Source organism: Paraburkholderia aromaticivorans (assembly GCF_002278075.1).
GTDB classification, from domain to species: domain Bacteria; phylum Pseudomonadota; class Gammaproteobacteria; order Burkholderiales; family Burkholderiaceae; genus Paraburkholderia; species Paraburkholderia aromaticivorans.
On sequence record NZ_CP022992.1, the window covers coordinates 169,570 to 227,240 of the forward strand.

The following is a 57,671-nucleotide window of genomic DNA, read 5'->3' on the forward strand; positions in this document are numbered from 1 at the left end:
CCTGGCGTAGCTACGTGCTGCGTTTTCAACCCTTGCGGGAATCTCATTTCCGCAAAGGGAATGGGCTTCTCGCGTCTCTGTGATGGAGAAGCCTATGAACTGGACGGAAGTCTCTCGTCTGCAAGGCAATTCTCGTGTCGAGTCACGCGTCGAGGTCGACGACATTACCCGGGATCGGTTTTTCACGGTCTGGGAGTTGTCGAATCCCCGTGGATGCCTCATTTTCCACCGGGAGAAAAAGGGCCACGGGCAGCATCACTACCTTAGCGTCACGAAAGATAACCGTGCTATCACGGATATCGTTCAGGCGCTGAGAGAGGGCGCGGATCTGTTCACCGATAAGGAGAGCGGGTCATGAACTCGATCGAGATGGCGCCTGTCCAGGGTACGTTCTTCTTTATTCCCGAACATGAGCAGGTCGTTCGGGAAGCGAAGGCGGATCAGGCGGCACGCGAAAAAAAGGCCAGGCAGTCTGCCTACGCCTTAAGCAAGACGAAGGTTCGCTCGATCCCCGAAGGATTCGATGACGTGGATATGCCACTGCTTCGTGAGTCGTTTGCCGAGATTTTTGAGGTGAGCGAAAGCGAAGTGGCGGTTCCGGTTGTTGGTGTCGTCGGGGGAGATTGTGCGGGAGAGGAGTGGAGTGAAGAGGGGGTCGAGTGGCTCCACGCTTTGCTTCTCGAGCGTTCAATCGAGCTGCTGTCGATGCGCGGTAACCTGGAAGAGAAGCAAGACATCCTTGACTGGGTGTTGAAGCCGAACTTCATGGGATACCGTGACCAGTTTCTTTCTGAAGCCAAGGAGGAGATCGTCGACGGTCAGAAAACCGAAGTCGTTGAGAAGCGTCGGATGCGGGTCAAGCTCTATCAGAGCGAGATCCCGTTCACCTTCGTCACCTGCTGCCGAGTCGCCGGCCTGAACCCTGATGAACTCAGGGAACAGATCCGCGCGAGGAAGTCGCAGATTCTGAGTAGTTAAGCCCAGGGGGCTCCAGTCCCCGAGAGGGCTGGAGTCTCCAAATTTTCTGGAGAATTCCATGACGACCCAAGCAACTCAAGCTGCCGCCGCTCCGACCAAGTCCCGCAAAAAGGCTTCGCAGGAACCCGCGACGGCCGCTGCTGCTGCGGCTCCTGTTGAACAGCAGGCGAGCCCGCAATGGGTTCACTTCGATGGGTTCGCGTGCTTCGGCATCGAACGCATGCGTGGTGCAAAAATCCTCGGTCTGAGCGAACCTTCGGTGTTCACTCCGGCAAAGGATCCGACGTACAAGTGGCCGATCGACAATCTGCGCGATCTGCTTCACTTCTACATGGCGGGCGGCAACGCCTTCTGTGCAATGGGCCATCCCGGCACCGGCAAGACGATGGGCGTCCAGCAGTTTCACGCTTCCCTGAATCTTCCGCTGCTGAGTATGTCCGCCAATCCGCGAACCCAGGCTTATCACCTGATTGGCCGCCTCGTGCCGAACAAGGATGGCGGGGTTTCGTGGGTCGACGGGCCCGTGCTCATGGCCGCACGCCTCGGCATGTCGGTTCTCATCGACGAGTACAACGTCATCGATCCGGGCGAAATGACCGGGTTGAACCTCCTCTTGGAGGGACGGCCGTACCTCGTTCCCGAAACCGGCGAACTGGTTGTTCCGCGTCACGGGTTTCGCGTCTACGCGACCTGCAACCCGAAAGACGACAAGGGGCTGGTGCAAGGACGTCATACGCAGGACAACGCGAATGACGAGCGCTTCGAGTTCAGCTGGTTCGGGTATCTCCCGCAGGAGATCGAAGTCCAGTTGATCACGGAGATGATCGCACCGTATCAGCCGTCGTTGCCGGCCAATGTCCTCGCTGAAAAGTTCGTTGCCGTCGCGAATCAGGTCCGCAAGTTGTACGCGGGCGTGACCGACGATTCGGGGGCACTCGACAAGACGATATCGACGCGCGTTTTACGTCGTTGGGTCTCGAAGGCGATGAGTGCTTCGACACAGGGCAGCTTGGTCGAGTCGCCGATGCATTACGGGCTGGAGCGCGCGTGGTCGCTTTCCTGTTCGGATGAAGTCCGCGTTGCCGTGCATGAGCTCGTGACGCAGACGTTCGGCGGCGGTGACTACAAGTCCAGCAAGGACAACCTGCACACGATGCAACCCGCAGGTGCCTGACCATGATTCCCGTCCAGTTGTATCGCAAGATCTCTGACGGGATCGACATCGCTGTACCGATGGCCACCGACAACACGACACGCATTTTCGTCGGCGTTACCGGTGGCCAACTGAAGGGGGAGGACGTGGCTTCGGCGACGTCGTCAGCGCTTCAGAGTCAGCTCGAGTCCATTGGGTTCGAGTTGGTCGGTGAGCGATCGTTGAACGAGGGCTGTGTCGAACAGGATCAGGCCTCGGATCTGCTGGTGGTCGTCAACGGCTCGATCGATTCCACGTTCCGCGAGATGGTGGCGGAATACGTCGGGAGCGATCCCGACTGGAGTTTTGTCGAATCCTACGAAGGTGTCACCGTTGTAGGGACACGTGCAAACGCCCAAACCGTGATCGGAATTCTCGGCGCAGCGATGCGTCTGGGCATTCAGGTAGCGAAGCCGGATAGCACGAGTGAAGATCTCGATGAAGTACCCATCCGCCGTGGTGGGAAAGAGATGATGTCGTTCTTTGGACGCGATCTCCTGATGGGGGAGCACCACGGAACATCTGTCAAGGCTGGACTGATTACCACTCCAACGGTCTTTACGGTGGGGAGGTCATTGGTCAATTTCTAGAGAGGTAGATATGTCTCAGCAAGCTAGCACGGCACGGAAGCGGCAGACTATTTCCGAATCGCTGGTTGACTTACTGTTTGACGCGGTTGAACTCGTGTTCAAACTGGCTTACGTTGCGCTGCACCGTACGACCGTTGGTGTTGCATGGTTGGCGCGTGCCGTCCTGCGGTATGCGAAGTCTTCCCGCAAAAAAGATGTATCGGAAGTGGGTGCGGAGGAAGTCGCATCGGTCAAGCCGGCAGAGACGTCGAACCCTCAAAAGGTGGAGACAGCGAAGTCCGTGTCCACCGTTGCGGTATCGAAAGGGCCGGTCACGGCTGCTTTCACTCGGACGATCACGTTCGAGAGGGGGTTCGGGGCGGTCCTGTTTTGGTTCTACCCGGGCGGTAAGGTCAAGAGGCTGGTGAAGATCTATGACCGCACCCTTTCCGAGCGTCTCGGCTTCGAGCGCCGCGAACTGGAGGAGATCCCGTATTCAGGTATGTCCGAGATCGAGTCGATCCTCAAGGCTACCGTTGCACAGGTGAACAAGCTGTTGCGCGGGGAGCATGAGGTGAAGCTGCGAGTCGTTGCGTCGGGTTCTTCGGATCGTGTCGCTGCGTCGGGCCCGAAGCCGGAATCGAAAGACGAAGATTCCACGAAACGTAATGCCGGTGATTCTTCGGAAAAGTCAGCAAAGCGTTCCAAGAAAGAGGATGGCGATGTTGCAGTCATGCCGAGCTCGTTCAAGGAAGCCGTGGAAAAGAAGCAGAAACGTAGCCGTCCGTCCAAGGTGTACACGGGGCAAATTGTCGAGATTGGGGTCAAGCCTCGCAAGATCGACAACAAGGAGATCGAGCAGTACTGCGTGACCATCGAAGCTGATGAGTTGCACGGTAACGTGCTTCCGGTCTTTGGCACGGACCTTGAACGTGCGATCGCCGATTGTGGAGCGGAGGTTGGAAGTCGCGTCCGGATCGAACATCTCGGCCGTATCGAGTGGGAAGAACCGAACGGACGGAAGGCCTGGAAGAACGCCTACAACGTCGTGAAGCTTTGAAAGTAAAGGAAACCGTATGCGCAATACGAACGTCTGTTTTATTCACGGCCGGATCGGCAAGGACCCGGAAGTACGGTTCCTTCCGTCAGGTACGCCGGTAGCGAAGTTCTCGCTCTGTTCGAACGATGACTACTTCGACAAGAAGGCGGGCAGATGGGTGGAGGTCGCGGAGTGGCACGACTGCGTTGTGGTCGGCGACTTTGCGGAGAAGGTGGCTGAGAAGTACCAGAGGGGTGACGTTGTCAACATCACCTGCCGCGTAAAACCTCGTAGCTATGAGAAGAACGGGCAGAAATTTAAGGTGGTGGAGATGTACGTTCAGTCCATGGAGCTGATTGCCAAGAAGGGCGAGTTGGTTCGCCAACAGTCCAACGGGCACGCAGGTTCGCGAGGTAACGGTCAGCCGCAAGGTGGCAACGAGCAATCCCGTGACGAAGTTCCGGCATATGCGGGTGGCTACGGCGATGAAGATGGTGGTCCGGCCTTTTGAAGGTTTGGTCGCTATCTGAATCGATTTGAGACTGAGTTTTTCCCGGAAGGGGGCACGTCCCCCAACCGGGGGACGTGCCCGCCTACGACAATTCAATTTGACGGAGATGGACATGCATACTCAACGTGTGAAGACGGGCGCTGAACTGGTCGAATTCATCAAGAACGAGCAGGTCATGCGCAATACGTTCGCTTGCGATGTGACGGTCACGGCCGACGGCAAGTCGACGGTGAAGAAGGTCGCGTTCGACGGTATCGGTCTGGTGGTGGAAAACGAGTCCCTCGATCCCGACCAGTTCGTTTTCACGAACAGCGTCTTCGTCGCCGCGGTGCTGGATTGACCGCATGTTCTGTGTGTGGTGCGTGTGCCGCACTCAAACCGAAGCCCGCTCTCTGAGCGGACTTCCCCAAGCCGATCCAGTGGATCCGCTTCGGGAAGTAACCGGTTTTATTGAGCGATGTTCGCTCCCGAGCTGACGGATTTAGCCACGGTCACGTAGCTGACTATCGTTTTGAAGCATCACCTGCTTCGGGGATTTCGGTCCTTTTCTCTTGTTGTCGATCGTCGAGGTCGACGTTCTTTAACCCGGCGGGGATTCACTTTCCCGTTGGGGAAGATTCCTGCCGAATTCTTGTCACCCACTTGATTCGGGATCCACTTAAGCGATCTCGATGCGAGGCCGTTTAACTGGGCCTCGCGCCTTCTCACCTGGGTAACAACTTTTACACTCGAGAGTGCCGACTTCTCGCTTGTTTTTTCTCGGACTCGCTCCGGCCTCGGCGCTTTTCATCTGAACACCGATCCATTTCCTGGTGATGTGATCCGGCGTGGCCGGTTGCCTTCGTGCACCAGATTCATCGTCAGGCGGCAGTGATCAAACTCACGTTGCTCTATTCCTCAATCAATGCCTTGTTGATGCTCTCGTAGTTGACTTGCAGGGGCTCACATCGCTCAGCGCATCGCCCACGAAGGACTCAGTGCGGATCTTCCTGTCCCGCGTATCGCTCGTCTGTCAGTATGCCCCGAACTGGTTCGGGAGGGCCTTGCAATGGGGGGGGGGTGAGTGACCCCGCGCGTCTTTCATCTATCGCGGCGAGCATCGCCTTGATCGTCTCAATGAGTCTTTCGATTTGAAGGAGCCGTTTGTGCTGCCTATATTGCATATTCTATGCGATACTTCGTAGTGCAAAATAATGTAGAGAACAACAATGAAACTCTGGACGGCTTGGTGGGACGCGATCTGGCTGCTACGCCCAGCGTTTTCTCGCCTGCGCAGCTTCATGTGGTTCGCAACTGTCGTCGCTGGCTTGACTGTGCGCACCGAGTTGCTGGGCGTGACCAGCATCGTGCGGGCTCTCAAACTGCGGCCAGCCCTGTACAACAAGCTGCGTGACAGCCTGCATAGCGACGCCGTGCAGCTCGATCAGCTTTCAGCGCTGTGGACCCAGACGGTGCTGCGCCTGTTCCCTGACCCGCTACGCGTCAATGGCCGACTGGTTTTGGTCGGCGATGGCATCAAGGTGGCCAAGAGCGGCAGGAAGATGCCCGGCGTCAAGCTGCTGCATCAACAGTCCGACTCCAACACCAAGCCCGAATACATCATGGGGCACTCGATGCAGGCGGTCAGTATGCTTGTGCGGGCCGCCCAGAGCGTCTTCGCCGTACCGCTGGCCGTGCGTATTCACGAAGGTCTGGTGTGGTCCAACCGCGATCGGCGTACCTTGCTCGACAAGATGATCTCGCTGCTTGGCATCGTCTCGGTGCAGCAGCCGTTCTACTTCGTGGCCGATGCCTACTACGCTGCTGGCAAGATCGTCAAAGGCCTGCGCGATCGGGACAACCACCTGGTCACACGCGTGAAGTCCAATGCAGTCGCCTGTGCCCCGTACGTGCAGCAGGGACCGCGCAAACGGGGGCGTCCCAGGCGCTACGGTGAGAAGATCAAACTCAAATCGCTACTGGCTGATCCCCAGGCCTTGCAATCCGCCCCCAGTCCGGTCTATGGCGAGCACAATGTCACCATTCACTATCGGGTCTGCGATCTGCTGTGGCCGGCGTACGGTCAGCTGGTTCGCTTCGTGGCAGTGACTCACCCAAGCAGGGGTTCGTGTCTGCTGATGTGCACCGACCTCAGTCTGGATGCCGTCGAGATCATCCGCCTGTATGGATTGCGCTTCAAGATCGAGTACAGCTTCAAACAGGCGGTGCATCGGATCGGCACATTCGCGTACCACTTCTGGATGCAGGACATGAAGCCGCTCGCCCGCCGAAACGGCGATCAATACCTTCATCGCGAGTCACTCGAGTACCGCAACGCCGTCAAGCGCAAGATCCACGCGTACCACGTCTTTATGCACGCTGGCATCGTCTGTCAGGGACTGCTTCACTATCTGGCAGCGGTGTTCCCTTCACAGGTCTGGAGTTCCTTTGGATCCTGGCTGCGCACTATCCGCCCCGGCATCCCTCCATCGGAGTTGGTCGTCGCCAACGCACTACGTCAATGCCTGCCCGAATTTCTCGTGAATAGCGCCAAAACCCATTTCTTCGCAAAATTCATCGCAGAAAGGCAGGACCCCGACACATTCGAGATGTTCCGCCTGGGCACATAGCCGAAAAACCACGCCTGAATTCGGCACTCTCGAGTTTTACAGTAGGAGTATGAAATGAAACGCGAAGATCTGATTGGTGCACACATGGTCATCCGCCGTAACGGTGAGACCGTACCGTTCGACAGAGCGAAGATCGCAAACGCGATCGCCAAGGCATTCCTGTACGACGCACACGGCAATCTGTATCGCGCCGGTGTGTCGTCCCTGAGTGCCGCGCAGCGTGTGAAGGTCGAGGAATTGACCAACGCCGTCTGTGCTGCCCTGAATCGTCGTGGGGAGAGCGCTGCTTTCCGCATCGAGGACATTCAGGACCAGGTGGAACTCTCGCTCATGCGTAGCGGTGAGCATGAAGTTGCACGCGGGTATGTGCTTTACCGCGAAATGGCTGCGCAGAAGCGCACGCCGGCGCCGAGGCTGGGTCAGTACGATCACATCAAGTCGTATCGCCAGCGTGACGGTGCAGTGGTGCCGTTCGATGCAGCCTTCTGGATTGCGATCGTCGAGTCCGTGGTGTTTGGGCTCGAGAGCGTGTCTGCAAAGGACCTGTTCGACGAAGCAGTCCGGAACCTCTACAACGAGGCGAAGGAGACCGAGATCGAGAATGCGCTGGTTCTTTCGGCGCGTACGAAGATCGAGGTCGAGCCGCAACACGCGAAAGCGGCCGCACGGCTCGTGCTAGCGTTCCAGCTTGGCCAAGACGTTTTCGGCAAGCCGGTGACGTTGGACGAGGTAGCGGCAGGCTACGGCGAGGCGTTCATCCGCGGTATCGAGGATGGCGTCAAAGCCGAGCTGCTGACCGAGGATATGTCCAAGGGGTTCGATCTCTTGCGTCTTGCTTCGGCAATCCGGCCGGAGCGCGATGGACTCCTTGACTATCTCGGCATGCAAACCCTGTACGACCGCTATCTGCTGCACGTCAACGAGCGTCGCATTGAACTGCCGCAGGCGTTCCTGATGCGTGTGGCGATGGGTCTGGCCCGGGGCGAAATCGAGCGCGAAACCCGTGCGATCGAGTTCTACGAAGTGCTGTCAACGTTCGACTACATGTCGAGCACACCGACGCTCTTCAACACGGGCTCGCGCCGGTCGCAGCTGTCGAGCTGCTACCTGACGACCATTTCGGACGATCTCGAAGGGATCTACGACGGTCTGAAGGAAAACGCTCTGCTGTCGAAGTTCGCCGGCGGTCTGGGCAACGACTGGACGAACGTCCGTGCCATGGGCGCGTGGATCAAGGGTACCAATGGCAAGTCGCAGGGTGTCGTCCCGTTCCTCAAGGTGGTCAACGACACTGCTGTGGCCGTCAACCAGGGTGGGAAGCGCAAGGGTGCAGTCTGTGCCTATCTGGAATCGTGGCACCTCGATATCGAGGAGTTTCTGGATCTGCGCAAGAACACCGGAGACGATCGTCGCCGAACGCACGACATGAATACGGCGAATTGGATTCCTGACCTGTTCATGAAACGCGTGATGGAAGGCAGCGACTGGACGCTGTTCTCGCCGAACGACGTGCCGGATCTTCACGAATTGTACGGCGCAAAGTTCGAGGAGCGCTACGTGCAGTACGAGGCGCAGGCGGATGCCGGCGTTATCAAGTTGTACAAGCGACGTCCGGCCGTTGAACTGTGGCGAAAGATGCTCGGCATGCTGTTCGAAACCGGCCATCCGTGGATCACGTTCAAGGACCCGTGCAACATCCGTTCCCCGCAGCAACATGTCGGCGTGGTGCATAGCTCCAACCTGTGCACCGAAATCACGCTGAACACGAGCGACGTGGAAATTGCCGTCTGCAACCTGGGCTCGGTCAACCTGGTCAACCACGTCAAGGATGGCCAGATCGATCACGAGAAATTGCGTCGTACCGTCCGTATTGCGATGCGGATGCTCGACAACGTGATCGACATGAACTACTACGCGGTGGCGAAGGCTCGTTCGGCGAACCTGAAGCACCGTCCGGTGGGTCTGGGCCTGATGGGACACCAGGATGCGCTGTACATCCTCGGCATCCCGTTCGGCAGCGAAGCAGCGGTCGAGTTTTCAGACCGTTCGATGGAGGCTCTGGCGTATTACGCCTACGAGGCTTCGTCGGATCTGGCAGTGGAGCGCGGCGCCTACTCCAGTTTCAAGGGGTCGCTGTGGTCGAAGGGTGTTCTGCCGTTCGACTCGCTGAAGCTGTTGGCTGAAGCTCGTGGCGAGCAGTACCTCGAAGTCGATCAGAGCATCACGATGGACTGGGACAGACTGCGGGAGAAGATCCTGAAGCAAGGTATGCGCAACTCCAACTGTATCGCGATCGCGCCGACGGCGACGATCTCGAACATCGTGGGGGTGTCGGCGTGTATCGAGCCGCAGTTTCAGATGCGGATTTCGGTGATGGTGATCAGCCGTTTCGGCGAACGTGATCAGTTTGGAAGGTGGTGTTGCGCGGTCAATGGATTATAGCGAAGGTGATCACGATCAGGATGCGGAGGACTGCTTGGCGTTGGTCTTTCGCATCGATTCCCCCTTCAACGGGAGTTTGTGGGCCTGATGGACGAGCCGGTCGAGGATCGCGTCGGCGAGCGTCGGATCCTGCAACCAGGCATGCCAGTGTTCGAGAGGCAGTTGGCTGGTAATGATCGTGGAGCGCGTGCCAACGCGATCGTCGAGCACTTCGAGCAGATCGTTTCGGGCACCCTGATCGAGATCCTGCAGCCCCCAGTCGTCGAGCAGTAGGACGTCCATCTTGGCGAGCTGCGCGAGCCGCCGCGTGAAGCTGCCGTCGCCGTGGGCGATCTTCAATTCCTCGAACAGCCGGGCAACGCGGACGTACATCACGGAGAAGCCTTGTCGGCAGGCCTGCTGACCGAACGCGCACGCAATCCACGTCTTGCCTGCTCCGGTCGGCCCCGTCAGGATGAGGTTTTGTGCATTACGGATCCAGTCGCAACCAGCAAGTGCGGCGACGACGCTCTTGTCGATGCCGCGGCTCTGCCGGTATTCGATGTCCTCGATGCAGGCCTGGGGATTCTTGAGTTTCGCGGACTTCAGCAGCCGTTCGAGCCGCCGAGTATCGCGCCAGGCGAGCTCGCGCTCGACGACCATGCCGAAGCGCTCTTCGAACGACAGGCTGGTGCTGGCGGTCAACGCCGCTTGTTCCTCGAACGCGCGGGCCATGCCGTCGAGCTTCAGGGATTTGAGCTGGGTTAAGGTTTGCTGCATCAACATCGCGACCTCCTTGGGTCAGTGGTAATAGTCGGGCCCGCGCACGTTCTCGTGATCGGGCGAATGCCATTCGGTGAGCGGAATCGGGAGCATCGGTTGTCGGTCCAGGCCGGACTCGAGGATCGACAGAACGGAGCGACGGGTCGGTGAGCCGATCACGAGTGCTCGCTGGCAGGCGGCTTCCAGCCGTTCCTTGCCGTACTTACGCGAGAGCGACAGCAGTCCGAGGCACGCTCGATATCCCATCTCGGGGTGCGGCCGGTTGGTCAGCAGGTGTTTGACGATTGCCTCGGCACCGGGACCGACGGACGCGCCCCAGTTCAGTAATCTCCCGGGCGTCCATTCCATGTGGGCACGGTGCGCCGCCGGCATGTGCTCGGGCAACGTTGTATGCTTGTTCCGGAGTCGGCTGCGGGCGTGGGCGGCAACGCGCTTGCCGCGGTGCAGGATCTCGACGCCGTGGCGTGTGACGCGCGCATAGACCTCCTGACGTACGAGGCTGTGCGGGACGCTGTAATAGTGATGGTCGACTTCGACGTGGTAGTCGATGTTGACGCGGCACTTCACGAAGGTCGCGATCTCGTAGCGGCGGGCCGGCAGCGGGCGTAGCGCTGGTCGGTCAAGCCGCTCGAACCATTCATGGCGGTTGCCGTCGAGCTTTTTGAACGGACGCCGGTTCAGGTCGGCAATCAGCTTGCCGATCGCCTTGTTCAGCTCGGCCAGGCTGTAGAAGCGGTGGTTGCGCAGGCGTGCGAGGATCCAGCGCTCGACGATCTGCACGCCGACCTCGACCTTTGCTTTGTCCTGCGGCTTGCGCGGTCGCGCCGGCAACATGGCGGTCGCGTAGTGGTTCACGAAGTCCTGCGTGGTGTTGCCCAGCACCGGTTCGTAGCGATCCGCCTTGGCGATCAATGCCTTGGGGTTGTCGGGCACCAGCAACTCGGGAACGCCGCCGTAGAATTCCAACGCGTCGATCAGGCTGCCGATCCAGTCGGGCATGGTCTCGGAACGCGTCGCACATGCATAGGTGTAGTTCGAGGCGCCGAGAACGGCCACGAACACGTGGGCCTTGAACGCGACGCCGCCGTCGCGGCCGAGGATCGGCACGGTTTGCCCGGCGAAGTCGGCGAACAGCTTCTCGCCGGCGCGGTGTTGCTGGCGCATCGAGCGCTTCAGCGCCGCAGCCCAGTCCTTGTACCGCTGGCAGAACTGCGTATAGCGATAGGTGCGTTGGCCTGGGTGAGCCTCGACGTACTCCTCCCAGAGCAGTTGCAGCGTCACGCCCTTGCGGCGCAGGTCGCGGTGCATCGCCGCGTAATCCGGTTCGACCCGGCGGGTCGGGACCGCGGTTTCCTCCGGCAGGTCCAACCTGATCTCGAGCTCGTCGTCGGCGAGCGGTTCGACGGTAGCCCAGTCGAGGCCCGCCGCGCTCGCGCGCGCGGCGTATGCCGAGATGGCGCCGACGCTGATGCCGATCGCGCGGCTGATCTGGCGGTGCGACAGGCCGCACGCCCACTTCAGCCGCAGTACTTCCTTCAGTTTGCGCATGCTCATCCGATGTGCCGGCATCAACCTGTCCCCTAAAAAGGATCAAGGCTAACGCCCGTCGTTGATCACATGCGCAACACCACCGCCGAGCCAGAACGGCTATCCCGTTTCGGTCGAGTGATCAGCTGTTTCGGTTCACTGATCACTCATTCCGGGAACGTGATCACCCGTTTCGGCAAGATGATCGCTCGTTTCGGAAACCGGTGATCAGCGATCACCTTCGACCGAAACGGCCGATCACCATCAATCGGAACCACCGATCACGTTCAACCGAAATCGCTGATCACGTTCGCCGAAATACGCAGTTTCAGAACCTGTACGTGAAGTCGAATCTGTCCGGGGAGTTCACTCTGGTCAACGAGTACCTGATTGCCGATCTGAAGAAGCTCGGCATCTGGGACGAGTTGATGCTGGCCGACCTGAAGTATTACGACGGGTCTGTTCAGCGCATCGACCGCATTCCGGAGGAGATCAAGGCGCGCTATGCAACGGCGTTCGAGATCGACCCGAAGTGGCTTGTGGAGGGAGCTGCCCGCCGGCAGAAGTGGATCGACCAGGCTCAGTCGCTGAACATCTACATGGCCGGCGCGTCGGGCAAGAAGCTGGACGAGGTCTACAAGCTGGCGTGGGTTCGCGGTCTGAAAACGACCTACTACCTGCGCACGATGGCGGCTACGTCCGTAGAAAAGTCGACCGTGGCATCGGGAACGCTCAACGCGGTTACCCCGCCGGCTTTGGCCGCTGTTGCTCCGCAGGTCACCACGGAGCCGGCTCTGGAAGCGGACGGTCCGGTCTGCACGATGCGTCCGGGCGATCCGGGCTTCGACGAGTGCGAGGCCTGCCAGTAGGGTCTACTGGTGGACTCGTGATGTCTTAATCGCAGGACGGCCTTCGGGCTGTCCTGCCTCTTCTCGTTTTGGAGTTTGAGATGGAAATATCTTCATCCTTCGGCGCGGTTGCTCACGCGCATGCAGGTGGCGCCGCCGGTCGTATCGATGCTGCTGACAAGAGGATCATCAACGGCAAGACCGATGTGAACCAGCTCGTACCGTTCAAGTACAAATGGGCCTGGGAAAAGTATCTGGCTGGTTGCGCGAACCACTGGATGCCGCAGGAGATCAACATGGCGCGGGACATTGCGCTGTGGAAAGACCCGAACGGCTTGACGGCCGACGAGCGTCGGATCATCACCCGGAATCTGGGGTTCTTCACGACTGCCGACTCGCTGGCTGCGAACAACATCGTGCTCGGTACCTACCGGCACATTACCGCACCGGAATGTCGCCAGTTCCTGCTTCGGCAGGCGTTTGAGGAGGCCGTGCACACGCACGCCTACCAATACATCGTGGAGTCCCTTGGACTGGACGAAGGGGAGGTCTTCAATGCCTATCGAGAGGTTGCTTCGATCAAGGCAAAGGACGATTTCCTGATCCCGTTCATCGAGACCTTGACCGATCCGTCGTTCACGACGGGAACGGTCGAGAACGATCAGAAGCTGCTTTTGAGCTTGATCGTTTTCGCATGTCTGATGGAAGGCCTGTTCTTCTATGTCGGCTTTACGCAGATCCTGTCGTTGGGCCGGCAGAACAAGATGACGGGTGCGGCGGAGCAGTACCAGTACATCCTCCGGGATGAGTCGATGCACTGTAATTTCGGTATCGACCTGATCAATGCGATCAAGCTGGAGAATCCGCACCTGTGGACGGAATCGTTCAAGCGGAAGGTGGACGAGGTATTCAAGGAAGCTGTACGCCTCGAATATCAGTACGCGGAGGACACCATGCCCCGCGGCGTCCTCGGTCTGAACGCCGGTCTGTTCAAAGGATATCTGCGTTTCATTGCCAACCGGCGAAAGACGCAGATCGGTCTCAACCCGGATTTCGAGGGCGAGACGAACCCATTTCCGTGGATGAGCGAAATGCTCGATCTTCGGAAAGAGCGCAACTTCTTCGAGACTCGAGTGATCGAGTACCAAACGGGCGGCGCTCTGAGCTGGGATTGATGGTTGCGGTCGCTGGCGTTGCCAGCAGCAGTGACTACGTGCGGCACCCGGATTTCCGGGTGCCATTTTTTTAAATGGAGAAATCTATGAAACACAAGCGCAGTAAAAGCAAGAATCCGCGGGCAATCCGCGTCGAGCAGGCAAAGGCTCGCGAGGCCAATGCCAGATGTCACCTTGAATCGACGAGAACCGAGCTGAAGCTGGCTCGCAAGCGAATCGGGGAATTGGAATCCGAAGCACAAGGTCTTCGCGAGAAGGCTCTAGAAAAGGGTTCCAGCAAGAAGTTGGGTAGGGACGTGTTCCAGGACGGACTGTTCTTCTTCGTTATTGCCCTGCTTCTTGAAGTCGGGAAGCCCTTTCTGGAAACGGAGTTTGAAATCCAGGGGGAGAGCTCCCAGACGGCCATCATCGTGGTAGTCATGCTCGTGATGGCAATGCTGTACTGGGGTGCGAAGAAGGTCGATTCCCGGCTCGAGGCTCGAGGGAGGCAACTCCTGAAGCATCAGCCGTCGGGAACGTAAAAGTGGTTACCTATTCGACATCCAGTGTGACCCGAGACCCTGCTTCGGCAGGGTCTTTCCACATGGCTGCGAAAATTTCCCGACAAGAATTCACCTGTACTATAATTTTGCTACCTAGCTGGGGGTCGATACTAGCCTGAGCCGGAAATCGGCACTTTTCCCTTCCTGAGACGTCACAAGCATGCATGAGGTGGATGCTTGTGAGGTTTTTTGTGCTACGGCACAGAAGGGCTGCCTGGTATGCCCGTCCCGCGTTTGATCTGGACTCCCCAGGCCTCAGGGTTTATCCCTCACGTCCTGCCTTTCCGTTCTGGATAGGCAATTCTCCTTTCATGTGTTCTTGGTTTCGAGGCCCCCCAGAGCGATCCGCAACGTTCTGGGGGGCCCCGATTCCGGGGTTCACGTTCGACAAGGAGATCAACATGAACGTCCAACCCCAGGTGTCTGATACCCAGATCATGGTGCAAACGGGGCGGGGGCTCCCCAGCATTGCTGATGGGCTTCCCCAACCCCGTTCCGCCTTTCCTGCGTTGGCCCGTCGCGCGTTCGAAGAAGAGGGCGCCTCGGACCCATGTCTGAGCCCGAGACTGGCAATCAGTCTGGCTACTTCAAGAGAGAGTTCTGCATATGATGTCCTGGCCGATGTCGTGATGGCCGGACACGAGGGTTTGCCGCTGCTCGTCGATACGTCGGCGCCAGTGACATCCACGGATGAGACGATTTTCATCGATTCCTCCCGCGGGTTGCTTCTGCACTCGATCGGACGGCTCTATGAGTCGTCGCGACGGGGCAGCCTGTTGGACGGTGCGTTTCCGATGGTCGTGATCAGCGAGGATCATCTTGCTGACGCGGCATCGTTGGGAACCACGGAAACGTATGTTCGTGTCGGCAACGGCCGGCGCGGATCAAGCGCGCTAGTCGCGCAGTCGCTGATCGCATTTGAGTCTCTCGGGACGGGGGTCAGCGGCGTATTTTTCGACGAGAGTTCAGTGGTTCGGGATGGTTGCGGCGGCATCTTCGGAACGAATTCCGGGTTTGTCGGCGCGAACGAGGCGGTCACGGGGATCGTTTTGAACTTGTGTGATTACCTCGTGGAAATTCCTGGCAAGAACACCCAGCTCGACGGCAGGCGGCTCAAGGAGCACGTCCGCCTGGCGGTTCGCGATCTTGACGCGATGCACGACGTTCATGCGACCGGCGGGAATCTGGAGCGATCCAGTGAGGCCCGACGCATCGCCATCGGAATCTCGGGCATTGCCTCGGCACTCCAGAAGTTTGGGAGCGCAGGGGACGCGGATAAAGCCAACGCGGCGCTTGTACAGGTGGCTGGGATGATCCGTGATGAAGCCCATGACGCCTCGTGCGATCTCGCACAGGAACGTGGCGCTTCGGCATGGTTCGATTGCGCGGAATTCGATGCCGGACCCATGTCGGAACTGCTGTCGCCACAAGTGGCGGAGCGCGTCCGCATGTATGGACTCAGGAACGTGCAGATTTTCGGGTGGGCCCTGGTTGCGGACCGTCCGGTTTCTGCGCACGCCGTCGGACTGACGTCGGACGGATGTATCGATGCGGTGCGAACCGCGGAGGGGGTCGGCCAGCAGTTGCAATGGCATACTGCGATTTCGGAAGCCATCGGCACGAAGTACCTTGCAGAGGTACTGGTACCGGACAACTGGGGCGCTGAGCAGGTGGGGAAACTCGCCGCGCGGTGTCAACAGGGAGGCCTCTGGGGCGTGTCTGTACGCTGATAGCGTACGGCGGCCGTGCATATGGGCTTGGCCGGCCCATTTAGTCGCGAGACTTCTTTGCAAAGCGAGGCGTTTGCAAAGAGGTTTTTTGCGCGTAGCGCAGAAAGGGTAGCTGGCACACCTATCTAAGTCAGCCATTCGTTTGTCAACCCTACCGGGGATTTCATGCCCGGTAGGGGGCATGGAGTCTTCGGGGTTTCCAGGAGATCTCCATGTCGCAGCAAACCGAAGTACGAACCCTCGAAAAGGTTCTCTGTTTCAGTATCGAAGCCCATATCTGGTCCGGCCGGCGCAAGCTGAAAACGACCGATATCGGCGAAGTCGAAGATCTGCCGCACGGCGACCTTGCGTCGCTGGGTAGCAAGAAGGTCATCGACAGCGAGCACCTCAAGGTGTTCGACAAGCTCAAAAAGCGCGCGCAAAAGGCTTGTGAAAGCCGCGGAGTGCGTTTCCTCGGCGGCTATGCCATCCCCGCCAGGAAGGCAAAGCTGGTCGCAGATGATCTCGACGCAATCGCAGTCGAATACGAGAAGGAGCGAAACCATCTCGTATCGAACTACGACCGTCTGATCCTCGAGTGGCAGAACGCCCCGCAAAACCAGGAATGGGCCCATATCATCAAAGACGAAGCGCCCGAAAAGGCGTACGTCGAAGGCGCTCTGGGATTCCGCTGGCAGGCGTTCAAGGTTCGCTCCGTCGGCGAGTCGGAAGAAGATTTCGATCAACTGTCGGGTGGCCTGAAGCAAGCCGAGCAAGGGCTGGCGGGGACGCTTTTCCGAGAGATTGCCCAGGAAGCAGCGGCGTTCGAAGAACGCACCCTGTCGTTCGGCGGCCAGAAGAACGGCCAGGCTCGGGAATATGTCACGCAGCGTTGCAAGAACGCGCTGCAGGCGATTCGCGAGAAGATGCAGGGCCTCGCCTTCCTCGACCCGTGTGTACGTCCGATCATCGAGACCATCGACTACAGCATTAAGTTGCTGCCGGAGAAGGGCAAGATCGAGGGCATCCATCTGACGACCCTTTGGGGGCTGACGGGGATCCTCAAACGACCGGATCGTATGCGCGCGTTTGGCCAGCAGTGTCTGGAGTCGGGTGACGTCGCCGCGACGTTCAACCTCGCCGTCGGCCCGCGCTTCGGTGCGGCGGACGAAGAGGGGGATGCACCGCCGGTCTCTGTGCCGATGGCTGCGCCCATGCAGCCTGTTGTGAGCGCTGGTTCGCCAGCACCTGTCGGCCGTCCTGGTCCGGCAGTTTCGTCGATGCCGTTGCCTTTGCCGCCCCAACCGGGCATGGCAACGGGCTTCGGGATCTAAACCCGAAGGGGCGTAACAATCGCCCCTTCGGGGGCGATTCTTTTCTCGAAGGAATCGCATGAACATCAATACGCTGAAAGGCGCCTTGCCGATCGCGGCCAGGCTGCTTGCGGAGAAGTGCGGTCTGAAGGTGCGCATAGGCGGCAATCGAGCCTACGCGAATCCCAGCGAGATCGTGCTTCCCGATCTTCCAATCGAAGTGGAAAAGGCTCGAGTCCTCGGACTCGGGTTTGTTCTCCACGAAGGGGCGGGGCATATCGTTCATACCGACTTCGAGTCGGTTGCGGCGATGGACCTCGCGGCTTTCACTTTTCGGATCTACAACGCGCTCGAGGACGTGCGCATTGAAGGCCTGGTGGAGCGGCGCTACCCCGGTGCCAATCGGATTTTTATGGCAATGCGCGAAACTCTGTCGAAAGACGGGCAGCTTCGCGAAATGTCGAATTCCTCCGATCTGGCTGAAGCTCTGATTACCGCGACGGTGCATACCTTGAACTGGCGGCTGCTCAAGCGAACCTTTTTCGAGGCTCGTGAGGCGATCGCCGTGCAATGGCTTACGAGTGCGTTCGATAGTTCTTTTGCGAACGCATATCTGACGGTCATCGGCAAGGTTCAATTCGCACACACGTCGGCCGATGCCGCCCGGATCGCTGTCGAGGCCGTTTCCCTCCTGCAGCAGTATGCAGAGGAGAACTCGGACTCGGATCAAGATTCGAGCGACCCGGAAGACGGCGGTGAGGATGAAGCCAACGGGGATTCCTCGAAGGCTGAATCCGATCCGAACGGCGAAGCAGGATCCGGCGGCGATAGCGGTCAGCTCGAGGACAGCGGGCAAGACCGTGAATCCGGTGGTGACGGTGACGTTCAGTCTGCTCCTGTGTCGGAGCAGCCGGCCTCGGCGGGCGCCAACGGTGACGATTCAGCCGCGGATGATGGTGCGACGTCGACCGACGAAGGAGACCCTTCGCAAGGTCTCGCGAACGCTGATTCCGATGCGGCCGAGGATCCGTCCTCGGCACAAGGCGGTTCTGCTGACGCCGGCGGTAAGGCCGAATCGCAGTCCGACGGCGATAAGCCGGAAAGCGGCGCTGGATCTGCGGCTGATTCCGGTGACGGTTCGGAGCCCGGTGACGGTTCGCAGTCGGGCGACGGTTCGCAGCCCGGTGACGGTTCGCAGTCGGGCGACGGTTCGCAGCCCGGTGACGGTTCGCAGTCGGGTGACGGTTCGAGTCAGGAGCCTGGCTCTGTCTCTGCTACTGAAGACGGTACGGGCGCGTGCGCCTTGGCCGACGACGGGCAGCAGCCGGCCCAGGTGAATGATTCGGGCGCGTCGTCGTTGGACCTTTCCCAGAAAGCGACGTCGCGCGATGTTCGTGTGGCGTTAGGCGCTGGCTATAACCCCAGAGAAGATCTCGGGGAAATAGTTCAGGGCATGCTGAACGGGATGGCGGATGAGTCGGATGCGCCACCTGTTCTGTCGAACGCGATCCCATTCACGGAAGAGATCGATGACAACGGCGAAATCGTCCAGCGCGTCAAGCGCGAGTCGATCGCGCTGCGTCGGAGATTGACGACGGCTCTGGAAGCGGTAACGCAAACCAGAAGCTGGGATGCGTATGCGGGTGAACGGCTTTCCAATCTGGGTGCTCTCAGGCTGTCGACTGGCGACCTGAACATCTTCGAGCGGGAGTCGTCGCGCAACAGCATCGACGTTGCGATCCACTTGTTTCTCGATCGTTCCGGAAGTATGCAACTCGAGGAGCGGATGACGTTGGCGATTGATACCTGCACCGCGCTCGGCATTGCTCTCGGGCAAATCGACGGGGTACAGGTGGCAACGTCCGCGTTTCCGGCCGGATCGCGAGAGTGCGATCGGGATGTTCTCATGTTGAATCGCTTCGGTGAGTCGGTGCGCAAGCGTGCCGGCCGGATCGCGGCGGTTCGAGCGGACGGTCACAACACACCGCTCGCGGACGCGCTGCTCTATGGCCAGTACTCGCTGTTGTCGACAAAGGCGACCCGGCGGATCCTCCTGCCGATAACCGATGGTGTACCTGACAGCAAGGAAGGCGTGGTGGACGTGGTTGCGTCGTGTCAGCGCTGGGGGATCGAGGTGATCGGTGTTGGTATCGGCCAGGATATTTCCGGTGTGATTCCCAACAGCATTTTTATCAAGGAGGTTGCAGATCTGCCGACCCAGATGTTCGAGCTGCTTCGCAAGCAGCTAGTTCTGAAAAAGGCAGCGTAGGCCGGGCCCGGGGGAAATCCCCCGGTTTTTCAACTGCAGTAGAAAAAGGGGTAGACGATGAGCGTTGATGTGCTCGAGCGTCGGCGTGAGAATGAAAGGCAGGTTGCCGAAGCTCAGTCGCGTTCGGATGGTCGTTGGCCTGACTTGCTGCAGGTGGCCGGCCTGGACGAACAGTATCTGCGACCGAAGCGAAACGGTCTAGACAGCGTCAAGCAGCACGGCCGGTCAGCGACAACTATTTTGGCCGGTCAACGGGTGTAGTTGTCGCTGGCTAATTCATAGTTGTCGCGCCTCCATCGTAATTGTCGTTGGGTAATTGTCGCCGGCGCGCGCTCTGTTTGTCGCTGGCCTTTCGACGGCGATAGCTTTCTACATTCAGTTCAAAGATCGTCGAGTGATGGACGAGCCGGTCGATGGCTGCGACCGTCATGCCGGGGTCGGGGAACACATCATTCCAGCCAGAGAACGGCTGATTGGCCGTTATTAAAAGACTTTTGCGCTCATACCTCTCGGCGATCAGTTCGAACAGTACGCTGGTTTCGGCCTGGTCCTTGCGCGCGTACGACAGGTCATCCAGGATGATGAGATCGAAGCGATCGAGCTTCGCGAGCGCGGATGGCAGTTGCAGGCTCTGGCGTGCAGCCTGGAGCTTCTGGACGAGTTCGCTGGTGCGCGTGAACAGCACCCGGTAGCCAGCGTCGATCAGCGCGTGTCCGATAGCCGATCCCAGATGACTCTTGCCGGCACCAGGCGGCCCGAACAGGAGAATCGTGGCGCCTTTCTCCAGCCAGGATTCCCCGGTTGCCAGCGCAGTGACATGCGCCTTCGAGACCATCGGCACCATGCCGAAGTCGAAGGTAGCAAGTGTCTTGGTCGGGTCCAGATGCGACTCGGTTCGGTGGCGCTCGATGCGTCGTTTGGCGCGCTCGGCCAGTTCGTGCTCGAGCAATGCGCCGAGCAGCCGTGAAGCCTGCCAGCCTTCCTTGTCAGAGCGTTCCGCGAACTCGGGCCACAACCTGCCGATCGTCGGCAGGCGCAGCTCGTTGAGCATGAGGGCCAGACGACCGTTCTCATAGGCGGGTGCGTTCATGCGGCCGCCTTGTCGAGCAGTTCGTCATAGACTGCGATGGGAGGCATCTCGACCACCACCTCGGGACACAGCGCCTCACGCGGAGCGAATTCGTCGCGCAACTGTTTCAGGTCGGGCAGTTCGCCGACTACGAGCAACGCATCAAGCCGCTGCGCCAGCAACGCTTCAACGCCGTGGTGCCCTGCAAGTTCGAGCAACCCCACCATGGTCTTGCATGCCTGACGTTGCGTCAGTTGCGCCTCCAGCCGCTCCCAGGTCCGGCGGTAGGCATCGCGCGGAAACAGCGCGTCGCGAAACGCAAGTCCCCTGAACGCCTGAGGCTTGCGCTTGAGAGAGTCAATGAAGTGACGGTAATCCAGTGCGTGGCGGTTGTCGGCGGCACGGGAGCCTCGCGGCGTACTGTGCACCAGCGCGCCCGACAGATAGCAGTCGAGCCGGTCACCGTAGAGACGCACCTTCAGGCGGTGGCCGATCAGGCGCGACGGCGCGCTGTACAGGATGCCGCGCACGGTGAACGTGCTGCAACGGGTCACGAGCGCCTCTTCCTCGACGAAGTCAGTGGTACGGCGTTCAGGCAAATCCTGCAACTGTGTGCGCTCAATGCGAAACGCCGCGGCGTTGCGCCGGTTCCGGCGCATCACCACCTCACGGATGAATTCATCGTAAGCCGCCCGGTCAGCGAAGTCGCGATGGCCGCGCAGCATCAGAGCCTGGTCGACCGCTTCCTTCAGATACCGGTGCGAGGATTCCACGCTGCCGTTCTCGTGGCCCAGCCCGCGGTTATTGCGCGTGCCCTCCATGCCGTAATGGTCGAGTAACGCCGCATAACGCGTCGTTAAGTCGTCCTGCTCCTGCAAGTTCTTGAAGGCGGCCGACAGGCTGTCAGAGCGATGTTCGTGCGGGCTGCCGCCCGCCTGCCATAGCGCGTTCTGCAATCCCGCAGCGAGGGCCTCGAAACTCTCGCCACCCTCAACAACGTTCGCATACTCCCAGCGCGAGAACGCCAGTACGAAGTGATACAGGCGGTGGCCAAACGGGGCGCCGCCGATCGTCACGCACAGCTTGCTCATATCGGTGAAGTCCGACAGTCCGCGCACGCCGGGCTGATGCTCCTGGGGGAAGAACACCTCCAGGCTAGGCCCTTCGAGTGCCCGCCACTGGCGGATACGTCGCTCCAGCGTGCGACGCATGCTATCGGGATATCGATCCGGGTGATCATCCTGCAGCTTGCGCAGGACCGTGATGCCCATCAGGTTGGGCGCGTTGCGCAGCAGTGGTACGACTTCGCTGTCCCATACGTCGACGAAGGGATCAGGGCGGGTCCGCCATGATTGACGCGGCTTCTGGGAGGGCAACGTGGCATCGCGCTCGATGCGGCGTGCCGTACGCACGCTGATACCGGTCTTGGCGGCCGCGACTTCCTGCGGATGGTGTTTGCGCTTGTTCATGTAGAGACGAACCTGTTGGTCGGTAATGCGGGTTCCAGACATGAGCTGACCGCTTTTTATTTAAGCTTCGATCAGCCCATCCTAAAGCCCCGTCGACCTGGCGCCGCCGGTGGTTCGTCGTCTCCGGCGGCTACGCCGCCTCCAACTCCTCACCACCGGCCAAAACAATCGTCAACGACCGGCCAAGACAATTGTCGCCGCCCACGGTCCGTGCCCTTTTTGTGGGGGCAAGGACCGATATGCCTTTACCGACAAGTACGGTGATGGAAGTTACTACTGCCGCGGATGCGGCGGCGGCAACGGCCTCAAGCTGCTGAGCGTGGTATTCCCGGAGAAGACGTTCATGCAACGTGTTCGCTGGGTGTTGGAGTCGCTTGGGGCGGGGTTGGCCGAGTCTCCAGTACGTCCACGCAGTGCAGATGCACCGCGCCGGTCTGGGGAGCCGATGAGCAAGGAGGAGTTTGCTCGACGCAAGGCTCGCCACGTAAAGCTTTGGAACGAGGCTCGGCGAATTTCGGTAGGGGACCCGGTCTGGAAGTATCTGATCGCGCGCCTTCCCGAGCTTGATCCGGCTGATATTCCCGCTGTTCTTCGGTTTCACCCTGCGCTGACGTATTGGGAAGAGGACGAGGACGGGAAGTTTGTTCTTGTCGGGAAGTTCCCCGGTATGGTGGCGGCAATCCAAGGGCCGGATGGTGTCTGTTGCAACGTTCATCGCACCTTCCTCACGGAGGATGGTGCCAAGGCCCCGGTAACGAGCGTGAGGAAGAAGGAACTCTCTCTGGAAATCAAGGGAGGGGCCATTCGACTCTACGCTCCGACTAGCCGGGAACTGAGTGTTGCGGAGGGCATCGAAACGTCCCTGGCAGTCCGGGTGTTCCGCCGTGAAACTTGCTGGTCTATGGTCGACGCCGGCGGGATGGAGGAGTTCGATTTCTCCGTGCTCGACGACATCGATTTGCTTCGGATCTACCAGGACAATGATCTTCCCGACGGTCGGGGAGTTCGTCGTGGCTTCCAGGCAGGCGAGAAGCTCGCTGAACGTGCGAAGGCGATGGGCAAGCGGGTGATCAAGTACGCACCAGCCAAGGCTGGGACGGACATGCTGGACTTTGTTCGTTCGCTACCAAAGCGGTCATGAAGATAGGTCGGAAACGACCTGAACAGAAAGCGCCGGGGTTGAGGACCTCGGCGCTTTTTTTATGGGGCGCAGACATCCCCTTGCAAGGCTGTTCGCAATCAGTATCCTGTCGCTATAACGTCAGGCAAATTAAATGAGCAATCAGATTGATCGTCTTACCATCCATACTCAAGCTGAAGATGAGCGCTTCGTGTGTACGTGGCGTCTCGGGCGCAAACAGGGCATTGTGTATGTCACGGTGGAGGCGGATGTTGCCGAGAAGGATGTTGTCGCGGAGTTGAGCGCGCTGCATTACCTCGTCGAGGACGTCCAATTGATGGGTGACAATCGGAGCGGATCGAGCCTCGAGATCACGATCTCCAACCCGACGATCTTGGATCTACGAAGCGGCCGGAGCAAGAAGTCGCACCTGTATCCTTACGCGGTGCTGCTTCTGACGAAATTCCTCGAGGTCCCGCTCAACGTTGAGAAGGACTGCTCGTGGGTGGGTGAGGGTGCCAAGACCCGTGAGCGGCATCTGTCGGTATCTGAGCCGCTCAAGCTCTTCTTGGACGTGAAGGGGCACGGTAAGGTCGGCGTGCGGCAGCACAGCTTTGAACAATTCCGGGCGCGGCTGAATCATGTCAGCGCTGTCGTCGCCTGGAAGGAGATGCAGCGGATCGCAAAGGCCGGAATGTCCCCTATTCGGAATCCAGAGCGTGGGAGCACCAAGCTATACCACGCGGAGAGTCATTGGGTGTTCGTGGTGGGCGACGACGGATACTTTGTCACCGCCTACACTGACTTCAACGTGGGAAAGCATGCCCGGCAGGCAGGCGATACACCGGAGATCCGATGACGTGGAGGCTTTGAGACGCCCGCTGTGCGGCATATCCAAAGCCAATGTCCGTCTGGGCCAACTGGATCACGGTGTTGTCCTCGAAAGAGAATTCCCACTGAGAAGAACCATCCGCGTGTGTCACCAAGGCCTTTAGTTTTGCGATGTACATCAATCCATCATATTGGACGATGTAATGCCGATCCGCCTCAAGTCCCAGATTCTGGGTCGTGTAGACGACTTTGTCACCGGCTTGGAGGAGATCCATTGCCTCGCGGGCGGAAACGCTCCAATAGAAGAACAGCCCGGTCCAGCCAACGGTCGAAAATTCCTTGATGCGTTCGGGCAGAGACATCTGAATCGGGTTGTGCCCGGACGGATCGTAGAGGAGATAGCTGTTCAAACTTCCCACGCCGATCAGATAGTCAGGCGTGACGTTTAGACGTTTCGCGAGATCGATCAGGATGTCGTAGCCAGGGACGAAGACGCCAGACAAGTACTTGTACGCGGTCGGCGATGTGACCCCAATTAAGTCGGCAATGTACCGGCTCCGGGCGAATCCGGTAGTCGGAAGGCCTCTTGCGTCAAGAATCGTATGCAGACGCTTCCCGAACGTCTGCCTGACGGCGTCGATGCCGCTCTTTTCCATGGTGGCGCACCCAAAAAGTGAGTTTTCTGCTGAGTATTATGCCGCAGGTCAGTTACCCCAGACGACAAAAGTCGAAGACGGATACCCCTGATCCCGTTTTGTCAAGCCCAATGCACATGCGAATTTTTTGTCCAGGTCGTCGGATCACCCAACTTCGCCGATGTCCGAAAACGACCAACAGTTAACGGCACGGTAAGGAAGAACCTGAACCTTGTCGAGTGCGGTACCTAACATTGGCGAGCATAAAGGACTTGACGCTTGCATTCCATCGCGGACTTGGGTAGATTCCCGTCAGGAACACTTCCTGTCAAGAAGTTGTTTCCCATAAAAAAGGATGTGAAGTAAGGGTTATTGGCCAGGTGACCACGATCGAGGGTTTTCAGAAATGTGTCCTATTCTTGAGCTTGCCGCGCTTGAAAACGTAAAGGCTGTCGAGAATCGCTGGAACGCGGTTCGCATGAATCAGACGCGCGCGATGCTCGTATACAAGCTGAGCAGCGAAGCCGTTGACGTCCTTCTCTCGACCCCACTCGAAGTTCTTGTTGAGAAGGTCAAGGATGCTAACCAGGCGATATTTGTGGACAACCAGTTCACGGATCTCCTCAAAGTTGTAACCGTTCAGTCGGCGCCGAAGTCCACCGTCCAGAACGTCATAGCGCTGCGCGGCTGATCATGAAAAATCTTCAGCTACGCTTCTACATCGAGCACGAGCAGAGGCTCAAGCGCCTGTGCGAGTTCGGCGCCCGTCCCAAAACGATGCAGGCACTACTGTCTCCTCGCGGCGGCGTGCACATCCAGACCTTCCGCGAGATCTTTACCCAGCTCACCGGCCGTACACCCAAGCCGGGCATGTCGCCGGCGCAGGACTACGCGTTCTTGCAGAAGCCGGGCTGGCGCTTCAAAGGCAGCCTGATCCTTCAAGCCTACATACGCCTCTGCGAACTCGGTGCGCACCACATCGACTCGCTGATCGAAGCTTACGCATTCTTCCTTGAAAGCTCCGAACTGGAAAAGAGTTCCGAGTTTTCGTTCGAGCGGGCGCTGATTCTGGTTCGCGGGTTCGAGACGGGCGATCTTCGGTTCACGAAGTGCGCCTGCTGCTCATCCCATCATGTGCATGAGCGAAACGAACCCGTAATGTGTCCGGTGTGCAACAACGGGAGCTTCGGCGGATCTCGCAAGCGCCACAGGAACCGCCTTCTTGCGACATTCCATCAAGTGGGGTAAGTGATTGTTTCAGGCTGCTCGTGCAGCTCCCACCATTCTGCATCAAAATTCGAACGTTGTAAGCATCTTCTTTCTCATCAGGAAGAATAGTCGAATCCTGGTGGAAGAGTAGACAATCCGTCTCAGATTTCTGTCAAGAAGCGTTAAAGCGAGGAAAGCCTGTTCATTTGACGAACGTTTCGCGCTTTCTCGGGTAGGTGGCTGGGCATAGACTTTTTTATGCTCAAAAAAATCCTACAGCGGCTGACAGGCCGATCGGACGAGACGTCGCAGGAAGCCCCGGCTGTCGCGCCGGTTGTGCTCCAACGGCATGCTGCGTCAAAAGTTCGTGTGGACACGGTAACGTCGCGTGTTCCCGTTTACCCCCCCATAGATCCGGGCATTGAGGTCCTGCCGGTCGATAGCATTGTGGAAAGCCAGTCCGCGATGGTTGCGCGGATTCGCACCGTAGCGGGGGGGACCGAGGCTGATTTCGCCGACATGTACCTATCGGTAATTCAGAACCTTGCCGAGTACATCCACCTTCTTCCAGCTTCTCGCCAAGAAACCCACACAGGCGCCGGCGGTCTTTTCCGTCTGTCGCTGGAGATGGGCTTCTACTGTTTGCAGGCCTCTGAGGGGGTGATTTTCACCCCGACCGAAGGAGTGGAGCGCCGTCATAAGCTCGAGCCGCGATGGCGCTATGCAGCGTTCCTGGCCGGGGTCTGCTCAGAGTTGCACCGGCCGCTGGCGTCCTTGATTGTCAGTGGGCCGGATGGCGCTCAATGGCCCAAGTACCTGCTCCCTTTGCATCGGTGGTGTGGTGAAGGCGGCTTTGACCGGTATCACATTTCCTGGCAACCCGAGCCGCGTTTTGAGAACGCGTCGGCAAAGGGCGAGGTGTCGGCGATGATTAGCCGTATCGTTCCCGATCGCTGTCTTCAATACCTCGAGGCCGGGTCGCCGGCGATCGCTCCCATCGTGTTCTCCGTTGCGACCGGTGCGACGCGAGACAACGAAAACTCCGTTGCCGAGCTCGTCGCGCGGATTCGAAAGCGTGTCCTTGATCGCGACAAGGCGGTTCGGCCGGATTACTACGGCACGATGGTCGTGGGTAACCATCTTGAACCCCATCTGCTCGAGGCTATGCGGACGCTGATTCGTGACGGCAAGTGGAAGATCAACCAGGATGGCGGCCGCGTGTGGTTCGGGGCGGACGGACTGTTCGTGATCTGGAAGAAGGCCGCGGAGGAATTGTCACGGGAAATCGCTCAAAAGGGAATTCAGGGTGTGCCGACGGAGGCAAACACGCTCGCGGAGGCCCTGCTGAACGCGAAGGTCTTTACGGCGAAGGTGGACCGCGATCCGTACTGGAAGGTCGTCCTTCCCAACGGCAAGGAATACGTCGCGACCAAGCTCGTCAACCCGCTCAGCCTGCTCGGCGATATCGAAGTATCGCCGCTACCGACAGCGTTGGCGGGCGGGGCTGCTGCTCCGGTCGGAGCCCCGACTGGCGGAAGCGTTTCGCAAATTCCTGCGACGACACCAACTTCTGCGGTATCTCCAGTGCCTGCTCCTCCGCAGACTCCCGCGCCGGCTGAGGCCATCTCCACTCCGGGCGAGGCTCCGAAGCCACCGGCACCGGCAGGAAAAGCACCGGATCGGCTGACGTCACTGATGCAACAACAAGCGCAGACCCGGTCGGCGATGCGGACGCTGGATCCGACCGAACTGGGCGAGCGGACGGCAGAAGAGGCGATCGCAGAGCGTGTTGCAGAAGGTGCAAATCCTCCCGCCACAAAACCGGACATCGACGCGGCTACGTTGGAACAGGCGGCAAGCGCTAGCGGGACGCCTGGCATCCCGGCAAGTACGCAGAGCCGTGCCGATTCGGGCGCGGCGCAGGAGGGGCGTGGCAGCAAGAAAGCGCGGGCGGGTGGGGATGATGTCGCAACTGCCGCGCAAAAGGAAGTTCCACCGTCGACGGGCGGCGCCGGGAATCGGGGTGCTGCTCAGAAGCAAGATGCTCCTGCACAAGCCAAGCTCCCGGCACCAGCCGAGCAGGCCGAGTTCTCATACGTCCAGCTTCTGCCCGAGCAATTTCGTCGCAAGTTGAAGCCGTTTCTTGGCGAAACGTTAGGTCGTTTGATTGCGGACTATCGATCGGGTGAGTTCAACGACAAGTTCTTGCTCGACCGCGATGGCTTGTGCGTGAGCTTCAAATACGCGGGAACCCTCGGCGCCCCTCTGCCGGCCGTTATTGAGGAGCTCGATCACCTGAACATGCTCTACGTCGACCCCTCCAATCCTGGCAAGAAGCAGCACCACCGGAAACTACCGGGCTCGGATAAAGACACACCGTGCCTCGTCTTGGCGTCACACGCCGTTCAGTATCTCGAGATCATCCGATGATCATCAACTACCAGAATCTATTCCGGCCGACCTATGAAGCACGATCGGCGGTCGCGTGGGGCGTGTCGCTTGCCTCGATGACTGGCATCGCATTAGCGTCCGATGTTCACACGAACGCCTTCGTATGGATGGGCGCCGGTTCGGCCGCAATGATGCTGTGGCGAGCCAAACAAACGCAGAGCATCTGGAACTTCAAAGCCAATCTTGCGGGCAAGCCCTTCACTTTTCTGAAGGCCGATGTTGTTCGGGTCAATCTTCCGAAGTTCGGGGACAACCTGTGGCTTGGCTGGGGTTATCGCTGGGAGCCTAGTCATACCCAACAGGCAACCGAGATTATGAAACGCGATCTTGCGGCCGTGTATCCGCCAAAGTGGTTTCTCAAGGCTCGCGGTCTGAAGGGACCGCAGCTCGACCCCACTAACGCGAAAGGCCTCCAGTGGATCCACGGGCTCGCGGAAGAGTCGGACATGTTGATGCCGCTTTCAGCGATGCAGGGCCACACCGCGGTGCTGGCGACGACTGGCGCGATCAAGACGACGCTGTATAGCCTGCTCGTCTATCAGCTTGCCTTGCGCGGGTACACGATCATCATCATTGACCCGAAAGGGGATCACGACCTGAAGGAGATCGCGAGGAACGCCGGCTCGCTCTCGGGTCGACCGGAGAAAGTCATCACGTTCCATCCGGCATTCCCGTCGGAGTCCGTGCGTATCGACACGCTCAAGAACTGGGACCGGGAGACTCAAGTGGCGTCGCGAATCTCGTCACTCATCCCGAGCGATGGGGACGAGTCATTCCGCTCGTTCGTGTGGATGCAGGTCAACCACGTTGCCCAGGCGTTGATTTATACGGGCACGAGGCCGTCATGGTCTTCATTGCTTGATGCGATCCAGAACCTCAATGGCGCGCAAAAGCTGCTGGAAAAAGCGCTGCGTATCTTCTTCAGGCAGAACGTCCCGGGGTGGGAGGCGCAAGTAGCGCCCGGTATCGCGAAATTCAACAAACCGGAAAGCAAGAAGAACAACGATATGGAAGGCGCTTCGGCCGAGCTGCGCGCCTACGTGGAGTTCTTCGAGTCCGAAATCCCGCTCAACGATCAGCCACGCCAAATCAAAGGCCTGATCAGTACCGTGCGCTCGAACAGGGAATGGTTCGCCAAGATGATGGTGCTGTTGCTGCCGCTGCTCACCAAACTCACTGCTGGCGAGCTCGAAGGGCTACTCAGCCCGGATTACGACGATATCGACGATCCACGTCCGATTTTTGACACGAAAAAGATCGTCGACGGCGGCTACATCTTCTACGCTGGGCTCGACTCTTTGAGCGATCCGGAAGTTGGATCTTCGATCGCGGCAGCGCTCCTGTCCGATATGCAGGCCGTTGCTGGTGAACGATACAACTACGACAAGAACATCAAGGAAAAGTCCCGCATCGTCGTCTTGATCGACGAGTGGGGCGATGTCATGTGCGAGCCGGTAATTCAGGAGTTGAACAAGGGCCGTGGCGCCGGCCTGGACATCATCGCTTGCGGCCAGACGTTCGCTGACCTTGCCGACAAGCTCGGTTCGGAGGTCAAGGCCAAGCGGATGATCGGCAACTTCAACAACCTGATAGCCGGCGCAACGCAGGACGAAGAAACGCAAAAGATTATCGCCGAGAAGATTGGCGAAACATACATCAAGAAGATTTCGCGCAGCCACGGACGCAATTCGAAGACGGAGGACCACGGAATTGAATTCGGCGGGTCGATCAGCGAGACGGTATCCGAGGAATTGGTCGACCTGTTCCCCATCACGTTGATGAGCAAACTGCCGGACTTGCATTACATGGCCGTTTGGAACCGCGGGACGGTTGTCAAGGGACGCATTCCGAAGCTCGTTCTGTGACGAGTTGGACACACTATATCGGTTGAAAAAGAGTTATGGAATCGCAGGTTATCGATCTGTCAGGCATGGAATTTCGTAGGCGAACGAAGGGCGCTGTGGAAGTGCCTGTGTCCAGCATCTGCAAGCAGGGTGACGTGATCCTGTCAAGCGTGCTTCGTTCGACCGAGCGTAAGGCCGCGGCCAAACCGATTTTCTTGCAGTGGCCAACGCTGCAGCAGTCGGCTCTGAAGTTTTGCGAAATCCTGTCTGATCGCTACCCGGGCGCGGTGGGGACTTCGCTGGTGGAAGAGGCGATCCAGCGCGCGATCGAGCGCTTCGTAGAGGTCTATGAAACTTCACGGAGAAGCACCGATTCGATGGTCGCCTTTCTCGAATCATTGGCGCTGTCTGCTGACGTTGCCATGGAGTACAGCGCCGTTGGTTTTGATGAGGCAGGCAACCGCCGGGTATGGCCGCCTTTCGAGGAACCCATTGGTTCGTGGGCAAGGCGCCTTGGCCTTCAGAAAGTGCGATTCGTCCGTGTCCCGCCGGCAGAGCCTGATGTGCTAGTAGGGAATCGCTTTCTGCTGTGCAGTCGGATTATGACGGCCAAGGACATCGGTCGGGTCAGCGAGCTGCCGAGCGGCTCGCTGGATATTCGAGCACATGGGAGGCAGTGATGAAGTGGGGTTTACATCTTAAGTTTTGGATTCTCTTGACGCTGGTGCTGATCCTCGCCGTCCCGGCGATTGTCTCGGTGCAAGACGGGCTTGACCGAATCTCGCGTGAGGTGGAGATGACGAGGGCGGTCTTCGGGGATGAAAAGACCGAGACTATTGTCGACAGCGCAAAAAGCGTCTACGGCACCGCCTTCGTGAAATCCGGGTTCATCGCGGACCTGAACAAAACTCACTTTTCACAAGCTGACTACAGGAAGGCGCATGCCCTGAGCGGCGCGCTCAAGCACTTTGGAACGGTCACCAACTCCTACTTCGGTTCGATGGTGATCAATCTCTACGGGATGATGATCCGCCTGTTTATCGTGTGGCACTGGCTTGCCTTCGTTGGTCCCTTCCTGATCGCTTGCGTGGTCGACGGCTATATGACCCGCGCAAAAAAACTAGCCGAATTTGCCTATCAGAATCCGAGCGCTTTCTCCCTGGCTGCGCACGTGCTTCTCTGGATCATTTTCTTCCCCGTCATGTACCTCGTGGCACCGATCCCGGTGACGCCTCTGTTCGTACCGATTTGGGCGCTCGTGATGGCCCTTCCTGTGGCGGTGATGCTCTCCAACTCTCAGCGAATTTTCGGTTCCTGAGCAATTGTCGGGGGGAAACCCCCCCGCTTTACGTTGCGTTTCCGGGTAGTTCCTGACAGGAAGCTTGGTTAGATTATGCAATGACTGAATAGGGCAACGCGGTAACGCGTCGCCAAAATGAGGATAACGATGAGCGATTTGAAGAGAGATGGCCGCAGCAGTGGACGAAACAGTCTGCTCGAAATGGTCATGAACTGTTTGGGCACGATCCGGGAGTGGCTCGAGGACGCGACCGTGACGGACATCATGATCAACCGCCCGGACGATGTCTGGGTTCAGCAGGGTGGAAAGAAGTTCTGCAGCGGGGCGAAGATCTCGGCCGCCCAGATCGAGGCCGCCATTACCCTTCTCGCTTCCAATTCGGGCATCCAGGTGAGCAACGAATCGGCAGACGCGATCGTGAGTACGAAGCTGCCCGGCTTTCGGGTGGAGGCAACACTTCCGCCGGTCGCCGTCGATGGCCCGACCATCGCGTTCCGTCGCAACAACATGGTCGTCAAGGCCATGTCCGACTGGGTCGAGCAGGGCGCTCTGCCCAAGGAAGTGGCGGACGTTCTGGCGGATACGGTTCGTCGTCGTCTCGGCGTCGCGATAGTCGGAGGTACGGGTTCGGGCAAGACCACATTCGCGAACACCCTTCTGGGATGTTTTCCGCCCGACGACCGAATCATCACCATCGAGCAGGTTCCGGAACTCGTCGTCAAATCGCCGAACAACGTGCGGTTGCAGATCAACCCGCAGCTCAAGGTTACGGCCAAGCGCCTGCTAGAAAGCGTGCTGCGGCAAAACCCGGACCGAATTGTGCTCGGCGAGGCCCGCGGTGCCGAAGCAAACGATCTTCTTCAGGCGGCCAATACGGGGCACGAAGGTCCGTTGGTGACGTTGCACGCGAATAACGGTGCGGAAGGCCTGACTCGCTTCGAGGACATGGTGGCGCAATCTGCCGATGCGCCGGATAGCCGGGAAGGCATTCAGGCTCGAATTGCCAGTGCTTTCCAGGTGATGGTGTTCATGAAGTTGGTCGGCGACGACCGGATCGTGGCAGAAGTAGTAAAGGTCGACGGCTTTGATCGGCAGTCGAAAGAGTACAAAACCACTCTCATCTATAGGAGTAGCAGATATGAAACGTTTGATGTCCCGATGCTCGGCGGCGATCAAGGCGAGCTCGCCCGAGCAGCGTAGGGTCGTAATCGGGTCGCTGCTTGCTGTCGCGCTGGTCTCGTCGTCGCAGGCCTTCGCGACGCTGACGCTGCCGATTACCGGCATCCTGTGCGACTTCTTCAACCTCATGACGGGCCAGGTCGGCTACGCGATCTCGGGGATCATCGTGGTGATCCTCGGCATCATGTGGGCGGCTGGCGAAGTCAGTGGCTGGGTCGGTCGTGGTCTCGCCGTGATCGTCGGCATCTCGATCGCGCTGCAGGCAGCGACGTGGCTCGGCGCGATCCAGACGGACGGCGGCGGTACGGGCAGCGGCTGCTCGGGCGCGTAAAGGGGATGAGATGGATTACGAACCTCGAACCACGGTAATCCACTCGTCCCTGATGCGTATCAAGACGATCGCCGGGGTGGAAGAGCGCCTTGCAAAAGTCCACCTGGCGATCGCGATCGCAATGTTGGGAGTGTGGCGGATCTGGCTGTACTTCCCGTTTTGCGTAGCAGTGCACCTTTTCCTGGTGTGGCTGACGAAGCGTGACGAGAACATCTTCCTGATCTACACGCAGTACAGCCGACAGTCCGACGTCTACGACCCCTGGGTCCGGATCGATCGGAAATCGAAAGTCAAACGGCCGCATGGCTTTGGGCGTGACATCTTATGTTGAGTATCAAGGCAGTCCTCGGCTCATATCTGAAATCGGTAAAGAGTTTTTCGGAACTCGTACCGTGGATGGGTATGAACGCCGCAGATATGGTGTTCAACCTCGACGGATCGATGATGGTCGTGTACGAGGTTGCGGGTATTGATGCCGAGGGCCGTCTCCCGATCGAAACGGATGGGTTTGTCGAAAACTTTGAGCGAGCTCTCAAGGGATTTGATGAACATATCCTGGTTTGGTCCATCATGGACCGCCGTCGGACGGAATACTATCCGGACGCAGATTTCCCGACGGCGATCGGCAAGTTCTTGGATCTGTCGTGGAAACAACACCTGTTCGGCCAGCGGCAGTACGAGAACCGCCACTACTTTGCAGTGGTCTACCGCAATCTCGGTGGCTCGGGCGGCTTTTTCGACAAGCTGACGAACCACATGGATCGGCACAAGGTTGGGATGTTCAAAGCCTTGAGTGCGATCCTGTTCTCCGCAACTTCGGCGAAGAAGAACGCGGCGCTCGCATTCGAGCAGTTTGACGCACACGAAACTCACTTTCGCCAGATCCTCGAAGAGTTCGAGACGACGGTGAACTCGCTTGGCTTTCGCCGGCTGCAGAGCAACGAGTTGATGACGTTCATGCACCAGCGTGTGAGTCCGCCGAACGACCACCACCGCGTGGCAATCCCGGATATTCCGGTGTACCTAAATACGTACCTGCCGGACTCGACGCTTCGACGGAAGAAGAAGCACCTTGAATTCGAGGGTGACGTCACGCGCTACGTGGGCGCAATGAGCGTGAAGAACTGGCCGAACATCATCGCGCCCGGCGTGACTGATCCGCTACTGCAAATTGACGGTGAAATAACCGTCAGTCAGTGCTTCGAGTTCTGGGGCAACGAACGGGCGAAGAAGTACATCCAGGCCACGCAGGACCATTTCATGGCCAGCACCAAGCGTTGGACGACGCATTTGGTGGAACAGATGACGAAAACGGAGTCGGACAAGATCGATGCCGGCAAACTCGCGTTGGCAGAAGACGCGTCGTCTGCGCTGGAAGATCTGACGGCGCTCGACCGTGCCTACGGGCACTACAACATGACCATTCTCTGCTACGGGGATACCGAAGAAGAGATGGAGCAGACGCTAAAAGACGTCGGCAGCACGATGCGCACCGCTGTCGGTGCGAAGGTGGTTCGCGAACGAATGTACGCGCTTTCGGCGTTCACGGCGACATTGCCGGGCCAATGGGCAAACATCGTCCGATGGGGCTTCATCAACGTGGGGAATCTCGCGGATCTGGCACAACTCCGAGCGATTCGGACCGGCGAACGTCGCAATTCGCACCTGTCGGGTCAGCTGCAGCGGCCGATTCCGGCTTTGGCACTTTTGCCGACCGAGCACAATGTTCCATTCAACTACAACTTCCACCAAGGGGACTTGCCACACTTCTTCGTGGTGGGCCCGTCGCGTTCGGGTAAGACGACGCTGCTCAATTTCCTGATTTCGCAGTTCTTCAAGTATCACCCGTGCAATGTCCTGATCTTCGATAAGGACTATTCGTGCTATGTCGCCTCGGGTCTTCAGGGTGCGAAGCATATCGACATGAACCCCAGCACGGGCAAGCCACCGCGCATGAATCCCCTGCGCGTCGTGAACGATCCGACGAAGCGAGGATGGCTGATGCGTTGGCTGCAGTTGATCGTTACTCTTCGGCAGTACGAGTGGAAGACCGAAGACGAGCTCGACATGAACAAGGCGCTCAACATGCTGGCCGATCAGCCGCCGGAGAACTGGCGACTGTCGCGCCTCGCGGATTTCATGAAGGCCATTTCAAACGACCTGTACAAAGAGTTGCAGCCTTGGCTTGAGGACGGTGGCACATATCCGCATTTCGATAGCTCGGAGGATGACTTCAAGCTGTCGTCTTTCACCGACGTTGAGATGGGAGGGTTGCTCGAGGATGAGATCCTGGCACCCGTCTTTATCGACTACGCGTTCTTCTGCATCGATGAGATGCTGGTTCTTGATCCGGAGCAGGGGATCAAACCGACGCTGATCTACCTCGAGGAGGTGTGGTATCTCCTGAAAAACAAAAAGCTGCGTGAGCGTTTCGACAACTGGCTGCGCACCCTCGCCAAGAAAAATGCAATAGTCGGTATGACTACACAATCGTTGAAAGAAATCGCCGATAGCGACATTTTCACCACGATCATCGACAACATCCAGAACCGCATTTTCCTGCCGAACGCGAGCGTGATGGCCCACTTGGACCTGTATCGCAACAAGTTCCAGCTCAACGATGAGCAGATCGAGCGCATCCGGACAGCGACGCGGAAGGTGCAGTACTACTTCGTGAATCCGGAGGGTATGTCACGCATGGCAAACGTTCGTTTTCCGCCTGAGATGCTCGCCTGCCTGCGGTCGGATCAGCTCGCGATCCAGAAATACAAGGAATTCCGCGCCAAGCTGGTTCCGGATTGGGAAGAACAGTACATCGAGGAAATGGTGCGCTTGGGGGAGGTCGCAAAAAATGAATAAAGTCGTCGCAGCTTTCCTGGCCGTCCTGTTTTCGGGTTCGTGCTACGCCGGCGGTATGCCGGTGTTCACGGGCGGTTTGGTGTTCGATCCGACCAACTTCTCGCAGAACGTAATCAAAGCCGCGCAGACCGCCCAGAAAGTGATCTTGGATGGGCAAAGGTATGCGCTGCAAATCCAGCAGTACGAGATGCAGGTCAAGCAGTTGGCGGCGATCAATCCGCAGCAGCTTGCGGCGTTGGGCGGGGTCTCTATTACCAATCTGGCGGACGTGAACAATTACGTGTCCAGCCTTCAGAACGTCGTTGGTGATTTGAACAATGTGTCGACCGCGTTGAACAACCGCTTCACAGAAGCTCAACTGTCCGGACAGACGTGGTCCCAATATTTGGCATCACAACAAGCGGCAATCAAGGCGAGGGTCCAGTCGGCACAGATCCGCGCTCAAAACGAAGCTGCGACGTTGCAATCGGTTCAGAACGACTACGCGATGGCGGCGCAGTGGCAGGCGCGAATTCCGGCCACGATGGGAACGAATGAGGATGTCCAGTTGCTGAATACGCAGATGAACCGAGTCCTCATGCAGAACTCGCAAATCATCAAGATGCTCGTCGACAAGAATGGAGTACTCAAGGCGAATAGCGAGGCCGATGAGCTGGGCAGAGAGAATCAGGACGCTGCTGCACGGACTATTTTCAATGGCGCCATTCAGCAGGACAACCAGAATAGTCAGTCGTTGATCAACGGCCTGCAGTAGTTCCCATACGATACGAAAGGAAAGCCATGAAAAAGATTTTTGGTGCCGTGCTGTTGATGTTTGCTTCGACGGCGTCGTTTGCCCAGTACATTGTTTTCGATCCGTCGAATTACGCGCAGAACTTGATGACGGCGGCGCAGACCGTGCAGTCTGTTCTCAAGGAAACGCAGCAGTACACGACTCAGATCCTGCAGTACGAGAATGAGGTCAAGCAGCTCGCATCGATTGGGCCGGAGGCATTGAACACGCTGAAGAGTGTGGGCAACCTCAATCTGACCAATATCAACGGCTACATCAATTCGCTAAATTCGTTGTACGGTAATCTGTCGGGGATGTCGAACCAAATCTCTACTCAGTTCTCGGCCGCCCAGCTGAGCAACATGACGTGGGATCAGTTTATGGCGAAGCAGAAGCAGGATATCCAGAACGGCATCGGCGCCGCGCAGATTCGTGCGCAGAACGAGGCCAATACGCTCAACGCCATCCAGCAGGACTATGCGATGGCGCAGCAGTGGCAGTCGCAGATCCCGACAACGTCGGGCATCCACGAGTCGATGCAATTGATGAATCAGCAGATGAACCGGGTTGTCATGCAGAACGCCCAACTGATGCAACAACTCCAGTCGATGAACGGTAGCGCGAAGGCGATGGAAGAAACGAACAAGGCTATCGCAAAGCAGCGCAACAACGATGCGCTTCAATCGATCGACCAGACGATTAGTACCGACAATGGAAACATGAGTTCACTGGTCAACGGCTTGAGGAGCGGTTCGCCTGTCTACAGGACCTCTGGCGGCGGAGCGACGAACTGAAGGGGCCCGCCCGACGCATGGGCGGGTAAGTGGCGGTTAGGCGACTAGTTTCAAAGGAAGCCGGTATGTTCTGTGTGAATATGCAAATGTCATCGAAAAGATCGTCCGACCGAGCGGGGATATTTGGGCTGCTATCGGTCGTGGCGTTTATCGCGTGCATGTTTTTCTCGGTCTCGGCTTTCGCGCAGAGTTCTGGCTCCACTGGAGTTTCGATTTCCGCGGCGGCTTCGGAATTCGTTTCACAGGTGACGACGGCTCTGAACCAGCTGGAAAGTACGATTCAGTCGAACTTGTGTAGCTTGAGCGGTACATTGTCCGCGGATGGTACCGAGTTGGAGTGGGCGCTCTTCAGCGTCATGTTCGTCTGGACGGCGATCACCGGAATGCTAAAGGGTGAGTCGCTGGGTGAGGTCTTCGCGCAGATCATCACTCAGATTCTTATGCTCGGCATTGTGATGGCGTGCCTGAATTCGAGCTCGCAAAACGCGCTGACGCAGACTTTCTCGACGATTTCGAGCCAGTTTGGCGCAGGTACGAACTTGTCCGGAGGATTCAAGAGTTTTTTCACCGCGATCTCCAGCCTTTGGTCGAGTGCGGACGCAAGCTCGACGTCGTCGGGGTCGAGCGGGAGCAACTGGTTTTCTTCGCTGTTCCATACCATTGGTGATTTCGACCTCGGCTCGATCCTCGCAGGTCTCGCAATTGTGATTCTGAAGTTGGCGACGACAGTGATCATGGCTGGCGCCGCGGCGCTGTGGGCAGGGAATTACATCCTCTCACAGATGAAGGTGTACATCGGCTTGGCGGTTGCGCCCGTGATGGTGCCTTGGCTCCTTATGCCGTACACCACTTTCCTTTTCGATGGGTGGTTGAAGTACATGATTGGCGCCGGCATGATGCAGATCGTCGGCGCGATCATGATCAAGATGACCGACGTCTTGATGACCACCATGACAACTGTTGCCCAGGGAGCGACGGCCACGAACGTCATTTTGTATGTTGTCCTGATCGTGCTGGCGTTGGTGATCGCTTATATGATGTCCGAGATCAACGGCATTGCGATGGGTCTGCTCGGAGGCGGTTCCCGGGTTGGCATGGGCTTTGGCGCCTGGTCTAGCGTGAAGAACTGGGGGCCACATAGGGGCCTTGGTGCGACCGCCCAGCGCTCGGCTCAGCTCGCGGGTAAGGGTGCTCGCGTGGCCGGTCAAGGCCTCAAGTCGGCTGGCCAGGCTGCGCTCAGCCGGATCCGTGGCGGGGGTGGCGGGGCCCGTGGTGGCGGTGCGAGTGGCGGATCGAGAAAGACAATGGCTGCAGGCGGCGGCGTTCGGGCAACGATGGCCCAAGCACGCGGTGGCAGTGCGTCCCGACGCTAATGTATCGCCTTGCTGATAGGTATATGAAAGGAATATCATGAGCACCACTGACGCAGAAGTCGACGAACTCCAGACGAAGAGATCATTCCGAGAAGCATTTGTGGATACGCTTCACATGCTTCGCGCAGCGCCGGATACCGAAGAGGAATGGGACGCGAGGGAAAGCCAGTTGCACGCAATGATTCGGGAGTCGGTTCCAAGTGCGATCGGCGTGACGCTCGCTCGGACGCTCCTTGAGCAGCCCATTTTCTTTGTCGTGGGGGTTGGTGGGCTGGTCTTGTGGACCGCCTTGGAAGCAGTTCCTTTCATTTACCGCCTTCTCTTCTAGCCGCTCGCGGGGGCTTGTTTCCGGATCGCCTTCACGTACATTAGGGGTAAGGAGATCGGAAACATGACCACCCTCTACCGAACCATTCTGTTTGCTGCGCTTGCCTGCTATGGCTGGTACTACAACACCAGCCTCAACGTGGACCTTTCGTCACGCAGCGCTCACGTTCACCTCGATTCGGCTCGTTCGGCGGCACATGGAGGTGAATGATGAACGGCTACTATCGTCCGTCGAACCCTCTCGATACCCTTCTCGGCGTGGCGGTGATCGCACTCCTGGCGTTCGCGGGACTGTCAGCAATTGCATGGGCCTGGGAGACGTGGCAACTGCTCACGTCGAATCAATCAGCGCATGACGTGATTCTGTACGGCCGAGTCGCGTCGATCGTTATCGTGGTCCTCGGTCTTGCGGCCATCCGATTCCGGGCTGTCGCTTACGTGGCAATCACTGTCTTTGCTTTCAGCTGGATCGCGCTGCTTTCGGGTCATGCGGATGCCGGGGAGTTCTGGGGGTTCGCAGGTTTTCTGCCGATTCTTTCGGTCTACCCGTGGCTTGCCCGGAAGTTCCCTGAGGCCTCTGATGAACGCGAACGCGCCCTGGTCGTGAACAATCCGCAGGAAACAGGCTCTACGCCGCTGCCGCATCTTCCGGTTGCGACTCCGCGAAAGACCCTTGATTCGCTCGTGGGGATGGAGGATCTGAAGGATCGCCTCCGCGGCGCCGTGTCGGATATTCTGGCGAAGCGCTCGGAGGGCGAGGACCCGCGCAACGGTATCCTCCTGCACGGTGAGCCGGGGAATGGCAAAACGGAATTTGCGGAGTGCTTGGCCGGGGAATTCAAGCTTCCACTGATCAAGCTGCGAAACAGCGACGTGGCCAGCCGTTGGAAGAACCAGACGACGGAAAGCATCGTTCAGGCGTTTGCGGACGCGAAGGCACACGCTCCGTGCATGCTCTTCATCGACGAAGCCGACAGTCTGCTCGTCGACCGGGCTGGGATGGCCGAGGCCGGCGGTGAGGAAGGGAAGATCACGAACGCACTGCTGACGGAGCTGGTGGACATCCGTGCGCATCGTGTCGTCGTGGTTGCTGCAACGAACTACCTCGACAAGCTCGATGCGGCCGGGATGCGGGAAGGACGCTTCGATTTCAAAATTGAAGTTCCGACGCCGGATGAGCCTGCCCGTCTCGCACTTCTCGATGCCTCGCTCAAACGTTATGTGCCGTATGTGGAAATTCCGCAAGCAGCAGTGGAACGTGCAGCCAAGCGTTGGGTCGGCTATTCCAGCAAGCGCATCCAGTCGGTTGGTGAGCAAATTCGGGAAGTGAAGCGAAAGACCAATCGGAATAGCTTTGACTTCGACGATTTGATGGCTGCGATGCGAGCTCTGCAAGGTCGCGCAGGCAAGATCCCGGAGAATACGAAAGGGCTGGACGAGATCATCCTATCTGTCGCGTCGAGCAAGCGTCTGAAGGCGATCGCAACCCGTATGTCCAAAATCAGCCAGATCGAGGAAATGGGCGGCAAAGCGCCGACCGGCATCGTGTTCTATGGTCCTCCGGGAACGGGCAAGACCGAAGCGGCACGTGCTCTGGCTAAGGCGACGGGATGGGCGTTCTTGCAGACCACAGGCAGTACGCTGATGGCTGACCCCTCATCGTGGGACAAACTGATCCGCGAGGCCAAGGACATTCGTCCGGTGATCGTGTTCTTGGATGAGGCCGACGATATTCTCCGGAACCGCCAGATGTCCAACGTCTCCGCGCTGACCAACAAGGTCCTGGTCTCGATGGACGGCGCGGCTGGCAAAACACCGGATATCGTTTTCGTCGCGGCCACGAACTTCGTGGACGATATCGATGAGGCTGCGATGCGCGGCGGCCGCTTCACAGAGAAGGTGCGCTTCGATCTGCCTGATGAAGTGGGTATCGAGACATACGTCTCCGGCTGGCTTGAAAAACGAGGCATCGAGCCGTTGAACAGTTTCGTGGCTCGGGTGGTGGATGCCCTGAAAGGGGAATCGATTGCAAACGTCGACGCAATCCTTCAGGAAGCTGTGAACCAGCGTGCCGTGAGAATGCTGGATGGGGAGGAAGCTAGTCTTACGGTCTACGACATTGTGGAGGCCCGAGAAACGATTTCTCGAAACTGATCCGAGTCCTTGCGCGATCGGGGCAGGTCCTGTTTCCACGGGCCTGCCCCTTTCTTTTGGGGTTGGTCGAGGAGGAGTGTTACGGTCACCATCGGGTATCCGAGCAGTCCGCCCGGGGAAAGAACCCCTTCTTAGGCGTTCTTTTAGAATGGTTGACCACTAAGCCCCCATGTTTTACTTCCTGCTAAGAAATCTCGGAGCGGGAAGCATGCTGTTCAATCGGAAAGAAAAGCCAGTCGACGTGCTGATGGCGGGAAATGCCGGGCCGGTCACGGCATACGACAAGGCCAAGCGCGAATTCTTCGAAATCATCGGCACAAGCCAGGCCAACTCCGCGCGATGGTTCATCATCGCCGTGGTCATGGGTTTGGGCTTGGTTGTCATGGCGGCGGACTTCTATCGTCTCTTGCCACTTAAGACCATCATTCCGTGGATGGTGCAGCCGCAGGCCGATGGTGCAGTTGCCAACGGTGGCGCTGTCGCCGCTGTGCAATTCACGCCGAATCGCAACATGCGCTCCTATTTCCTCAGGCATTGGGCAGAGAAGGCGCTCACCATCGACCAGTACACATCGCAGAAAGATCTAAAGGCCGCGCAGGCGCTTTGTCGAGGCGCGGCCGTCGGCGAGTTTGCCCAGATGATGAGGGACGACAACCCCTTCGGCAAATTGGCGCTCAACGCGCAGTACACACGTGTTGTTCACGTCAAGAGCGTTGACCCAGGCGAGAACGGCGTCGGTTTCATCTTCTTGACGACTGTGGCCGGTGGCGGTACGGGAGATCCGGATACGAAGCAATATCGGATTACGGTCCACTACGCGATTTCCCCGCCGAAGAGCGAGGAGGAAATTGCGAGCAATCCCGTCGGCCTCTACATCACCCACTTCGCCCGCGTCGAGGACTTTTAATGATGTCGTTAATTGTGAGAATTCTCGCCGCGATTCTGTTCCTCGCGGGTCCGCTGAGTGCCCATGCAGTGTTGATTGCAACTCCGCTGCCGGGTGACACTCGACTTGTTCGTTTCGACTTCGATCCGAACAACACCTATCAGATCCTCACTCGCCCCAAGGCTGTTACGGACATTCAACTGGAAGCCGGAGAGGTTGTGAAGGGCGTTGCCCTCGGCGATTCGTTCTCCTGGGACTGCGAAACAGGCGTTGCAGGCCACATTTTTATTCGACCAAAGTACGACGATGTTGTGACGTCGGGTACGGTCGTTACAGATCGTCGCACGTATCAACTCATGCTGCGCTCGACGGAAGCGGATGTGGGCAAGTGGTACCAACGGGTTACGTGGGGATATCCCGGCACGTCGATGTTGCAACCGCTCGCGACGACTGCTGCTCCCCAGGCGTCTGGCGTGGGACCGACGGCAAGCGACCCGCTGACGCGCGGCGTCGACGTTGAACAGTTGAACTTCGACTACCGGATCAGCGGCAATGCTCCGTTCAAACCCGTGCAGGTGATCGACAACGGCACCTTTACGTGGATCCAGATGCCCGCAAACATCCAGGATTGGCCGGCAGTTTTCTGGGTTACGCCGGATAACCGTTATGCGGCACTCGATCCTGTTGTCGACGGAAAATATCTGAAGGTCACGAAGGTCATGCACAAGTTCCTGCTGAAGATCGGCAAGGAAGAAGTCGAGATCACGAACAACAAGGTCGCTCAATGACCAACAAGTCGATCATCGATCCGGACGCCAACGACGGAGGCTTGCCCAAGAAGAACATGCACTGGAAGATTGTGCTTCTTCTTGGCGCGGTCGTCCTGGTGGCGGCTTATATCAAGTTCGGCGGAAAGAGCGTGCATCGTCACGATTTCAATCCGACTCCTCCTCATGCTACCGAGCTCGGTCCTGCGGCGGACCCTTCATCCATTGACAAGGACAAGGCAGCCGCGGAACAGAATGTCCAACTCGAGAAGATTCAGGAAGGCAAGCAGAAGGCTGATGCTCTGAAGAAGCAACAGGAGCTGCAAGCTGCTCAATCGGCGAATAGTGGACGGATGGGCGTGGCGCCGGCGCAAGCGCCAGGAGCCGCATCCTCTACGGTGGGGTTGCCTCCTGCTGGCGCGTTGCCCCCGCTACCACCGGCGATGGCCGCGAATGGCGCGAGGGGCGGTCGGGGAGTGGCTGATCCAGACCGCGAGTCCATGATCAGAAACTCGCCCGTCTTGGTTAAATCGAATGCCGCTCAATCGGGTTCGGCTCAGGGGAATATGCCGCCGGGTTATGTCCCGCCTCAGATGAGCGACCTACAGAGGAGTGAGCTCGCGAGTGCGTCGGACATGAGCAATATTCTGAAGCACATGCCCGGAATGCAAAGCGGCAATAACCCCGGGGCGGGAGCTACAGCGAATTCGCAATGGCTGACGGATTACAACTCGAAGCTATCGGACCACTCGGCTGAAACGGCGTATGCTCCACCGGCCAGGTACTACTTGCGCAGCAATACCCTCATTCAAGCGGTTACGACGCGAATGGTGGATAGCGACCTCTCGGGCCCTATCGAGATGCGTGTAGTCAGCGATGTCTATGACTCGGTTACTGGCACACAGGTCATGATTCCAGCGGGTTCGTCGATCAGCGGCGGGAACAATGGGGATATCCGTCTTGGCCAGTCGCGGATTGAGGTTGCGGTGGGTCGTATCTGCCGTCCGGATGGTATTTGCGTGGACACGCCGAATTCGCAAGGGGCCGATTCGGGGGGCGCAACGGGTCTGCCTGGGGACGTGAACAACCACATCCTGCAGATTTTTGCGACGGCCATCATCCCTGCTGCGATCGCATATGCTACGACCCCGAATAGTGGCAATAACAACGTTTATGCGGGTAGCAATTCACCGCTCAATGCCGCTGGCCAGATCATGGTCCAGACGTCTCAGACGGTGTTGAACCGCTACAACAACATTCCGCCGACGATTAAGGTTCCTCCGGGTTCCCCCGTGAGTATCGTCCTCGGGAAAGATCTGGTGCTGCCGCCATACCATAGGTGAGATCGTGAAACTCAGTTTGAAATCCATCGCGCAACTGCGCTTCATCGTTGCCGTTGTTTCGGGGTTGGCCATGTCCGCGTGTGCCACGGCGCCGCTGCCGGCAGCATCGAATCAGAACTACGACTTCGCGTATCGAACCACTGGCGGGTCAGACGTTCGACCGAGTCAGGTGTTCGATGATGGTTCGAAGACCTATTTTCAGTTCCCTGTCGGGAAGACGGCGCCGGTGATTCAGCTCGACGATGCGGGAGATCACAAGCTGCTCGAGCCGAACCAGGAGGGCATCTACTACACCGTGCCGTTCGTCGCGAATCGCTTTGTATTCCAACGAGGCCAGGAGACCGGAGTCGCAGAGTACGACGGTGCCAAGCCGCACGTGGTCGACATGTCCCGGGTAAATGAGCCTGGGACGGTGCCGGCGACGCACGTCGACGTGGACGGCCTGTACGCCGTTACGCAGCGCAACCGCCCGGTATACGTGCATCAGGCAATGCAGGCGAATAGCTATGCAACCCCAGTGATTGGGGACAATGCTTCGTGGGCTACGGAACTTCCAACGGAAGACAAGTTCGATGTCCAGTTCAAGCGTGGCAGTTCGAAGCTTCTGGTTCCGAAGCGATCTGCGACGTCGGAGATTTTGTCGGCGGCAAAGAAGGCGAGCCGCGTCGTCATTATGGGGCGCGACGACGACAGCATGATGGAAACGCTGGCAGAGAATCGCGCGGGCGCGGTGCGAGATTGGCTTGTCAAAAATGGCGTTCCACCGAGCGTGATCAATGTGACGGCTGATACCTCGGGAGCTGACGGGCTCGACGCCGAGATTCGCGTGTACAGCAAGCCGACTCAGGTTCCGGTGAACTACGCGTCGCCCGATTCACCGGCATTCAAGGCGGATGCAATCAAGGCGGATGTTCAAGCGGGTGTGCTCTCTCGCGAGGAAGGGGCTCGACGTCTCGCATCGCTTGCCGGCTACGGGAGTTCCAGCAATGGAGAGAACTCGAGCGGAACCGGCGGGATCTCGCTTCGCTCAACCTTGGCAGTATTCGCCGAGAAGGAGCACTACGAGCTTTCGTGGGGTGTGGGTGTCGCGGACAAGAAGATCACCGTTCCGCCGGTTGACCGTGAGCCAAATTTCGACGCCAAGCTTGTGGATCTAGGTAAGGCGGGTGCGGGCGCATGCAATCTCGGGGTGGACAAGGAGGCCAAGTTGATCTACGCGGAGCCGAATCTTGGCGGCCTGGTGAAGATTAATGGGAAGGCCGGGATCGAGACGCTCAGCGAAGCCAATTCTGTCCTGACGGTGAAGCTGCGGACGTCGCCGAAAACTATGTACGCCGTCGATCGTGTCGACAACTCGGACATCGCCGTGAAGTGGACGGATCCGACCGCATTCACGATGCCCGTGCGGGAGAAGATGGAGCTCACCCTGGACGGCAAGACACTGGATCTGACTCACGTGGGCGACAGCCGCTACGTGGTCGTGCTTCAACCCACAGCCGGGACTACGACGAAATGAAGAAATCGACTTTACTGCGGCGTGGGGCCGCTGCCGCTCTCGCCCTCGTAGTGCCGTTCGCGGCGGCGCAGGGGCACAAAAATCAAGCGTTCGTCCCTGTGGCAGCTGCGGCGACCGTTGCTCCAGCATCCGCAACTGGCGTCACGGTGGCGGCCGTTGCTTCAGCATCCGAAGCTGGCGTCGTAGCTGCTGATCCATCCGTCGCTCGCGTATCGGCCGGCGGTGACGTCGCGGTCTCTCGAACGACGCAGCAGTTCGCGGTCCTAGCGAGCGACGAAAATTTCCGGAAACTCATCGCGCGCTGGGCGCACCAGGCCGGATGGAATTCCGAGTGGGACGTCGATCGTGACATCGACATCACTGGCGAGTACACGTGGCGGAACATGTCATTTGTCGATGCCGTTCGGGCGACTTTGAAAGCCACGGAGCGTGGCGACCTTGCCGTGCACGGCTGCTATTACGCGAATAACTGGGTGCAGGTGGTACCTCTGACGACACCGTGTAAAAGGTAGCAGCGTGCAGTCGAAGTTGCAGGACTAGGGCGCCGTCGGCGCCCTTTAACATTTCTGGTCATCCGGTTGCCTTGATTGATATCTCCAGTTGTGGCGACGTCAATCCGGCTGGAAAGGTGCCCGCAATAGGCGCTGTTTCCGCGTAGTTCAACCCTCTGTGGCGTGTTTTACTTTCTGCTAGGAAAAGGTAAAGGTCGGGCGTCGAACCGCCACTCCCCAGCAGGAGCATCGATACCGACGTGGCCTTAATGACGCCCTGGTCGACAAGACCGACGATACCAAGGTAGACCGATGAAACGTGAGATGAAATGCCTCGTGCTTGCGCCGCTTGTAGCCGCTCTGACTCTTTCGGGATGTGTGTCGCCCACTTTGGAGAGGGAGACGAAGGGAGCAGCTGAGGACAACTCGAGGATCCAGGCGGAATCACGACAGAAACTGTTCGATCAAATCGCGAACTCGGAACAAGTGCGCGAGCGAGACGAGATGATTGATACGCCATTTCTCGCGGGGAAAGCCGTCGCGTTGAGCCGCGATGTCGTGCTTCCGCGAGCTCTGCAGAAGAATGTCAATACGGACATGATGTTCCCCGGCCGGCGTGTGTCGCTTCCGGTGGCGGCGGAGCGGATTACTTTGTCGACGGGTATCCCGGTCAAAATCGACAGCGACGTCTATCTGCCGGCGTCGGCCCTACTGCCGCGCGGCCAATCGAGTGAGGACCTCAAGACGGCCGGGGCTGGACAGGGCGCGGGCGTGGCGCCGGCGGCACCTCTGCCGACGACGGCAAAAGGAGTGCTTCCGCCGATTCCCACGACGGGGGAGGGCTTGGGTGGGTTGCAAGGATATTCTGGCTCTGCATCGATCGATACGCCGATGGACGTACAGTTCGAACCGGGCGAGATGGCATTGTCCCGCACCCTCGACCTCATCGCGACTCGCCTCGGAATCAACTGGAAGTACGACGACCAGAAGGGCGTGATCCGTTTTTACCGGATGGTCACGAAGACGTGGTTGTTGCCCATCAAACCGGGATCGATGTCCTATACGACGGCATTCAATGGGTCGACGCAGCAATCGAACAATACGAACGCGCTGAATACGCAGGCGCAGCAGCAGGACGCGCCGATCAAGAGCGAAGCGACAAACATCAGCGAGGTGAATTCGGTCAAGGCGTCGATCCAGACGATCATGACCCGCGCTGGCTCGATCTCGGCGGATCCGGCGATTGGCTCGATCACCCTCACGGACACAAAAGAGGCGGTCGACAAGGCAGAAGAAATCATCAAGTTCCAGACGCAAATTCTGTCGAAGATGGTGCTGGTGCGGCTCCAGATGATCCAGGTGCACACAACTGACACCGGTCAGGCAGCGGTAGACTGGAACGCTGTGATGACGAAGGCCCTGCAAAGCATTCCGGGATTCCAATTGTCGTCAATTTCACCCGTTTCGCTCATCGGTCAAAACGGCGTCAACAACGCGGGGCAGTTCGGACTGAGCATTACAAGTGGCGCGTTCAAGGGTACGACGGCCATCGTTCAGGCGCTTCAGGAAATCGGGCGGGTATCGACGTCCACTGAGATCCCGCTGTCGATTCAGAACCGGCATGGCATGTACTACAACGTGCGCCAGACGTTCTCGTACGTGTCCGCGACGACGCCCGCAACGTCCACTGCCGGTGGAACTGGTGGGATCCCGGGTATCACGACATCGCAGGATCAGGTCGGATTCAAACTGATGCTGTATCCGAGCGTAACCGCCCATAACTCGATCAATTTGACGGTGTCGATCGACCAGTCGACGCTGCAGTCACTACAGACCTTCACGTCGGGATCGGGATCAAACCAGCAGTCCGTCCAACTTCCGAACACAAGCGGCGAGGGTGCTACCGTCGACGCGATTGTACGCAACGGCGGAACGCTCATTTTGACGGGCTTCGAGCAAAAGACGAATCAGTTCGATCGACGCGGTCTCGCACCGAACGTTCCGTTGATCGCTGGTGGCTCCAAGACTGCAGACTCCGAGCGTGTGACCACCATCATCATTCTGTCTGCCGCTGTTCAGGACGCTGACTCATGATTATTGACGTCAACGGGAAAAAGGTTGCATTTGGACTCGCGTGGAAGCGCCTGGTTGGCGGTGGTACACCCGAGTCGATGGCGATCGCGCGGGCCCGAGAACATAAGTCGGTGCTGATCTGGACTGACGATGAAGCTCTGCAAGTCGGATTACTGCCCGCTGCGGACCTGACTGAGAAGGACGTTGGCGCGGTCAAGGTTCCGGTGTTCGCGGCGGCAAAGATCGTCTCGCGGATCCCGGGACTCAAGAAGAACGTGTTGCTGGCGTTGAACAATCCCAACAAGACCGGGACCTTCATCCTGGTTGGGATCTACAAAGGCAAACCGCGTGACAAATTCGACCTCGCCGACATCTCGGGCGAAATCCTTGAGCAAAAGGTCGCCGAGTATCGGGATCTGCTGAAGAACGAACCGTTCGATCTGATCGGGGACGTTCGCGGGATCGAAGGAATCTATTCGACGCCGATTGGGGTATTGGCCGAGCACGCGGACGAAGGCAGTGCAATGCACCGCCCCAAGGCCCAGCTACCCGTTCGGAAGGTGGGAATCGCGGTTGGCATTGTGCTCGCGTGCTTTCTAATCGCAAAAGTGGCATCCCCGGTGATTATGAAGAAATGGCGGGATTACCACGACCCCAAGCAACCCAATCCGCAAAAGCTGTACGACGACGTTATCGCGCAAGCGCGTATGACGCCGAGTCTCAAAGCAACGGACCTTGGCCCTTGGTATCAATGGTTCCGCGAGCTTCCGTGGGATGTCGGCGGATGGCGTTTAGCCGGCACCTCGTGCTCGTTCACGCCGTCGGCGGTAATGGTTTGCGCTGTCGACTACAAGCGTGCGTTGACGCAAGGTACGTATAAGACATTTGTCGCGGCGTTACCTGAGCAGTGGAAGCACGCCTATAAGTTCGATCAGGACGTCGTACACGTGCAGGCTACGTCGCCAATCGGACCTGTTGGAAAGGTTGGCCAGTTTCTCGATCAGGCGCCAACTGAAAACGCCGTGACGATGGATTTCGGTTCTCAGCTTCAGGGTTATCAGGTGGCGGGGAAGTTCACGATCACGCCATTCGGACTGTTCGGTGCAGATGGAATCGACGCAAGTGCGTTGCAGAACACATACAAAGTCGCAACTTGGACCATGGATGGACCGGCCCGCGATTTTGAACTGCTTGGACAGTTTCCACCGTATGCGTTGGTCTCGTCGATTTCCGTAGTGGTGCAGTCTGACCCGCAGTCGACAATTGACAACTCGATGTTCAAGGCAACTGTTAAGGGCCAAGTGCTGATCAGGGGATAGGAATATGAAGGTCGTGCGTGTTTTTGCGGGTTTGATTCTTTCTTTGACATGGTCTGCTGGACATGCAGCTGGCCCTTCGGTCAACGATTTGATCGAGGCGGAGGCAACGAAGACACTAAAGTCGCTTACTGAGAGCGACAAGAGTACTCCGACACCGCCCGCGCTTTCGCCGACGCAACAACAGTCGCCGGCACTGCCGCCCGCACCAATCCCTGCCGCATCTGACGCTGATGCAGGCAAGCCGAAGCATCGCGATGGACTGTTTGCTCGTTTCGGCGTTGTCCCGAATCTGTCCGGGTACTTGATGTGGAACGACGTGATCTATCAGGTCACGGTAGGCAAAAAGATTAAAGGTTATACAGTCGTCGCGATTGACGCAGACGGAGCCGATTTGCGATCGCCGAAGGGAAAGATCAAGCACTTCGAATCGTTGGTCGACGAAGGTTTCGACAACGGCAATGAGAAGACTTCCCAGCAACAAGCCCAAATGACCGGCAGTCCGGGTTTCGCGGCGTCGCCGTTGCCCCCGTCTATGCCCACCATGATGCCTGGTCCCCGAGTCGGCGGAGTCAACGGAGTTCGCTAATGCTTAGTCGCTTTCTAAACAAACCCGATTCGAACCTTCTGCAACAAGAGTCGTCGAGAGGTGAGGTGATTGACGTCGTCGCGAACGGTGGGGGTTGGGTTCCCCCTTCCTCTAAACCGACCGGTGCCGTTGTGGTGGATATTGCTGGAGACCAGCACACTCAGGGTAGGCAGGCGCGGGGAGACGAGCCGGCCCCGGTGGGTGATACGGTCGAGATCATTACAACGGTTGACGCACTTCCGCTTTTCACGCGGAAAATGTACGACGATGATCTGGTTCAGATGCCTCCCTCCATGCGGCAAAACATTTGCCCGGTGGAGGTGGTGCCTCCAAACTCGGAGGGCGGCAAGAAGCACGGCGAATACGCGATCATCCTGACCAAAGAGATGCTCAACGATGACTACGTCGATGAGCTGGTAGCGCATCTGGCCGTCAAGTGGGATCTGGTGGCGGAGGGGTACTATGTTGCGTCTGACCAGGTGCTGATTGATCTTGCGCGTGACAAGGTGATGGAGAATCGCCGTCGCAAAACACTCAGCGTGTCGTTGGAGCAGAAGAATGCAAGCGCGCTCTATCGTCAGTTCGAGTTGATGGCTGAGTTCGCGATGGCGAATGAGGTCTCGGATATTCATATCGACATGAACCGACGGCTCGCGAAGTCGCAGGTGTCGTTCCGTATTCACGGGAAGCTGGTACACCCCCCGGAGTTCTTGATTGATACGCACACGCTGTTGGACATGGTTGCGTATCTATACAACAACAAGTCGCAAAACGGGTCTCAGAACTCCTACAACGAGAATCTTCCTCAGCAGTGCCAATTGCAGTTGAGGGTAAGGGACCGCGACTTGCTGTTTCGTTGGGCTTCCGGACGTACCGCTCTGGGAAGTGTCGTTGTTCTGCGGATGCTTTACCAGGACGACATGCAGAGCATTAAAACGCTCGAGCAACTGGGGTATTTCGAGCAACAAGTCTGGATGTGGCGCAACGCGATCAGTAGGCACAAGGGGGGCATCTCGGTGGCCGGCATTGTGGGCTCGGGAAAGTCCACCACGATGCAAACCAACATGGCGAACCTTCCGGACACGATGGCGAAGTACACCGTAGAGGACCCGGTCGAGTATTTGATCCCCGGTGTGCGCCAGTTCAACGTGTCGCGGTCGCTTACTGACACTCAGGAAGACTCGTTCATTGCATGGAAGCGACAGCTGAAGCGGATGGACCCAAGCGCGGTGCTCATCGGCGAGTGCCGAGATCTTGACAGCGCATCGATGTTCAGAGACATCGTGGAATCCGGTCATTTGGGTTTCACGACTGTCCACGCGCCTTCTCACGTCGGCAGTATCGATCGCTTCTGCTCGAGCGAGCTCGGAATCCCTCGAGAGGTGATGGCAACACCAGGATTTATGAACTTGCTCGTCTATCAAGCACTGGTGCCGATCAACTGCGAGTGTTGTCGAGACTTTCCGGCCCGGCAACATGCCGAGGCGTCGTATCTGAACAGAATCGAGCGTCTTTTCGACCTTGACGTCGACGGCATCTACCTGACAAACAAGACTGGTTGCCCGAAGTGCAGCAAGCCTGGTTTGGCCGAGTTGAATGGTATAGCCGGACGGAAGGTCGTTGCGGAGATGCTCGAGTTGGACACGTACATGCTGGAAATGATTCGAGATCACAAGAACATCGATCTCATCAAGTACGTGAACCAACTTCGTGTGGCGAAATTTTCGGAGGAGGATTCAAGCGGGAAGTCGGCGATGGAAGTTGCGATGTACCGGTGCTCCCGAGGCCAAGTGTCACCGTACGAAATCGAGGAGAAGTTTGGCACCTTTGAGCAGTACGAGAACGAGCAGCGACGCTTTGGGCTCGGCAAGTTTGCAACGGGTGGTGAGCGATTCGGGACCGCAGGGAAACCTTACTGATCCGTCATTTTTTGAGGCCTCTTGTAAATGAATTCGATATTGGAGCGGTTGTCGTTCGGTCGAGCGAAAAGTGGCGACAACCCTACGGCAGGGCGCGGACTCTTTCTCGCCATATATGAGTTCAAGCAACGGCGGGGGGAGTTTTACTCAGACCTTGCCGGGCTTATGGCGGCGCAACTAGGAAAAAACATTCGTGAACTTCTTGAGCCGTACGTTGAGCGGTACGGCTCTATGCCGGAAGGGAAGCTTGCGGCGTACTGGTTGCAACGGATGGACGAAGATGTCGCGACATTCTCTGAAGCGCTCGTCGGAACAGTCCCGTCGGAAGATCTGACCGTGCTGGCCTTTGCTGAGCGAGCAGGGGATCTCAAGGTCGGCCTCGAACAGCTGTCGGAGAACATCCGCGGTATGGAGGACGCGAAGAAAGTTGCGCGGACTGTGCTCTTCGCTGCGGTGGCCGCAGTCGTGATTTTCCACATTTTCCTTGGCGTTGAGGGATTCGTATTGATGCCTCGCACGCTCAAGTCTATCGGGGGGATGATTCCGCCGGAACACTGGGGCCCGGTCGGGAAAATGTTTTATGGACTCGGGGAAGTTGTTCGCGGGTGGGGTTGGGCGCTGATCCTGCTGGAGGTGTTCGTCTTCGGGTGGGTGAAGTGGTCCTTTCCGAACTATGTCGGGCGATTCCGGCCGTGGCTAGATCGGCACTTCCTTCCGTATCAGTTTTATCGCGACTTCCGAGGTGCGGCTTTCCTTTCGTCGCTGGGTGCCGGGACCGTCAGGGTTGGCACGCAGGTCCAGACGGTGCCGGATGTGCTGGAAAAGATGGAGGCTGAAGCCTATCCGTGGCTGAAGTGGCATATCAAGCGAATTCTGAATAATTTTGAGCACGAGCCGAATTCAAAGGGCGAGGCGTTCAACACGGGAATCGTCAACGACCGGGCGTATTACCGGATCGTCGATATCGCGGAATATAGCGACATGTCCACAATGCTTTCGAAGGTCGGAGAGATCGTCAGAAAGGCTGCGCCGGCGGAGATGGAAAAGAAAGCAACCATCGTCCGGTACATCGTCGTCGTGATCGTCATCGTGATGATGCTGGGTATGTACTTCGGCACGTTCAAGATGGCGGACGAATTCAAGGCAATTATTCAGCTCAATATGATGATGCGCGGCTAACGGGCTTGCGGTTTCGTTGGGCATGAAAGATCCCCTGGATAGCGGTTGTTTCGAAGTTTCTCCTTGTGTTGTGGGGTGTTGTAATCGGGTTAACGTCCAATCTGGGCGCATGCCTTGCGTGGATGGGCGCCCATTGGGTAGTTCAGTCCGCGCAAGAGAGGGTGAATGGATACTTTTTGAGGAGCATGAGAATCGTGAAGAACCGGGAAATCAACATGGCGCAGGGCGATGCGGACACTTCGGTCTATGACCAGAAGGTGCGGAAGGATAGTCGGAGGGCCAGGGCGCAACGTGGGAGCGTGCTGATCGAGTATGGCCTTTACCTGCTCGTCGCGCTCATCGCTGTTGTCGGCCTGTACGCGTATTTCAACTCGAACAGTGTCGGCGAGCAAACCAACCAACTGGGCCAAGATCTGACGTCGCTTGCGGGTAAGGTGAAATCCTCGTATTCGGGCCAGTATGCGAACGTTACGAACGGCAACCTTGACACGGGTGGCTTCTTCAAGGGCCTGGTCTCGATGTCGGATAACGCGGGGGTCGTGACCACGGCCCCCGGCGGCGGTCAACTTACCGTCACCTCCGGCACCCTGAATGTTGCAGGGGATTCGGTGCAATACAAGGTCACGAACCTGCCGGATTCGTCCTGTCAGCCCATCCTGTCGGCAATTCAACGTGGTGCCGCGAAGATCACCATCAATGCGACGGTCATCAAATCGCCGACGGTGACCTTCAACCCGGCGAACATGACGTGCACCGGGGATGCGAACACCCTTACCTTCCTGATGAGCTGATCGGTCCGGCTCGGGGTAGGAGTATGGCAGGGCGCCCACGGGCGCCTTTTTTTATGAGAGATCTACTACTCTCGGTATTGGGAACTTCCAAGCTTGTGCGGCTTGAAATGTGATCGTTCCGCTAGCATCGTAGGCTATACTTCCTGATGGGAAATAACTCGGCGATCGCCGACGCCCGATAGCGTGAGGGCGGTCATTGTCAAGGGGGCTTCCATGGACAAGATACTGAGATTCAACAACTTCGACCGTCCCGCGGCGGCGAGGGGACGTCATGGTATGTCGCTGCGTCGGAGGAAACTCGGGCAACGCGGTTCGATGCTCATTGACACCGCGCTCGCGCTTACGGTTGCGACAATCGCTCTGACTGGACAGATGGCGCAGACGTCCGAAGCCATCGATGAGTCCATTGCGAAAGCAACGGGGCAATGGGCTGTCGAATACCAGGGGGGGCTCAACGGTTACTACAGCACAAACGGTCAGGCGATCATGGCCAACCAGGGTGTTGCCGGTGTGGCCAATCCCTATGCCCCGACTATCCCGGAGCTAATCAATCTAGGCTATTTGCCGCAGGGCTTTGGATCGAAGGCGCCGAACGGACAAGTGTTCACCTCGAACGTTACCCAGGTTTGTCCCGGGGGGAACTGTACGCTGGCTGGGTATGTTTATTCATCGACCCCATACAAGGACGGCACCGGCGCGGTACGAAATGACCTGGCCGGGATTGCCATGCAAGCCGCGGGGGCAGATGCTGGCATGACGCCCCCGGGGCAGGCTGGTCAGTTGGTCGGGACGGGCAACGGCTGGCAGACACCGATGGCAGGTGTTCAGGTTGGTACTTTGGCGATGCGCGTCGGTTCTTATTCGGCAACTGATGCGATATTGAGCCAGTTTTACATGCTTAACGGCTCGCGCGCCCTCACCGGTGCGATGAATGCAAACGGAAATAACATCAACAACGCGGCTTCAGTCTATACGCAGCACGTTGGTGTCAATGAAGGCGGGGCCGGTTCGGGTACTATCGGGTTGGCGAAGCAGGCGCTGTACGGGGACTCTAATAACATCGTCCTCCAGAGCAGCGGAACCGTGTACACGCGCAGTACGGATTGGTCGCGAGCTGCCGATCTCCAGGCACAGAATATTTACGCTTGGCAGGGTAGTGTTACTGCCGACAGCAACGTCAATGCAAACGGAACGTTGTGGTCGAACGGCGGCGTCGTTACCAACGGAAGCGTGACGTTGGCGACGAGCGGTGCACAGATCACGAACCCGGGTCGAATGCACATCAACGTTGGCGAGAATCTTTACCTGCAACCCTGGTCCGGTGGCTCGACGATCGTCGGCGGTGGCGGCGGCAGCGGTAATCTGCAGGTGACTGGTACGACGTGGATGTATGGCCCGACGGTCAACCAAGGCTATACGTACCTCAACGGTGGCGGCGTGGTGAATAGCTCGCTATCGATGGCAGCAACAGCGTGGTCAGGCTGGGGCTGTTCTGGGAACGGGATTACGACCGATCCAAACGGAAGCTTGTTGTCATGTAAATCCGGCGTGTGGCAGCAGGCGGGTTCGTCGGGCACAAACAACTACGTTTCGCTTGATATTGGCAATGGTGGGGTCTACTGGTTGCCGGCGAACACCACGCGGGTGGACGGTTATGTCTTCGTTCAGTGGACGGGCAGCAACGCGGGCGTCGCTGAGTTCATCGTCCGTGATACGTGGGGGAACATCCAGAATTACTTCTATGCCGGCGACAACGGCTGGAACGACGGCGGAAGTGGTTCTCAATGGTGGATTCCAGTTTCGATCCCGGTTGTTTCGAATTCGGCGTCGATTCAAATGGTGCAAATCAACGGCAGTAACTCGCTTCACTGGCACGTCGGAAGCTACACACAGTAATCCCTTTGCCCCGGGGGGAGTCCCCCGGGGCAAAGCGGCCATCGGTCTATCCTGACCACTTATCCCCCCCCCCAAAAAACCGGAGATCCGTTGAAGCTCGCGGAGTCTCGAAGATCTAAAACGAACTCCGGCCAACCACGAGCAACTTACGGCCGATGACACGTCTCGTCGCGAACCGCAAAATGTTGAGTGGCGATTTCAGATGTCAGCGTCACTGCGCTCAACTGGCCGTTGCATGGGCGGCGCCGGGTAATCGCTTTGGGAACCGGTTGCCAGTTGCCGGTGACTAGCCCAAAGGAGTGGTCCCGCGTCGCGCATATCTGAGCTGCCGAGCGAGGATCGTAAGCCGCCTTGCCACACGTATTTGAGCGGCTTTTCTTGTAGATGCGACAAGCTAGGGAGGGTTTGGGACTGAACCTGTGAAGAAACTGCGAGTTCAGCGAGGGGAAACCAGTCCCCACGACGCCAGAATTCCTTGGATCGCGCGGGCATATTGGTCCCGCTGTCGTGGGGTCTCTGAGTGATAAGAACCGATGGCGTCCCACGTATTGCCGTACTTGATCATTTTCTGCTTGAGATGCCAAGCGGCAACATAGATGTTGACGCACTGGTCCCTCAAGGACGACGGGCTTACTCCATACGCCTCGAGCTCCGGGAAGTGAATTGAGTTGATCTGCAATTCACCCACGTCAATTGAGCCGTTGGAGTTGCGGTGGACGGCTGTGGGGTCGCCCTTGGACTCGTACCACGCGATTGCCCGAAGAACGTTCGGGTTCACCGATTGATAAGTACCGGCGTCATCAAAGCAATCTGCCAGGGCGGGTTGTACTGTGGTCAGCAGCACGAGAGCCACCCCGGTCATCAGCCCCGTAAGCCGACGGCGGATGCGAAGGCTTGTGTGCAAAGCGAGCTCCTCGAGAGGGTGTTGGATCGGATACCGCGGCCGCGCGAGTTGTCGGAGTCCGACGGGTCGATGTCGTACTTCGAGGCAACCTTGGACAGCTTTGCGTTGAGGCTGTCGAGCGTAACCAGCAGGCGGTTGAGGCGAACCAGCAGCCACGCGAGCGCCGGCGTCAGGTTCGTGCCGGACATCGCGGCCGAGTAGGTGTCAACCACATCACCGTTTTGCTCGACCAGTCCGTTTTTCACGCCCTCCATACGCAGGAACAGGTCGTAAAGATCGGCCCGGCCGTCACCGTTGCCGCGCAGTTGAGCCGGGACGCTCCGGCGATCGAATTGCGCGTATTCGCACATGTATTGGTTGGTCACGCTCATGGTTTTCTCCTTGATTGGCCTTACAGGAGTCAATGTACCGACGTGCGTTTCTGTTTCTAGCCCTGTTGTGTTAATCGGGTAGCCACGCGAGCGCTGCTTGGGATTCGTCCACCATAAGCCCCCCAGTCGTTTCGGATGGGGAGGGGACGGCCGAGGGCGGATCGGGTTGCGGTGCAGCTGAGACTGGTACAGCGGTTTTCCGAGCATCAACGCTTTGGGGCGCGATCTGTCGCTCAGAGGATGAAGCAGGCATTTGATCCGCCGGCATCGGCGCCACCGCGACTGCATTTCGCGAATGAACCAGCTTGACGATATCTGCAACCGATTTGATCGGCCCGTGCAGGTCCTCAAGGTGAGCGCCGAGCTCGGCTAGACGAAGAAGCTCGATATTTGCATCCGAGCCTTCCTCAAGGCGTTCCATATGGCGG

The 57,671-nt window shown here is 58.2% G+C and carries 50 protein-coding genes and 2 pseudogenes; 45 read left to right on the plus strand and 7 right to left on the minus strand.

Annotated elements, in window-relative coordinates:
- The first annotated feature begins 94 nt into the window (after positions 1-94).
- The 9 genes and pseudogenes from CJU94_RS36985 to CJU94_RS37025 form a co-directional block, all read left to right on the plus strand.
- Positions 95-358 (plus strand): hypothetical protein, encoded by a 264-nt coding sequence (locus CJU94_RS36985; protein WP_095423555.1) that lies wholly within the window; start codon positions 95-97, stop codon positions 356-358.
- Entirely contained in the window at positions 355-978 is a 624-nt protein-coding gene (locus CJU94_RS36990) for a hypothetical protein (RefSeq protein WP_095423556.1), read from the plus strand. The genes CJU94_RS36985 and CJU94_RS36990 overlap by 4 nt, the downstream gene beginning before the upstream one ends.
- A gap of 58 nt (positions 979-1,036) precedes the next feature.
- Positions 1,037-2,152: an AAA family ATPase gene (locus tag CJU94_RS36995; RefSeq protein WP_095423557.1), complete on the plus strand. Its 1,116-nt coding sequence runs from the start codon at positions 1,037-1,039 to the stop codon at positions 2,150-2,152.
- A gap of 2 nt (positions 2,153-2,154) precedes the next feature.
- Complete coding sequence (locus CJU94_RS37000) at positions 2,155-2,760, plus strand: hypothetical protein (RefSeq protein ID WP_167397614.1); 606 nt, start codon at positions 2,155-2,157, stop codon at positions 2,758-2,760.
- Between the two features lie 10 nt (positions 2,761-2,770).
- Complete coding sequence (locus CJU94_RS37005) at positions 2,771-3,799, plus strand: hypothetical protein (protein ID WP_095423558.1); 1,029 nt, start codon at positions 2,771-2,773, stop codon at positions 3,797-3,799.
- Between the two features lie 16 nt (positions 3,800-3,815).
- Positions 3,816-4,289 carry a single-stranded DNA-binding protein gene (locus CJU94_RS37010; protein ID WP_095423559.1) on the plus strand — a complete coding sequence of 158 codons (474 nt, stop codon included), beginning with the start codon at positions 3,816-3,818 and terminating at the stop codon, positions 4,287-4,289.
- Between the two features lie 112 nt (positions 4,290-4,401).
- Positions 4,402-4,629, plus strand: a complete 228-nt coding sequence (locus CJU94_RS37015) for a hypothetical protein (protein ID WP_095423786.1) — start codon at positions 4,402-4,404, stop codon at positions 4,627-4,629.
- An 868-nt stretch (positions 4,630-5,497) separates the two neighbouring features.
- Complete coding sequence (locus tag CJU94_RS37020; protein WP_095417514.1) at positions 5,498-6,898, plus strand: transposase; 1,401 nt, start codon at positions 5,498-5,500, stop codon at positions 6,896-6,898.
- A gap of 54 nt (positions 6,899-6,952) precedes the next feature.
- Positions 6,953-9,256, plus strand: a pseudogene (locus CJU94_RS37025) (ribonucleoside-diphosphate reductase subunit alpha); the annotation flags it as partial.
- 99 nt (positions 9,257-9,355) lie between these two features.
- Here CJU94_RS37025 and istB (CJU94_RS37030) read toward each other — a convergent pair.
- Positions 9,356-10,105, minus strand: coding sequence for an IS21-like element ISBmu3 family helper ATPase IstB (istB, locus tag CJU94_RS37030; protein WP_006400877.1), 750 nt, complete (start codon positions 10,103-10,105; stop codon positions 9,356-9,358).
- A 15-nt stretch (positions 10,106-10,120) separates the two neighbouring features.
- The gene (istA, locus tag CJU94_RS37035; protein ID WP_095423560.1) at positions 10,121-11,671 is read right to left on the minus strand and encodes an IS21-like element ISBmu3 family transposase; all 1,551 of its coding nucleotides are present in this window, start codon (positions 11,669-11,671) and stop codon (positions 10,121-10,123) included.
- Positions 11,672-11,955: 284 nt separating this feature from the next.
- Here istA (CJU94_RS37035) and CJU94_RS37040 point away from each other — a divergent pair.
- From CJU94_RS37040 to CJU94_RS37065, 6 genes and pseudogenes are all read left to right on the plus strand, one after another.
- Positions 11,956-12,372: pseudogene (locus tag CJU94_RS37040) on the plus strand (ribonucleoside-diphosphate reductase subunit alpha); the annotation flags it as partial.
- A gap of 206 nt (positions 12,373-12,578) precedes the next feature.
- The gene (locus CJU94_RS37045) at positions 12,579-13,652 is read left to right on the plus strand and encodes a ribonucleotide-diphosphate reductase subunit beta (protein WP_095423561.1); all 1,074 of its coding nucleotides are present in this window, start codon (positions 12,579-12,581) and stop codon (positions 13,650-13,652) included.
- A gap of 86 nt (positions 13,653-13,738) precedes the next feature.
- The gene (locus CJU94_RS37050; protein ID WP_095423562.1) at positions 13,739-14,173 is read left to right on the plus strand and encodes a hypothetical protein; all 435 of its coding nucleotides are present in this window, start codon (positions 13,739-13,741) and stop codon (positions 14,171-14,173) included.
- A 422-nt stretch (positions 14,174-14,595) separates the two neighbouring features.
- Positions 14,596-15,924 (plus strand): hypothetical protein, encoded by a 1,329-nt coding sequence (locus tag CJU94_RS37055; RefSeq protein ID WP_095423563.1) that lies wholly within the window; start codon positions 14,596-14,598, stop codon positions 15,922-15,924.
- A 212-nt stretch (positions 15,925-16,136) separates the two neighbouring features.
- A complete protein-coding gene (locus tag CJU94_RS37060; RefSeq protein WP_095423564.1) occupies positions 16,137-17,237 on the plus strand; it encodes a DUF3150 domain-containing protein in 1,101 nt (366 codons plus the stop codon).
- 58 nt (positions 17,238-17,295) lie between these two features.
- Positions 17,296-19,485, plus strand: coding sequence for a VWA domain-containing protein (locus CJU94_RS37065; RefSeq protein ID WP_095423565.1), 2,190 nt, complete (start codon positions 17,296-17,298; stop codon positions 19,483-19,485).
- Positions 19,486-19,756: 271 nt separating this feature from the next.
- Here CJU94_RS37065 and istB (CJU94_RS37070) read toward each other — a convergent pair whose 3' ends face one another.
- Positions 19,757-20,575, minus strand: a complete 819-nt coding sequence (istB, locus tag CJU94_RS37070; protein ID WP_095418116.1) for an IS21-like element helper ATPase IstB — start codon at positions 20,573-20,575, stop codon at positions 19,757-19,759.
- Positions 20,572-22,065: an IS21 family transposase gene (istA, locus tag CJU94_RS37075; protein ID WP_095418115.1), complete on the minus strand. Its 1,494-nt coding sequence runs from the start codon at positions 22,063-22,065 to the stop codon at positions 20,572-20,574. Before istA (CJU94_RS37075) ends, istB (CJU94_RS37070) begins: the two co-directional genes overlap by 4 nt.
- A gap of 67 nt (positions 22,066-22,132) precedes the next feature.
- Here istA (CJU94_RS37075) and CJU94_RS37080 point away from each other — a divergent pair, with 67 nt between their 5' ends.
- Positions 22,133-23,164, plus strand: coding sequence for a DUF7146 domain-containing protein (locus CJU94_RS37080; protein WP_244221196.1), 1,032 nt, complete (start codon positions 22,133-22,135; stop codon positions 23,162-23,164).
- Between the two features lie 133 nt (positions 23,165-23,297).
- Positions 23,298-24,002: a hypothetical protein gene (locus tag CJU94_RS37085; RefSeq protein ID WP_095423567.1), complete on the plus strand. Its 705-nt coding sequence runs from the start codon at positions 23,298-23,300 to the stop codon at positions 24,000-24,002.
- On the opposite strand, the gene CJU94_RS37090 is transcribed toward CJU94_RS37085, so the two are convergent.
- A complete protein-coding gene (locus CJU94_RS37090; RefSeq protein ID WP_095423568.1) occupies positions 23,950-24,630 on the minus strand; it encodes a helix-turn-helix domain-containing protein in 681 nt (226 codons plus the stop codon). The two genes, CJU94_RS37085 and CJU94_RS37090, sit on opposite strands and share 53 nt — an antisense overlap.
- Before the next feature lie 385 nt (positions 24,631-25,015).
- On the opposite strand from CJU94_RS37090, the gene CJU94_RS37095 reads away from it, so the two are divergent.
- The 28 genes from CJU94_RS37095 (at position 25,016) to CJU94_RS37225 (ending at position 55,968) form a co-directional block, all read left to right on the plus strand.
- Entirely contained in the window at positions 25,016-25,300 is a 285-nt protein-coding gene (locus CJU94_RS37095; protein ID WP_244221197.1) for a hypothetical protein, read from the plus strand.
- Positions 25,301-25,302: 2 nt separating this feature from the next.
- Positions 25,303-25,857 (plus strand): FlhC family transcriptional regulator, encoded by a 555-nt coding sequence (locus tag CJU94_RS37100; protein ID WP_095423569.1) that lies wholly within the window; start codon positions 25,303-25,305, stop codon positions 25,855-25,857.
- A gap of 219 nt (positions 25,858-26,076) precedes the next feature.
- Positions 26,077-28,248 (plus strand): MobH family relaxase, encoded by a 2,172-nt coding sequence (gene mobH / locus CJU94_RS37105; RefSeq protein WP_095423570.1) that lies wholly within the window; start codon positions 26,077-26,079, stop codon positions 28,246-28,248.
- Positions 28,245-30,134 (plus strand): conjugative transfer system coupling protein TraD, encoded by a 1,890-nt coding sequence (gene traD / locus CJU94_RS37110; RefSeq protein ID WP_095423571.1) that lies wholly within the window; start codon positions 28,245-28,247, stop codon positions 30,132-30,134. Before mobH ends, traD begins: the two co-directional genes overlap by 4 nt.
- A 107-nt stretch (positions 30,135-30,241) precedes the next feature.
- Positions 30,242-30,793, plus strand: a complete 552-nt coding sequence (locus tag CJU94_RS37115) for a hypothetical protein (protein WP_244221198.1) — start codon at positions 30,242-30,244, stop codon at positions 30,791-30,793.
- On the plus strand, positions 30,793-31,431 hold the full coding sequence (locus CJU94_RS37120; RefSeq protein WP_095423573.1) for an IncC plasmid conjugative DNA transfer DtrJ family protein: 639 nt from the start codon (positions 30,793-30,795) through the stop codon (positions 31,429-31,431). The genes CJU94_RS37115 and CJU94_RS37120 overlap by 1 nt, the downstream gene beginning before the upstream one ends.
- Positions 31,432-31,560: 129 nt before the next feature.
- A complete protein-coding gene (locus CJU94_RS37125; protein ID WP_095423574.1) occupies positions 31,561-32,613 on the plus strand; it encodes a TadA family conjugal transfer-associated ATPase in 1,053 nt (350 codons plus the stop codon).
- Positions 32,552-32,923 carry a TrbC/VirB2 family type IV secretion system protein gene (locus CJU94_RS37130; RefSeq protein ID WP_095423575.1) on the plus strand — a complete coding sequence of 124 codons (372 nt, stop codon included), beginning with the start codon at positions 32,552-32,554 and terminating at the stop codon, positions 32,921-32,923. Before CJU94_RS37125 ends, CJU94_RS37130 begins: the two co-directional genes overlap by 62 nt.
- 10 nt (positions 32,924-32,933) lie before the next feature.
- Positions 32,934-33,254 (plus strand): VirB3 family type IV secretion system protein, encoded by a 321-nt coding sequence (locus CJU94_RS37135; RefSeq protein WP_042975973.1) that lies wholly within the window; start codon positions 32,934-32,936, stop codon positions 33,252-33,254.
- Positions 33,255-33,325: 71 nt separating this feature from the next.
- Positions 33,326-35,782, plus strand: a complete 2,457-nt coding sequence (locus CJU94_RS37140) for a VirB4 family type IV secretion system protein (protein WP_244221199.1) — start codon at positions 33,326-33,328, stop codon at positions 35,780-35,782.
- The gene (locus tag CJU94_RS37145; protein ID WP_095423577.1) at positions 35,775-36,536 is read left to right on the plus strand and encodes a conjugal transfer protein; all 762 of its coding nucleotides are present in this window, start codon (positions 35,775-35,777) and stop codon (positions 36,534-36,536) included. Before CJU94_RS37140 ends, CJU94_RS37145 begins: the two co-directional genes overlap by 8 nt.
- 26 nt (positions 36,537-36,562) lie before the next feature.
- Positions 36,563-37,348 carry a conjugal transfer protein gene (locus CJU94_RS37150; protein ID WP_095423578.1) on the plus strand — a complete coding sequence of 262 codons (786 nt, stop codon included), beginning with the start codon at positions 36,563-36,565 and terminating at the stop codon, positions 37,346-37,348.
- Between the two features lie 65 nt (positions 37,349-37,413).
- On the plus strand, positions 37,414-38,721 hold the full coding sequence (locus CJU94_RS37155) for a type IV secretion system protein (protein WP_244221200.1): 1,308 nt from the start codon (positions 37,414-37,416) through the stop codon (positions 38,719-38,721).
- Positions 38,722-38,758: 37 nt separating this feature from the next.
- Positions 38,759-39,049: a hypothetical protein gene (locus tag CJU94_RS37160; protein ID WP_095423579.1), complete on the plus strand. Its 291-nt coding sequence runs from the start codon at positions 38,759-38,761 to the stop codon at positions 39,047-39,049.
- Between the two features lie 63 nt (positions 39,050-39,112).
- Positions 39,113-39,259 carry a hypothetical protein gene (locus CJU94_RS41140; protein ID WP_157763878.1) on the plus strand — a complete coding sequence of 49 codons (147 nt, stop codon included), beginning with the start codon at positions 39,113-39,115 and terminating at the stop codon, positions 39,257-39,259.
- Complete coding sequence (locus tag CJU94_RS37165) at positions 39,256-41,202, plus strand: AAA family ATPase (RefSeq protein WP_244221201.1); 1,947 nt, start codon at positions 39,256-39,258, stop codon at positions 41,200-41,202. Before CJU94_RS41140 ends, CJU94_RS37165 begins: the two co-directional genes overlap by 4 nt.
- Positions 41,203-41,410: 208 nt before the next feature.
- Positions 41,411-42,109 carry a VirB8 family type IV secretion system protein gene (locus CJU94_RS37170; protein ID WP_095423581.1) on the plus strand — a complete coding sequence of 233 codons (699 nt, stop codon included), beginning with the start codon at positions 41,411-41,413 and terminating at the stop codon, positions 42,107-42,109.
- The gene (locus tag CJU94_RS37175) at positions 42,109-42,876 is read left to right on the plus strand and encodes a TrbG/VirB9 family P-type conjugative transfer protein (protein WP_095423582.1); all 768 of its coding nucleotides are present in this window, start codon (positions 42,109-42,111) and stop codon (positions 42,874-42,876) included. The genes CJU94_RS37170 and CJU94_RS37175 overlap by 1 nt, the downstream gene beginning before the upstream one ends.
- Positions 42,873-44,198 (plus strand): TraB/TrbI/VirB10 family type IV secretion system protein, encoded by a 1,326-nt coding sequence (locus CJU94_RS37180; protein ID WP_095423583.1) that lies wholly within the window; start codon positions 42,873-42,875, stop codon positions 44,196-44,198. Before CJU94_RS37175 ends, CJU94_RS37180 begins: the two co-directional genes overlap by 4 nt.
- Before the next feature lie 4 nt (positions 44,199-44,202).
- The gene (locus CJU94_RS37185; protein ID WP_244221202.1) at positions 44,203-45,714 is read left to right on the plus strand and encodes a TrbG/VirB9 family P-type conjugative transfer protein; all 1,512 of its coding nucleotides are present in this window, start codon (positions 44,203-44,205) and stop codon (positions 45,712-45,714) included.
- Positions 45,711-46,226, plus strand: a complete 516-nt coding sequence (locus CJU94_RS37190; protein ID WP_095423584.1) for a TcpQ domain-containing protein — start codon at positions 45,711-45,713, stop codon at positions 46,224-46,226. Before CJU94_RS37185 ends, CJU94_RS37190 begins: the two co-directional genes overlap by 4 nt.
- Positions 46,227-46,517: 291 nt before the next feature.
- Positions 46,518-48,299, plus strand: a complete 1,782-nt coding sequence (locus tag CJU94_RS37195; RefSeq protein ID WP_095423585.1) for a type II secretion system protein GspD — start codon at positions 46,518-46,520, stop codon at positions 48,297-48,299.
- Positions 48,296-49,597 carry a hypothetical protein gene (locus CJU94_RS37200; RefSeq protein ID WP_095423586.1) on the plus strand — a complete coding sequence of 434 codons (1,302 nt, stop codon included), beginning with the start codon at positions 48,296-48,298 and terminating at the stop codon, positions 49,595-49,597. Before CJU94_RS37195 ends, CJU94_RS37200 begins: the two co-directional genes overlap by 4 nt.
- 4 nt (positions 49,598-49,601) lie before the next feature.
- Positions 49,602-50,183: a hypothetical protein gene (locus CJU94_RS41145; RefSeq protein ID WP_157763879.1), complete on the plus strand. Its 582-nt coding sequence runs from the start codon at positions 49,602-49,604 to the stop codon at positions 50,181-50,183.
- A gap of 65 nt (positions 50,184-50,248) precedes the next feature.
- Positions 50,249-52,102 (plus strand): ATPase, T2SS/T4P/T4SS family, encoded by a 1,854-nt coding sequence (locus tag CJU94_RS37210; protein WP_244221203.1) that lies wholly within the window; start codon positions 50,249-50,251, stop codon positions 52,100-52,102.
- A gap of 27 nt (positions 52,103-52,129) precedes the next feature.
- On the plus strand, positions 52,130-53,281 hold the full coding sequence (locus CJU94_RS37215) for a hypothetical protein (protein ID WP_095423589.1): 1,152 nt from the start codon (positions 52,130-52,132) through the stop codon (positions 53,279-53,281).
- A 194-nt stretch (positions 53,282-53,475) separates the two neighbouring features.
- A complete protein-coding gene (locus tag CJU94_RS37220) occupies positions 53,476-54,072 on the plus strand; it encodes a type 4 pilus major pilin (RefSeq protein ID WP_244221204.1) in 597 nt (198 codons plus the stop codon).
- 213 nt (positions 54,073-54,285) lie between these two features.
- Positions 54,286-55,968, plus strand: a complete 1,683-nt coding sequence (locus CJU94_RS37225) for a hypothetical protein (protein ID WP_157763880.1) — start codon at positions 54,286-54,288, stop codon at positions 55,966-55,968.
- A gap of 436 nt (positions 55,969-56,404) precedes the next feature.
- Here the strand turns inward: CJU94_RS37225 and CJU94_RS37230 are convergent, their stop codons facing one another.
- Positions 56,405-56,830, minus strand: a complete 426-nt coding sequence (locus CJU94_RS37230; protein WP_095423591.1) for a lytic transglycosylase domain-containing protein — start codon at positions 56,828-56,830, stop codon at positions 56,405-56,407.
- Positions 56,830-57,243 (minus strand): hypothetical protein, encoded by a 414-nt coding sequence (locus CJU94_RS37235; protein ID WP_095423592.1) that lies wholly within the window; start codon positions 57,241-57,243, stop codon positions 56,830-56,832. The genes CJU94_RS37230 and CJU94_RS37235 overlap by 1 nt, the downstream gene beginning before the upstream one ends.
- Positions 57,244-57,671 lie beyond the last annotated feature (428 nt).

What these genes read in the sequence shown, in the direction of transcription:
- CJU94_RS36985 (WP_095423555.1), top strand. Translation starts at nt 95, where the DNA reads ATGAACTGGACGGAAGTCTCTCGTCTGCAAGGCAATTCTCGTGTCGAG.
- CJU94_RS36990 (WP_095423556.1), top strand. Translation starts at nt 355, where the DNA reads ATGAACTCGATCGAGATGGCGCCTGTCCAGGGTACGTTCTTCTTTATT.
- CJU94_RS36995 (WP_095423557.1), top strand. Translation starts at nt 1,037, where the DNA reads ATGACGACCCAAGCAACTCAAGCTGCCGCCGCTCCGACCAAGTCCCGC.
- CJU94_RS37000 (WP_167397614.1), top strand. Translation starts at nt 2,155, where the DNA reads ATGATTCCCGTCCAGTTGTATCGCAAGATCTCTGACGGGATCGACATC.
- CJU94_RS37005 (WP_095423558.1), top strand. Translation starts at nt 2,771, where the DNA reads ATGTCTCAGCAAGCTAGCACGGCACGGAAGCGGCAGACTATTTCCGAA.
- CJU94_RS37010 (WP_095423559.1), top strand. Translation starts at nt 3,816, where the DNA reads ATGCGCAATACGAACGTCTGTTTTATTCACGGCCGGATCGGCAAGGAC.
- CJU94_RS37015 (WP_095423786.1), top strand. Translation starts at nt 4,402, where the DNA reads ATGCATACTCAACGTGTGAAGACGGGCGCTGAACTGGTCGAATTCATC.
- CJU94_RS37020 (WP_095417514.1), top strand. Translation starts at nt 5,498, where the DNA reads ATGAAACTCTGGACGGCTTGGTGGGACGCGATCTGGCTGCTACGCCCA.
- istB (WP_006400877.1), bottom strand. Translation starts at nt 10,105, where the DNA reads ATGTTGATGCAGCAAACCTTAACCCAGCTCAAATCCCTGAAGCTCGAC.
- istA (WP_095423560.1), bottom strand. Translation starts at nt 11,671, where the DNA reads ATGCCGGCACATCGGATGAGCATGCGCAAACTGAAGGAAGTACTGCGG.
- CJU94_RS37045 (WP_095423561.1), top strand. Translation starts at nt 12,579, where the DNA reads ATGGAAATATCTTCATCCTTCGGCGCGGTTGCTCACGCGCATGCAGGT.
- CJU94_RS37050 (WP_095423562.1), top strand. Translation starts at nt 13,739, where the DNA reads ATGAAACACAAGCGCAGTAAAAGCAAGAATCCGCGGGCAATCCGCGTC.
- CJU94_RS37055 (WP_095423563.1), top strand. Translation starts at nt 14,596, where the DNA reads ATGAACGTCCAACCCCAGGTGTCTGATACCCAGATCATGGTGCAAACG.
- CJU94_RS37060 (WP_095423564.1), top strand. Translation starts at nt 16,137, where the DNA reads ATGTCGCAGCAAACCGAAGTACGAACCCTCGAAAAGGTTCTCTGTTTC.
- CJU94_RS37065 (WP_095423565.1), top strand. Translation starts at nt 17,296, where the DNA reads ATGAACATCAATACGCTGAAAGGCGCCTTGCCGATCGCGGCCAGGCTG.
- istB (WP_095418116.1), bottom strand. Translation starts at nt 20,575, where the DNA reads ATGAACGCACCCGCCTATGAGAACGGTCGTCTGGCCCTCATGCTCAAC.
- istA (WP_095418115.1), bottom strand. Translation starts at nt 22,065, where the DNA reads ATGTCTGGAACCCGCATTACCGACCAACAGGTTCGTCTCTACATGAAC.
- CJU94_RS37085 (WP_095423567.1), top strand. Translation starts at nt 23,298, where the DNA reads ATGAGCAATCAGATTGATCGTCTTACCATCCATACTCAAGCTGAAGAT.
- CJU94_RS37090 (WP_095423568.1), bottom strand. Translation starts at nt 24,630, where the DNA reads ATGGAAAAGAGCGGCATCGACGCCGTCAGGCAGACGTTCGGGAAGCGT.
- CJU94_RS37095 (WP_244221197.1), top strand. Translation starts at nt 25,016, where the DNA reads ATGTGTCCTATTCTTGAGCTTGCCGCGCTTGAAAACGTAAAGGCTGTC.
- CJU94_RS37100 (WP_095423569.1), top strand. Translation starts at nt 25,303, where the DNA reads ATGAAAAATCTTCAGCTACGCTTCTACATCGAGCACGAGCAGAGGCTC.
- mobH (WP_095423570.1), top strand. Translation starts at nt 26,077, where the DNA reads ATGCTCAAAAAAATCCTACAGCGGCTGACAGGCCGATCGGACGAGACG.
- traD (WP_095423571.1), top strand. Translation starts at nt 28,245, where the DNA reads ATGATCATCAACTACCAGAATCTATTCCGGCCGACCTATGAAGCACGA.
- CJU94_RS37120 (WP_095423573.1), top strand. Translation starts at nt 30,793, where the DNA reads ATGAAGTGGGGTTTACATCTTAAGTTTTGGATTCTCTTGACGCTGGTG.
- CJU94_RS37125 (WP_095423574.1), top strand. Translation starts at nt 31,561, where the DNA reads ATGAGCGATTTGAAGAGAGATGGCCGCAGCAGTGGACGAAACAGTCTG.
- CJU94_RS37130 (WP_095423575.1), top strand. Translation starts at nt 32,552, where the DNA reads ATGAAACGTTTGATGTCCCGATGCTCGGCGGCGATCAAGGCGAGCTCG.
- CJU94_RS37135 (WP_042975973.1), top strand. Translation starts at nt 32,934, where the DNA reads ATGGATTACGAACCTCGAACCACGGTAATCCACTCGTCCCTGATGCGT.
- CJU94_RS37140 (WP_244221199.1), top strand. Translation starts at nt 33,326, where the DNA reads ATGAACGCCGCAGATATGGTGTTCAACCTCGACGGATCGATGATGGTC.
- CJU94_RS37145 (WP_095423577.1), top strand. Translation starts at nt 35,775, where the DNA reads ATGAATAAAGTCGTCGCAGCTTTCCTGGCCGTCCTGTTTTCGGGTTCG.
- CJU94_RS37150 (WP_095423578.1), top strand. Translation starts at nt 36,563, where the DNA reads ATGAAAAAGATTTTTGGTGCCGTGCTGTTGATGTTTGCTTCGACGGCG.
- CJU94_RS37155 (WP_244221200.1), top strand. Translation starts at nt 37,414, where the DNA reads ATGTTCTGTGTGAATATGCAAATGTCATCGAAAAGATCGTCCGACCGA.
- CJU94_RS37160 (WP_095423579.1), top strand. Translation starts at nt 38,759, where the DNA reads ATGAGCACCACTGACGCAGAAGTCGACGAACTCCAGACGAAGAGATCA.
- CJU94_RS41140 (WP_157763878.1), top strand. Translation starts at nt 39,113, where the DNA reads ATGACCACCCTCTACCGAACCATTCTGTTTGCTGCGCTTGCCTGCTAT.
- CJU94_RS37165 (WP_244221201.1), top strand. Translation starts at nt 39,256, where the DNA reads ATGATGAACGGCTACTATCGTCCGTCGAACCCTCTCGATACCCTTCTC.
- CJU94_RS37170 (WP_095423581.1), top strand. Translation starts at nt 41,411, where the DNA reads ATGCTGTTCAATCGGAAAGAAAAGCCAGTCGACGTGCTGATGGCGGGA.
- CJU94_RS37175 (WP_095423582.1), top strand. Translation starts at nt 42,109, where the DNA reads ATGATGTCGTTAATTGTGAGAATTCTCGCCGCGATTCTGTTCCTCGCG.
- CJU94_RS37180 (WP_095423583.1), top strand. Translation starts at nt 42,873, where the DNA reads ATGACCAACAAGTCGATCATCGATCCGGACGCCAACGACGGAGGCTTG.
- CJU94_RS37190 (WP_095423584.1), top strand. Translation starts at nt 45,711, where the DNA reads ATGAAGAAATCGACTTTACTGCGGCGTGGGGCCGCTGCCGCTCTCGCC.
- CJU94_RS37195 (WP_095423585.1), top strand. Translation starts at nt 46,518, where the DNA reads ATGAAACGTGAGATGAAATGCCTCGTGCTTGCGCCGCTTGTAGCCGCT.
- CJU94_RS37200 (WP_095423586.1), top strand. Translation starts at nt 48,296, where the DNA reads ATGATTATTGACGTCAACGGGAAAAAGGTTGCATTTGGACTCGCGTGG.
- CJU94_RS41145 (WP_157763879.1), top strand. Translation starts at nt 49,602, where the DNA reads ATGAAGGTCGTGCGTGTTTTTGCGGGTTTGATTCTTTCTTTGACATGG.
- CJU94_RS37215 (WP_095423589.1), top strand. Translation starts at nt 52,130, where the DNA reads ATGAATTCGATATTGGAGCGGTTGTCGTTCGGTCGAGCGAAAAGTGGC.
- CJU94_RS37225 (WP_157763880.1), top strand. Translation starts at nt 54,286, where the DNA reads ATGGACAAGATACTGAGATTCAACAACTTCGACCGTCCCGCGGCGGCG.
- CJU94_RS37230 (WP_095423591.1), bottom strand. Translation starts at nt 56,830, where the DNA reads ATGACCGGGGTGGCTCTCGTGCTGCTGACCACAGTACAACCCGCCCTG.
- CJU94_RS37235 (WP_095423592.1), bottom strand. Translation starts at nt 57,243, where the DNA reads ATGAGCGTGACCAACCAATACATGTGCGAATACGCGCAATTCGATCGC.